This is a genomic window from Paenibacillus sp. 01T47 (assembly GCF_056398245.1).
Map to the genome: position 1 here is coordinate 1 of NZ_JBFTPA010000022.1, position 57,671 is coordinate 57,671.

Genomic DNA, 57,671 nt, shown 5'->3' on the forward strand with positions numbered 1-57,671 from the left:
TTGAACGGGACATTGAAGCCTACATTCACTTTTACAATTACGAACGATTACAGGCGAAACTAAACGGCCTCAGTCCAATGGAGTTTAGGACTAAGGCCGTTTAACAGGTTTTATTATTTGTAATGTCTACTTGACGGGGTGCAGTTCACTTTAGTGACAGCCTCTTATCTGTTTACTGGCTTACCGTTTTTTTATCGCTCATATCCGGGATAGTCGTAATCAGAGTCTTGCAGCTTGTTTAAAATATTCATTTGGCGAATATGATCTCTAGTTTCTGCCGTGCCTAACACATATACGGTTTCGTAAACCTTGATGATATCCTCATTAAACTTGTCGGTTGCTTTGTCATTATCAGCTGATTTATAAGGGATTGGTGCGCGAAATTGTGTTTTCTCATCGTCCCGCTGAATTTGGTCGAGTAGCTGCTGAAGCTCACTGATCTCCGCCTGCGTTGCGGTTACCGTTAACTGATCATTGATGGAAGGTTCAGGCTCGACCCGCTTTCCAGAAATCGATACATAATAGGTTTGCTTCTCCGTCATGCCTCTCACTCTCCTCCTATTTGATAATAACTTATAAAACAAATCGGATAGAGATGAAACAAGTCTGCATCTACAATTTGCCCACGAATGCAACAATAACAAGGCTTCTATACAAAAAAGCACCCACAAGCCATGCACCTTCTTCAAAGTGTTTTGCGTGTGGGTACCCGTTGTGTCTATCTCTACGGCAAGCGATACCATGCAAAAGGTTCACCCATACGGAATGGGCGGCTAATCTTCTGCAATTCCTCTTCTGTATCTGCGGTCAGCTGCAAGGATACACTCTTCAAGTTTTCTTTGAGCTGCTCCACCTTTGTCGCTCCCACAATGACTGTAGATACGACAGGCTGATGCATGAGCCACGCGAGTGATAATACGCTTGGCGTACAGTCCAATTGTTCCGCAAGCTTCGCTACATTTTCACCTAATGCAATGGTTTTAGTATCGATAAATCGCTGGAAACTCGGGTCGGTCTGAGCGCGAGAGCCCTCTGGCGCTTGCTGTGCTGCGCTGTATTTTCCTGACAAAATGCCGCCAGCCAGCGGAAAATACGGAATGATGCCCACGCCTTGGTCTAGACACATCGGAACCAGCTCGTTTTCCGGCGTTCGATCCGCTAAGGAGTAGCTTACTTGTGTCGATACGAAGCGGTTAATCCCAAGCCGATCACTGATTCCGAGCGCCTTCATCAGCTCCCACGCAAAGTAATTGGAAGCTCCGATGTAGCGCACCTTGCCAGAGCGTACCATATCCTCTAGTGCTCGAAGTGTTTCCTCAAGCGGTGTTTCAGGATCAAACGTATGAATTTGATATAGATCGATATAGTCGGTTTTTAGACGTTTTAAGCTCTGTTCCAGTTCCGTCTGCAAATGAAATCTGGACGAGCCGCGCTCATTTACGCCTGCTCCCCGAACTAGCCCTGCTTTTGTAGCTAAAACAACATGTTGACGCTGTCCCTCAAGCACCTGCCCAATGATTTTTTCGGATTCGGTGGCTGCATAGATGTTAGCTGTATCGATAAAGTTGATTCCATTGTCTATCGCGCTATGAATGATTTGTTTTGAAGCCTCATAATCTGCGCGTTTGCCAAAAGCGTTGGTACCTAAACCGAGCGCGGATACTTTGAGGCCGCTATTTCCAAGTCGTCGGTAATGCATGGTTGTCCAGCTCCTTTCCCCATAATCAAGCTTAGCTTCTCTTCCTACATTATACCGTTGATTGCATTCAATTTCAGTAAGAGCTGCCTAGACCACATCAAAAGTAGAGCTAGCATAAACCTTGTTTCATGCTAGGCTTTTATTTCAGAAGCCCAATGCCCACATTTTGAATTGTGACCTGCTGTACATATTCTGCTATGATAAGAATTAACTTACACATCGGAACAAGCGTTCCGCTAGCGGAAAGGAACCATACCATGAGCGTACAGTTGTCCGAGCGAGTTATTAAGCTGCTATGCGGCGATACCTTCTACGAACGCGGCGAAGCCTACTATAAAGATGGAAAAGTTACGCTTGCGGACCAAGGTCCTGAGGCAAGCAGCTTTAAAGCTATCGTAATGGGCAACCATCGCTATGAGGTTACGATCGATATTGACCTGGATGGAGACGTCGAAGCGGAGTGCTCCTGTCTCGCTTTCAGCACCTACGATAAGTATTGCCAGCATGTAGCTGCGGCGCTGCTGCAAATTCATCATTTTCAAAATGAGTTTGATAAGCCTGCCCGTATCTACCCCTCACTCCTTCATCCAGAGGATAGGCCTTACTACGATGATGACGAAGCAGATACAACCCATCTCCGTAATCGATATGCCGCGCAAGCGGGGTTAGAAGCAGCCGATACTCGGCTGGCTAACGGCATGTTAGGCTTGTTCAGCCACCGTCCGATCCGCACAAGCGGAAGCCGGTCGCTTTTGGACATGCGCACCACTCTTGAAGTAGAGATTTCTGTTAAGCTTTTCCCCTACGGCTTCCGAAAGCATATGTTCGGCATTGAGCTTAAGGTTGGCCCAAAACGGTTATATATCGTACAGCAAATACGAGAATTTCTGGAAAAGGTCGATCGGCGGGAGCCTTACGTTTTCTCGAAACATTTCACCTATGATCCAGCCGTTCACAGCTTTCAGCAGGAGAATGATGCGGTGCTTGCGAGGCTTATTCAAATCTACCGAAATGAAAAGATATTCAGGGAATCGCTGTCCCGCTCAATTCTAAGAGAGGCTCCGGCAAGCGGAGACCGTATGCTGCTTGTACCTCCCTCCTCATGGGATAAGACGCTTCCTTTGCTAACTGCTGCACCGACCGTACAGCTGCTCTATAACAATCAAACGTTTCATGGAGTTGAACGGAGTGACGAAGCGCTCCCGCTCCATTTTGCGTTTGATCAAGCTACAAGCGACGGCTATCAAATGGATATTCAGGGACTTGATCAGATCATCATTATGGAAGATTATGAGCTGGTCATCACAAATGGCAAGCTAATTGAGCTGAAACCGGAATCTTGCACACGGCTTATGGAGATGAAGCAGCTGCTCGACACTTCGCGCAAGCCAAAGATTCATATTGCCCCTGCGCAAATGGAGCCGTTTATGGAAAGGGTCATCCCGGGACTAATGAAGCTGGGCAGTGTCGGCATTGCGGAATCAATATCTGACCGCGTGCTGCAAACGCAGCTTAAAGCGAAGCTTTACTTGGACCGGGTAAGAGATCGGTTAGTCGCAGGGCTTGAGTTCCAATATGGCGACATTATTATTAATCCTTTAGAAGGAAGCGAGAAATCACGCGGTACTGATCGCATTCTCATGCGGGACGGAGAACAAGAGCGGCTCATTCTCGAGCTGATGGAGCTGGTTCCCTTCGCCAAAACAGAGGGCGGCTATTTCATGGAGGACGAGGATTCGGAATTCGAATTTCTGCACCATATCATCCCGCGGCTTGAGAAGCTGCTGACCGTGTACGCTACCTCTGCTGTTAAAGTACGAATTGTGACTAAGCATGCAGCGCCAAAAGTAACAGTTAATGTAGATGAGCGTACAGACTGGCTGGAATTCAAGTTCGATATGGACGGCATTCCTGAATCGGAAATTCGGAACCTGCTGAAGTCGCTTGAAGTGCAGCGCAAATACCACCGCTTGCCAAACGGCTCGTTATTGCCGCTTGATGGCGCCGAGTTTCAAGAGATCATCCATTTCTTAAATGAGGTCGGCCTGCGCCAGAGCGATATTCAAGGAACCGAATTTCGGATACCTACAGCCCGCGGCCTTCATCTCATTGGTTCACATGAGAACGGAAATGCGGTAAGACTTGGAAAATTGTTCCGCCGGCTGCTGGAAAACATGCGTAACCCCGACAATTTGGATTTCCCTGTACCGGACAATCTCGCGAACGTGCTGCGGGATTATCAACAGTATGGCTATCAATGGATGAAGACACTTGCCCATTACCATTTCGGCGGCATTCTTGCCGATGATATGGGGCTCGGAAAAACAGTGCAGGCCATCGCATTTGTCGTTTCCGTACTTCCTGAGATTCGGAGGCGAGAGCAGCCAGCATTAATCGTTGCTCCCGCTTCACTCGCCTACAACTGGCTGAATGAGCTGAAGAAATTCGCTCCAGAGGTTCGCGCCGTTATTGCCGATGGCACCAAGTCAGAGCGCAGCGGCGTGCTGACAGGTGATTCTTCGGCGGATGTGATCATAACTTCATATCCCTTGCTGCGCAAAGATATTAAAGATTATATGAAGCAAAGCTTTCACACGCTTATTTTGGACGAGGCGCAATATTTCAAAAACCATACGACTCAAACCGCGCAAGCCGTTAAGGCAATTGATGCCGGGTATCGCTTTGCATTGACTGGCACACCCGTGGAAAATACGCTGGAGGAGCTATGGTCTATTTTCGGAGCCGTTTTCCCAGCGTTATTTCCTAGCAAGCAAGCTTTCAACGAGCTATCGCGAGAAGCTGTCGCCAAGCGGGTTCGTCCGTTCTTGCTGCGCAGGCTGAAAAGTGATGTACTGAAGGAGCTGCCTGACAAAATCGAGTCGATTCAAGCATCGGAGCTGCTGCCTGAACAGAAACAGCTGTATGTTGGCTTCCTAGCTAAGCTGCAGCAGGAGACAGTGAAGCATTTGAACGATGAAAGTTTCCAGCAAAATCGAATTCGAATTTTGGCTGGAATAACAAGGCTTCGCCAGCTCTGCTGCCATCCTGCCTTATTCGTAGAAGATTACCGAGGAAGCTCCGCCAAATTTGAGCAGCTCCTCGAAATTATCGAGGAATGCCAGAGTGCTGGCAAGCGGCTGCTCATCTTCTCACAATTTACAGAGATGCTCGGCCTAATCGCACGGGAGCTGGGTTACCGAGGCATTACTCATTTTTATTTGGACGGGCAAACAAAAGCCTCCGAGCGCGTCGAGCTTTGTAATCGATTCAACGACGGTGAGCGCGACCTCTTCCTGCTCTCGTTAAAAGCCGGGGGCACTGGACTAAACCTAACGGGTGCCGACACTGTTATTCTCTACGACCTTTGGTGGAACCCCGCCGTCGAGCAGCAAGCAGCCGATCGTGCACATCGCATTGGACAGAAAAACGTCGTACAGGTCATCCGGCTTGTAACGCAAGGCACGGTCGAGGACAAAATGTATGAGCTTCAGCAAAAGAAAATGAACCTGATTGACGAGGTTATCCAGCCTGGTCAGGAGGCTCTATCCTCTCTATCGGAAAAGGATATTCGTGAAATTCTGATGATTGAGTGATGTGAATTCAATTCATATTAAAGATGCATGGCTCAGCTCCGTTAAGGAGCAGACTGCCGCTTCGAAATAAAAAAAGTAGGAATCACAAATAGATTCCTACTTTTTTTGCATACAACATGTCTCGTCTAGAGGATCAATCTATTTTACTGCTTTAACAAACGATCAATCTCAGCGGCTGCTTCCGTTAATCCCTGTTTAACCGAAAGTTCCTCTTGAAAAATTTTGGTCATATATTTTATATAAATAGCGTCAATTCGACTATACCTTTTCACTGGCGGACGAAGAAATGTATGATCAAGCGCCTCCGTGTACGGATGAATAAAGGATTCACCCTGCGCCTTTATCTCTTTGGCCTCCAAGTTTGTCGGAATTATGCCTGTTTGCGACATTGCAATTTGCGATTGCGTATTGACCATCCATTTCATAAATGTCCAGGCCTGCAATGGATTTTTCGAGCCCTTCATAATAACTAAATCTTCTCCTCCCAATATGGAGGCAGGACCAAAAACCGGCGGAAACGGAACTGCTATTGTTGTGTTAATCGCCCTCTCCAGCTCTTCGCCTTGAAAAACGCTGTAAAACCAAGGTCCATCATCTGTGACCAATATTTTCCCTGACTTTACCCCCTCCCAATTATCTCCGCCGCCGTTAATAACCGTACGATCAATCAACTGCTCCTTATATAGCAATAAAAGCTGCTCAACCGCCTTGATTGTCGCTTCTCCATTCAAATAGCCAGATGCCTTCGAATATGAATCATCTGTCATACGTCCGCCCAGCGCATAAATATAAGGCAAGCTCTTCCACGACTCAAGCCCCCCTATACCAATCATGAATCGATGTTTTTTAGCAAGATCAATCACTTCCTGGAAAGTTCCAGGCGGCTTCGATAATCCAGCCTGTTCCAGCAATGCCCGATTAAATATAGCAATTTTCGTGTTCATATTAACGGGGAGAGAATAATAGGAACCCTTATAATAACCTGCTGAGCCTGTATTGCTCTGCAGCGATTGCGTTATTTTGCCAAAATCATCGTATTCGCTCAGGGGGAGCAGCAATCCGCTTTGGGAAAACTCAGGCACCCATACAATATCCATACGCACTACATCAGGCGCTCTATTGGAAGATGCCTTGGAGATGAGCGTATATTTCATTTCCATATTGTTGCTTTGCCGAACAGGAACGACGTGAATAGCGGGGTACGCCTCCTCAAACGCAGGAATAAGTATATCCTCCAAAATTCGAGTCTCTTGATCACTGTACGTATGCCAGAACTCGATTTCCGTATTCTCAGTATTTGTTAACTTCTCGACCTTGCTGTCATTTGTAAGAATAGACTGCTGGCTGCAGCCTGAGCTGATTGCAAGTAAACACACTATTATTATCAGCCTATTTATAAGCATGGCAATCTCCTCCATCAACTATTGTTGATGCTTATCTCGATACTCTACAGGTGTCATCTGAGTCATCTTTTTAAACAGCTTGCTAAAATATTTCACATCGTTAAAACCGGATTTTTCAGCTACCTCATAAATCTTGTACTCGTTTTTAACCAGCATCCGTTTTGCTTCGTGCAGCCTCAAATCGATTAAATAATCGATGAAATTTTGACCTGCCTGTTTTTTGAACAAATTCGAAAAATAGCTTTTGCTTACATGTATGTTATCCGCTACTTGTTGCAGTGTTAAGTCTTCTCGGTAATGGAGCTTAATGTAGGCGATGGCTTTAGTGATTAACTGTCCGCTATGGCCTTTATCAACCAACCTCAGCTGATTGGGATGTTCCATTTCCTCAAACAATTGACGGATAGTCGATTCGAGCTGAACAACCGTCTCACAGCGCCAAATATGTTCTCGGAAATCTGATAGCGTTTTTGAGCCTCCGTTCACAAAAGCATAGGCAGAGAGCAGTTCATATGCTTCTTTTCTTACGTGCTCCGGTGTTTGAGCACCCTTCGTCCAGCTTGAAACGAAGCGATCGATGACTGTTTTTGTATGGTCCTCGGTGCGAAATTGCTCAACCATAACCTGCATGTTCATTCCCTCATAATTAGACCCCGCTTCGCTCTCATCCGGTATTTGTTCATAGGCAAAGAGTTTGCCCGTACCTTCAAAAAATCTTCGTTCCCCTGCAGCTCGGCTTTTTCTGAGTCCTGTTTCCACCCGCTCTGTTTCCTGCTCCACACTGTAACCAATAGAAATTGAGGTCGATAGTTCAGCAGCAACCCGGTTCTTGAAGCGCTCAAGCTCACCTTCTGCATTCTCCACAAGAGGTAAGATCATAAAGAGACCTTCTCCCGTCAAAATCGGCGCACTGCCATACTGGAATTGCTCATAAAATAAAGCCTGCATATCCTCATACATGATGCTAATATGCAAATCCCCGTATCGTTCCCGCCACTCGTTTAGACCATCCGATACAACAAAAGCACAAACGTAGCGATCATTTGGCTGATCAAAAAGATCAACTAATTTAGATTCAGACTCGTTGGTTGCGAGCAAGCGTATGATTTCCTGCTCAGAACGTCTTCTCGCAAGGAAAACCAATTGCTCATCAAACTGTTGATTTTGCACGACTTGTCTGCGGTTTTGCTGCAGCATTTCTTTACATCGCACGAGTACAGCAATGAGTTCCCCCGCTTCCAGTGACGGCTTAAGCAAGTAATCGACAGCACCCTGCTTCATCCCCTCACGCACATATTCGAATTCATTGTAGCTGCTAATTAGGATAACCTTGGTTAGCGGATTAACCTCCAGCGCCTTTCGCGTTAGCTCCAGTCCATCCATAACTGGCATCTTAATATCCGTTATCAAAATATCAATAGGCTGAGATCGAAGCCGTTCAAATGCTTCAAGGCCATTTGCACAATCTCCTACTAAGGTCAGCCCTTGCTCATCCCAACTTATGAAGTTTTTAAGCCCGTTTCGAATAATCGGCTCGTCGTCCACAATCAAAACATAATCGTTCACGTCATTTCCTCCTCGAAGTTGTAGGCAGCAATATCTGAACTCGGAAGCTTTAGGTTTATAAACGGATGACGATATGAATATGAGTACCGAGTCCAATATCACTCGTAACAGATATGCCCGAGCCTGCGCCATAATAAAGCCTTAAGGAATCATAAACATGCTTCATTCCTATGCCTGCTTTCGTCATACCTTCCTTTGCATTCAATTGTTTCAACTTCTCTTCTGATATTCCTGAGCCATCATCATGGATCACAATCCGCAGCTCTCCCTGCTGCTCTGTCACCTTAATCGTAATATCTCCTCCGCGATTAAGCGGCACGAAGCCGTGGAAGATCGCATTCTCAACGAGCGGCTGAAGCAGCATCCTTGGAATTTTCACTTGATCCGCCCCAGGCTGTACCTCTATAGCCAAAGCATATTTTTGCTCATACCGCATTTCTAAAATAACGATATATTTCTGAATGATCTCCAGCTCTTCCGCAAGTGTAATCATTTGCCCGTTCTTGCCCATATTCGCTTGAAGCAGTCTAGTTAGAGCCGCTAGCCCTTGATCGGCTCGCTCCATCTCTCCTGCTCGAATCAGCCATCTGAGCGTACTAAGCGTATTGTAGAGAAAATGCGGATGAATCCGGTAAGTGACCGCACGCACCTCGGCCTCAAGCTTCTCGTTTTGCTCCTGCTCCACTCGTAGCATCAGCTGTTCAATTTCATCCAGCATTTTATTAAAATGCCTACTCATGAGCCCAATCTCGTCTGTAGACGTTAACGCTGTTCGAACAGATAGATCTCCCTGCTGAACTCTCCTCATCTCTAGCGTTAATTGCTTGATTGGATTCGTAACCTTCTTCGCGATGAGAAGACCAACGAGCACCGCAAGCAAAGCGAAGCATGCTGAGGTTATTAAAATACGTGTATGCAGCTTATCCAGCGCCCCCGTTATTTCAAGCGTAGGAACTGTGCCAACCAGCAGCCAACCATTGCTTAGTAGCTGCTTTACGCCATAATAATGGACGCCCTTATTAGCGTACTCGAATTCAACTGCATCATTATGTACGATCAACTCATGCAGTTTGGCATCCTCCACCATCTGACCAATTCGTGAAAGATCCGCATCGATCATAATTTCACCTTTGGGGTTAACGACCATATAACGTCCGGTTTCCCCCAGCTTCACTTGCTTAATCGTATTAATAATGGCCTCGCCATTTAAATTAACGACCAGCAGACCGATTTGCTGAAGCGATTCAAAGTCTTTTAACGCACGGCTGATCGGGAGTACAAGATCAGTATTTTCCCCACCGCCGCTAAAAGGATCCTTTCGCATCGGCTGCCATACGAACCCGCCATCCTGCTTTTTCGACTCCGCTACCCACTCTTGATGATTCAAGTCAACCTTTCGCAGTTTGGGTGTAGAAAATGTGCCGCTCCCCCAGCCGATGCCCCCACTTTTAATGATATAAACAATTCTTACGAATGAGCTTGAATACACGACGTTATTAAGCAGCGTATTTAATGATTGCGTCATCTCGATCTGCTCGCTAAGCGGACTCGAGGTATATTGCATCGCTGATTTTTGCACCTTCAAATCACTGTATATTAAATCGGATGTATCGCTTCCCGCGTTGAAAATAGAAGACAAGGCATCTGCGGTTTGCTTGGTAACCTGAACGGTAGATGCTCTAACATTTCGTTTTACAAGCGCGGAAGATTCCAAATAGAAAGAGAAACCCGATAAAGTGGTCGGAATCAAAATAATGAGTAAAAATGCTAAAATCATTTTTGAAGCAAATCGGTTCGTTATTTTCTCGAAGCGCGCCATAAGCTGCCCACCTTGTTAAAGAAGATACTCCTAGTTTACCTAAATCAACACGATTAAAATAGAAGGTTTTATAGAAGAGGAGCGCAGCCATGCTGGCTTCGCTCCATTCATTCTCATGCATTACGTTCATATCAGCAAGCGCTTTCATTTTAGTGTACAAAACCAAGCGCACGAAAACTATCTTTCGTATCGCTTGGTTCTGCCTGCTATCGCAACCTTACTTGTAATTAATGGTTAGTAGATCCCAGTATTTCAGGACTGGAAGCTTAAGTGTAACCTTGCCTTCTTGCTGCTTGAAGCTCAGCTTAATAGGTGATCCTTGATAATAGTCTGGTGAGGCGAATAGGATACTTGCAACTTCACGCTCTGTCTCAATGGAAATGTCTATTTCTTTACGCTCAATAGGCACAGCTTGCTCGCCCTTGCTGTCATTCCACTCCATGGTTTTAGCATCAGTGAAGTTAATGAAGTGAACGATGTCGCTTCCGCTTTTCTGCTTCGCGAAGGACCATATTTTCCCTTGCTCTGGAGCAGCGGAAACACTTGTGTCCCCTGTACTTGATACGATTAGTTCAGATTCCTCTACTCCATCTCGCAAAATGTTCTGATAAGCGACAAGGAAATCGTAATAGCGAATAAGCTGCTCTTCCAGTTCAGCTGGAATGGAGAGATTTCGATTAGGGAAATACTCTTTGGCCAGCATATTTTCCCCAAGCTCCAGATGGGATCCGCCGGATGCGAAGATGACTGCATCTGTAAGCAGAACGCCTGGCGTATTAAATTCCCCGCTCGCGTTTGCCAAATCATAGTTCATATAAGCGGCAAGCACCGTGTTTAGCTTATTTTTGCTAAACTGGTTGTTTTGATCGATAATCCCCTTCAGGTTGCCATACTTCGGATGCCCGTCCCATACTTCGGTATATAGGAATGAGAGAGGAGCCTGAGGAGCCATAAAGGCTTGCCCATACTGTCCGACAGCGTTCATCACATAGTCGACATCCAGCTTCTCCTTAGCTGCTTTCAGAAATGATACATAGCCCGGCGCCAGCTTTACACTTTCTCCTTTGGCATTCCAAAGCGCTCCGCGATCGCCTAATTGATCAACATGCCAGCCGTCGAATTTCAATTGGTTAAATACTTCAATTTCTTTATCAATCAGATAGTTTTGCCACTCCACGTTGTTTGGGTCATAGAGCATAATGTCGCTGGCCCAGCTGTCTGGCAATGGATGCTTATCCTGATTCGCTTGCGAAGGATCTTTGTACAGCGCCCACGCTTTTTTGACACCGTCCTCCTCTGCCCCCTCATATGCCCCGAACAATAAATTGTAGTTCATCGCCTTCATGTTTTTGCTGTGCGCAAGGTCAATATAGCCTTTAATTGTATCCAAGGCGACAGGCCTGTTTGCAATATCCGGCCATTCCGACGCTGGTTGATTGCCTTCCAGCTTCAGAGGCTGATGATGTTTATACTGCCAATCATAAAACTGAACGCCGTTAATATGGAACCGATTCAGACGTTCGATTACTGTTGCCATCTCTTCCCCATTCATGCTGTGGAAGTCCGCCAAATAACCGTAACGAGGAAATTTGCTCCAGTCTGTGGACACGTCAACTGCGATGTTCTGATGATCCTTCACTTCTTCCTTCGTTGCAAAGAAAACCTCAGCCATATAACCTCGGCCATCCTCCTTTGGAGGCGTCCAATCCCATTCCAATGAATTGCCGTCCACCTTGACTTCTTGCTCAGCGATCTTCTCCCCTAGATGGCGATACTGGACAATCACCTTCGCTTTTGACTCCGTTTTAGCCAAATCCAACGTAAAATGAACGTTGTCGCCGGGACGATAAGCCGATTTGTCGGTCGACAAGCGACTTATTATACCTTGGCTATTCACAAGCTCCGCCTTTATTTCCTTCTGCTCGCTGCAGCCGGAAGCAAGGATCATAAAAGAGGTAATGACAACAATGACTGATGAACTTATTCTATTTCGATTTCTTTTACGTTTCATTTGATAGCTCCTGTTTTTAGATTTAACCCTTCACTCCGCCTTCGTTAAATCCACCCTGTACGAATCTTTTTTGGAAAATAATATAAAGGATTATCGTCGGAATGAGCGCTATAATGGAAGCAGCAAATACCCATGAATAGTTTGTCGCATATTTATCGTTGAACATCAGCAGTGCAATTGGCAGCGTCCGAAGCGCCTCATCCTTAATAATGACTAGAGCCGTGAAATACTCCTCCCATGTGCCTTGAAAGGAAAGAACTGCAAGCGTCGCAATCGCCGGCATCGACTGAGGCAGGTAAATATTCCAGAAAATGCGCCAGCTGCCACCGCCATCGATCAACACGGACTCCTCGTACTCCTTCGGAATGCTTTGAAAGAATCCGCGCAAGAAGAACGTGCTGCCAACAACACCGCCGCCGATATAAATTAACCATAGCCCCCAGTAGGTGTTAACCAAACCAAATGATTTGATAATTAGAAACTGTGGAATAATGTTGATCACTCCGGGAATCATCATGGTCAGAAGAAACATTCGGAATAGAAACTCTTTGCCCGGAAACGTAAATCTCGCAAACCCGTAGGCGGTTAAACAGCCGAGAAACAAACTTCCTGTCATAGACACGATGGTAACGAGCGAGCTGTTCAGGAAATACCTTGCAAAATTATTTTTGCTCCATACTAGCTGGTAGTTATATAGGTTTGGGATGACGGAGAATACTTCCTTAGGCCGCGGCAGCGAGTATGCCCCTTTAATGAAGCTCGTCATAATCATATATACGAAGGGAAATAGAAAAGCCAACGCACCAAGCACGATAATGCTGTAAACTAGTAGCTGAATATGCCATTTAGTTTTCATTTCTTCTCCCTCCTACAAAAAACGCTGATTGCCGAATTTTTTCATCTGAGAATAGGTGAGTAAAAACACTGCAATCCCCATCATGACGGCTACCGCAGATGCATAACCAAAGTTAAAGTTCTTAAATGCTTGCATGTACATAAGGCTTGGCAGCGTCTGTGTCTGATCCATCGGACCACCGCGCGTAATAAAGTACACTTGTGGAAAGAAGTTGAATGCTCCGTTAATTAGGTTAATAAGAACGAATGCGGTGACAGGACCTAACATCGGAACCGTAATGCTCCAGAACTGCTTCGTTCCGTTAGCGCCATCAATTTTCGCCGCTTCATAATATTCCTTCGAAATGCCCTGCAAGGCCGCCAAATAAATGACTACGCCCCAACCAACCGTTTTCCAAATATGAAACAACCAGATGACAATCATAGCCGTCCAATAATTTGATAAAAAATTAATCGGTTCATGGAATATGCCAAGCTGCTTATAAAAGATATAGTTGATCAAGCCATATTCACCGCCAGCGAACAAGAAGCGGAACAAGAAGGCGACCACGATCCAAGACGTGATGATGGGCAAATAATAAATCGTACGGAACACAATCTTATGCCTAACGAAGTGGATATTAATTAAGACCGCAAACACGATGGCAAGAAACCAGTTAATGGGTACCGTTACCGCGACGTTCAGAAACGTATTTCGGATTGCCATTAACACTTTATTGTTCGGATCCGTAAATGCGGATACGTAGTTTGCAAAGCCAATGAATGGATTTTCTGCATTAGGCATAATGCTGTATTCCTGGAAGCTTATAATTATGTTTTTAATCATCGGATAAATAACGAATACGGCCGTTCCTAAAACACCAAGAAAGATATAAGGCATAACCTTTATCCACTGCTGAATGCCCTTTTTCAACTTTACGCCTGCCGGAATTCGCTGCTCTTGCTTCGGCTGCCCCGTCACTGGTATAGACATATTGATGCTCCTTCCCTATCCTTCATCTCACTAGAGCCTTCATCTACCTTTGCAGTAGATGAAGGCTCTAGCATTTCACTTATTTCTTCAAAATAGCTTCAATGTTTTTCGCTGCCTCATCGAGCGCTTCTTTTGGTTTAAGCTCTCCACGGACCGCTTTCTCAAAAGCAAGATTAACGATTCCTTCCATTTCGCCGTATTGTGGAATCGGTGTGCGCGGCAGTGCAGTTTCAAGCTGCTTCACGTATTCTGTAACGAATGGCTGCTCAAGAAATGCCGGATCGTTTGCTGCCGTTTTGTTTGTAGGGATAAGACCAAGCTTGCTCATGATCTTTTGCGGCTCGTCGCCAAGCATCCATTTTGCAAATGTCCACGCCTCTTGCGGATGCTTCGAGTTTGCAAAGATAACAAGATCCTCGCCGCCTACAACAGATCGGCTGCCGCCTGCACCAGTAGGAATCAAGCCGCGAACCGTTTGCTCCAGCGGTTTGAATTTCGATTCTGCTTCGTTCATCAGAATGCTGTAAAACCAAGGGCCGTCATCAATCATCATATAATCATTGTTTTTCATACCGTCCCATGCGCCTGGCTCGCCGCCAAGAATCGTAGGCGTTACGAGTCCGTCTTTATTCCACTGTACAATCGTTTCGAGCGCTTTTACGCTCTCCGGGCTGTTCAAGTAGCCTTCAACCTTTGTATAGTCCTCGTTCGTCAATGAACCGCCAAGGCTCCAGAAGTAAGGCGATGCTGCCCATACGTTCGCTCCGCCGATGCCAATACCGCCCGGTTTGCCTTTTGCGACCGCAAGCTTGGCTGCTGCAACGAACTCATCCATTGTCGCAGGAGCTTCTTTTATGCCGATTTCATCCAAAACCGATTTGTTGTAGATAGCAATTTTTGTATTCGTGTTTACTGGAACGCCATAGTAGCCGCCGTTATATGCATTCGTTTCCATAGGCGCTTCGAACGTATTTGCTTTTAATGCATCGAAACCCTCGTTCTTGCTTATATCTTGCAGCGCTCCCATCTTGGCAAATTCAGGAACCCAAATAATATCCATTCGCATGAGGTCAGGTGCTGCATCGCCCGCTACTCCGGCAATAACCTGCTCTTTCAAGCCCTCGTATGGCATTCTTGTCAGCTTGAGCTCGATACCTGGGTTTTCTTTCTCAAAGAGCGGCTTAATATTTTCCGTGAGCACCTTCTCTTCTTGATCGCTATAGGTATGCCAGTATTCAATAGTAACTTTTTTGCCACCCGCTGCCGGAGCGTTACCGCTTTCATTTTTCGGAGCATTTCCTCCGCTATTGGCAGGTGCGTTATTTCCGTTTCCACACGCCGTAATCGTAAAAGCCATTACCGCCGCTAGTACCCCGTACGAAATTGTTTTGTACCATTTCATAGGATTGACCCTCCTCTTATTTATGCTTCTCCTTCATTATGCTTAGATCATTCTTCGTTAGAAACCGTTTTCATTGCGGAAAAGGTGTCGTATTTCACTCCGTTTTAAATGCCTCTTTTTTGGAAAAATAAAAAAGGTGTCTTATCTTTCTGTCTAAACAGAAAGATAAGACACCTTCACCATTTAATTTCCAATTGGCTCGAGCGGAGCAACACGTCCTAGCGATATGCTTGCGCCTTGAACAGGAGCCCCCCATCGTACGCCATTCGCAATGACTCTCAGCACATCTGGATGATGGTAGATCGGGAATGTTTCATGTCCAGGCCGGAAATAAAACAACTTGCCTTTTCCTCTTCGGTAGCAGCAGCCGCTTCGAAATACCTCTCCCCCCTCGAACCAGGAAATAAATACGAGCTCATCTGGCGCGGGTATGTCAAAGCGCTCCCCGTACATTTCTTCCTTCGGAATTTCAATATAATCATTTAAGCCGTCCGCAATCGGATGGCCGTGCTCGATAACCCAAACCCGCTCTTTCTCGCCATCGTCGCGCCATTTGAGATCTCCTGTTTTAGTGCCTAACAAACGCTCAAATATTTTGGAGCCATGGCCAGAATGAAGAACGATTAACCCCATGCCCTCCATGACGCGTGCGCGCACCTTCTCGACAATATCATCCCGCACCTCAGCATGAGCGAGATGTCCCCACCAGATGAGCACATCCGTATGATACAGCACATCATCGCTTAGCCCATGTTCAGGCTCATCGAGAACCGCTGTCTTTACTTCAAAGCCATCCACTGTTTTCAAGTAGCCGCCAATTGCGTTATGAATCCCTTCGGGATAGATGCTTGCTACCTGTTCATTTTGTTTCTCATGCCGATATTCATTCCAGACAGTTACCTTTATATTAGCCATTGTTAGAAGCCTCCTGTGTTATCGTAATCCAGCGCTCTTCCTGAGTGGATAGGAGAATAGAATCCAGAGTCAGCTGATTGATATAACCATCCTCAATTGTTGCGTCGAGACCATCTTGCTTGCCGTTCAGCAAATTAAAGAAGGACTGCATTTGATTTGCTGCGAACGAATTTGGAATATCGATTTTACGGAATTGCTTATCCTCTCCAAGCCTGATTTCAAGGCTATCCTCTTCTTCAAGGTTGTAGATGAGCGCTCCTTGCGTACCGTAAATCTCGATCCGTTGGTAATTGCCGCGGCCAAAAGCGAAACGAGATATGTTCATCGTAGAGGAGCCGCCATCTTCGAAACGGGCAAGCACATGGCAAAAATCATCAACATCCACCTCGCCTTTGCCCTCTCCATTTAGGTTGTCCCGCTCTTTTACAATCGTTCCTGCATCAGCGATAACCTTCACGGTTTCTCCGATAAGGAAGCGCTTAAGATCGAGAATATGAGAACCTAAATCACCGAGCGCACCCGATCCTGACAGATCCTTGCGGAATCGCCAGAGCAGTGGAATTTCCTCATTAATACCCCAGCTTTGCAAATACTGGCTGTATACGTGATTGATCTTGCCAAGCGTGCCTTGCTCAAGCAGCTGCTTCGCATATCGAACCGCGGATTTATAACGATACGTGAAACACACCATATGAGGGATGGGATGATTCGCTAATTCCTGTCTAAGAATCGCTGCTTCCCTCGCATCAAGGGCAATTGGCTTCTCAAGCGCAAATGGCTTGCGATGAATAATGGCGTCATACGCGATCTGAAAATGATTGCTGTTTGGTGTGCCTATGGTCACAGCGTCCAGCTCTGATTGCTTTAACATATCCAAATGATTTACATACTGCCGCTCAAGCTGAATACCCAGTTCATTGCCTTTGGCCAAAAGCGCTTCCTCATTACAATCACATATCGACCATATTTCAGCATGTTCACTTGCCAAGATGCCTTCAATATGAAAGTTAGCAATGCCGCCAAGCCCAATAACGCCTATTTTCAGCTTCTTCATATGCTTCATCCCGTCCTTATAGTGGCTTCAATTACAAACCCAGTATAGTTTGTGTTAGAATGAACGGGAATGTCCGATCTAGACTCTTTTTGTACAAAAGCGACTTTTACGGAGTGAAGGAGGTCATAACTATTGCTGTCCATGAACATGGATTTAGTGCCTCGCATAAAAATTATGGGGTTTATTGCTTACAGAAGCCCGTGGATTCATTTCAAACGAAATATAAATGAGTATGTGCTCTATTTCATCAGAAGTGGAGAACTCCATATTAAAGAGGAGAAAAATCATTATGTTCTGCGTAAAGGTGACTTGCTTATTCTTGAGCCCAATTTGAATCATGAAGGAACTGCAAAGCATGTTTGCGATTACTATTACATTCACTTTGAGCATTCAGATATTAAAGCTGTGTATAGGGATGATATGCTGGCTTTAGCCAATTACTTTATTGTTGAGCATGACCAGTCTCCGTTTATTGAGCATAAGCCTACCGTTAATGGAATCCATCCAAATCACTGCTACTTCCCCAAATACCATACGATTTCTGATAAAACCAGATTTAATCTCATCCTGCATGCATTAAATGAAATGCAGAAGCTCTATATGCGCAGGTATTACAATAGAAGCCTAACTGCTTTTCAATTTATGCAATGGCTCGTTGAGCTCTCACGTGAATATTTTATGGATGAGCTGAAGCGCAACGACCGAATTCATTCGAAGTCGGTTGTTAAGGTTAACGCGCTGCTCGATTATATCCATCAAAACTATCAGAGCAAAATAACCGGCAAAGACATTGAGCTTGCATTTGAAGGCAACTATGATTATTTAAACCGTGCCTTTAAGCTCGTTACCGGCCAATCGATCATTCGGTACATCAACGCGGTTCGAGTAAACCAAGCGAAACAATTGATTGAAACGACGCCGCTCAGCATAGGAGAAATCGGTTATCTAGTCGGGATCAACGATCCCTATCATTTCAGCAAAGTATTCAAAAAATATGTCGGCCTCTCTCCTACTCAATATTTTAAGCAAGTATGGAAGAGCGACTAAAAACCCTCCAAACGACCATCGTTAGGAGGGTTTTTTTGGGCTTTAATCCATAGAAGCTATCTATCATTATGGGGCAAATATCTTCAATTGATACTAGCAGATTTTGATAGAGATAGGGATATTGACCAGTACGAACACTCTATCATGTACGTATACTTACACTACATAGATACAAAATAAATAAGAGAAAGGAGGATCTCTAGCTTTGCTAGAATGCTAGTTTTCCAAGTAGCCTAAGGTTCTATCTAGAAAAGGAGTGCTGCACAATAAAGCAAAAAAAGGGTTCAAAACTGAAAAGAGGTTAAAGCATGCATGACTTAATGATCATTATGACCATTTCCGCGTTCCTTCTAACAATCAGCTTCATCTTCTGGCGACCGCAGGTCAATGAAGCGATACCCGCAACAATCGGAGCTGCAGTCGTTCTTCTTAGCGGAAGCGTCTCGCTTTCCGATCTCGGTCAAATAACCGAAACGATAAGCGGGGCTGCGGTCACCATTATTGCTACTATCGTTATGGCCATTGTTTTAGAAAGCTTCGGTTTTTTCTACTGGGCAGCCGAGCTGCTCACCAAAAAAGCACGCGGCTCCGGCATTCGTTTGTTTTGGCTAACAAACTTATTTTGCTTTCTCATGACGCTTTTTGTAAACAACGACGGAAGCATCTTAATTACAACGCCCATATTACTGCTCTTGCTGCAAAATATGGGACTAAAAAAACATCAAAAAATACCTTATCTCTTATCTGGCGCATTAATCGCAACGGCATCTAGTGCCCCTATCGGCGTAAGCAATATCGTCAATTTAATTGCGTTAAAAATTGTTCATATGGATCTCTACATGCATACCGCCATGATGTTCGTACCCGCTTCGCTTGGACTTGTCCTCTTGTCGCTCCTGCTGTTTGCCGTCTTCTATCGCACACTTCCAAAAACACTTCCTCCCGCTTCCAGGTGGAATCTTATGCCCGGCAGCCATCCGTTAAAGGAAACCTTGCCTAAAGAGAACCGCAACCGCTTCATGCGCAATATTCTTATTTTTGTATTCTGTGTTCGTATCAGCCTCTTTGTCGCTTCCTACATCCACTTCCCCGTCGCTGCAATGGCTGTTATCGGATCTGCTCTTCTGCTAGGCTGGCGTTGGTACCACTTAAAAATTTCACCGGCGGACATGCTCAAAAAAACACCTTGGTATATACTCATATTCGCTTTCAGCATGTATGTGATCATTTATGGCCTTAACAACATCGGTTTAACGGATTGGCTTATTCATCTTATGCAGCCTCTCATCTCAGGAAGCCTGCTTCACGCCAGCGTCCTCATGGGCGGACTTTTAAGCGTACTCTCCAATTTATTCAACAACCATCCCGCACTTATGGTCGGTACGATTACACTAATGAATATGGGGCTTGATCCTCTGACGTTGAAAATTGCTTATCTCGCTAGTGTCATCGGCAGTGACATCGGTTCGCTCCTATTGCCAATTGGCACACTGGCAACGCTTATGTGGATGCATATCGTACGTAAAGGCGGAGTTCCAATTAGCTGGGTCCAATATTTGAAGGTAACTTCAATCGTCATTCCGATTACCGTTGTATTCACGTTAATTCTATTATCGTATTGGGTATACTGGGTGTTCTAATTCGCAAAAAAGAGACCTTCTGCAAGGAAGGTCTCTACTATAAATAACAGGATAAACATTTCATCTGGTTAATAGCTGTATTTTATACTCGAAATAATCCATAACCGTTCAAAGGCACGACAGGCGACATATCTATCTTGAGTCCCTGTGATTGTCCATGGAAAGCAACATCAACCAGCCACTGTGTAAAACTGGCAACATCCATTGCTTCCAGCTCCTGCAAGGTGAAGAAACCGGCAGCGTCAACCTCCACAAAATCCGGGGTAGGCTCTCCGCTCACATATTCCATCTCAAATGCGACGTACAGATTATGTATATTTCTCGGCTGATCACGCAGTGCTACAACGTTTTTTACGATTGCTTGCACGCCGCACTCTTCCATAACCTCTCGCTCAATCGTGTCTTGAATGGCTTCCAGCTGCTCAATATAACCGCCCGGATTCGTCCATTTACCTTTTCCAGGCTCTTGTGCTCGGCGAACGAGCAAAATTTTCTCATCCTTTACGACCAGTGCTCCGACACCAATGCTATAATTTCCCCAATGAACGAAGCTGCAGCTTGTACAAGCTCGCCTCATCGTACCGTCAACGTCACGGGTTTCGAGCTCATGACCGCATGACATACAAAATTTCGCTTCCATTTGCTTCACCTCTGCATCAAGCTTTTTTTCTCATTCGATTATACGAATTATTTCAGCTTATGCATAGGTTGTACCCATTAAGTACGAACCTTCATTTGATAAGGAACAGGACGTACAGGTATAATGCCAATATGAGCTACAGCATAGGAGGACAAAGATCATGCGTTTTGTAAGCAATAATGGCATCACCGACCCAACGCTTAATTTGGCATTAGAGGAATATATATTGCGTTCATTGCCTGACAACGATGACTACTTGCTTTTCTACATAAATGAGCCATCCATCATCATTGGCAAAAACCAAAATACCGTCGAGGAAGTTAATGCAGATTACGTCGAGAGCAGTGGGCTACACGTCGTCCGCAGACTATCTGGAGGGGGAGCCGTCTACCACGATCTCGGCAACTTGAATTTCAGCTTCATTATGAAGGATGACGGTAAGTCCTTTCACAATTTCAAGAAGTTCACCGAGCCTGTTGTACGTGCGCTTCAAGAGCTGGGTGTAGACGCCGAAATGACCGGCCGAAATGATCTACAGGTTGGCGAGCGAAAAATATCCGGCAATGCGCAATTTTCGACGAAGGGCAAAATGTTCAGTCATGGAACGCTGCTGTTTAATTCTGAAATCGAAAATGTTGTATCTGCGCTAAAGGCAAATGCTGAGAAATATGTATCGAAGTCAACGAAGTCGATCCGCAGCCGCGTGGCGAATATTACAGAGTTTTTGAAGGAGCCTATGACGATAGAGCAGTTTAGGCAAAGACTGCTTCAGTCCATCTTTGAGCAATCTGCTGAAATCCCGTTCTACGAGTTATCTGAACAGGACTGGCAAAATATACACAAGCTGGCGGAAGAGCGCTACCGCAGCTGGGAATGGAACTATGGCCGTTCTCCATCCTTTAATGTACAGCAGAAGAAACGAATCGAAGGAGTTGGCACCTTTGACGTTCGCCTTCAGGTTGAAGAAGGATTGATTGTGAACGCTGCTATTTACGGAGACTTTTTTGGCCGTGGCGACAGCAATGAAGTTGCTCAGAAACTGATCGGCATTCGTTATGAAGCTTCCGCTCTAAAGCAGCTTACAGCTGATATTGATCTGCCCTTCTATTTCGGTCCGGTAACGAAAGAACAATGGCTTGAGTTAATTTTGTAAGCAGCATGCAAACAGCCCCTTGCGATATGCGAGGGGCTGTTTACGTAATCATTGAAGGAGAGATTATGTTCACCCTTCATCCCCGCCCTCTTTATCCATTGAAACGTCGATATAACCGATTTACTGCTGCTGACATCTTCTCATTTTCCTTCCCCTTGCGCTCCAGGTTTTCCTGATCTGCCCTCTCAAGCGAAAGCAGGATTAATCCATAACCTACGGCTGAAAGCGATGCTGAAAGCTTGGCCAGTTCTTCAGACTTAATCTCTTTTTTATCTGCCATCAACTTTTCTCCTTTATATTGAAATTTTTAGAATACTTTTATGTGACTAGCTGAATCATCATGGTCAAAGGTTTAAAGCAGCTCTTCCTTTTCCTCTTTTGCTTTTATGACGGCAAACAATCCAAATAAATCGCCAATGACTAATATAACTGCAGCCCATATAGCAAGATCATCAGACGATAATTCGGTTATCTCCGGTTTTGTTGTCGTTTTTGGCATTCGGATTAAGCTCCTTGATTTCATGTGATGATAACAGCCTATGCCAAGGAGCTAATTTGGGTTTGGGCGTATGCCGCTGTGTCCAGAAATAAAAAGGACGACAGCAAGAAACCCCAAGCGGTTCGCTCGGGGCTTTCGACCAGTTATACCATTCTGAACTTAGAGACATGGCTTTGCAAATCACCCGCTGCGGCATGAAGCGTTGTTGCCGATGCTGTTATTTCCTCCATGTACGCTAGCTGCTCTTCGGTTGCTGCAGATACGCTTTGCGTCAATGCTGATGATTCATTAGCCTGCTTCGCGCTGGCTGAAGTGGAAGCAGCAATGTTTTGCGAGCCTGTAGATATTTGTATGGATGACGCAGCAATCTCTTGAATTTGGCTCGCTACCTCACTCACTGAACTGCGGATAAGCTGGAATTGGCTGCTTGTCTCGATCAATGAACGCTTTCCCTTTTTCACTTCATTTTTCCCTTTATCCATCATAGAAACAGCCTGCATTGTATTGTTGCGTACAGTGCCGAGCAGCTTAGACGCTTTTTTTGACGCTTCTTCCGATTGTTTCGCTAAGTTTCTAACCTCTTCCGCTACTACAGCAAACCCTAAGCCATGTTCCCCTGCCCTTGCTGCTTCAATGGTTGCATTTAATGCAAGCAGCCGAGTCTGACCCGAAATGGATGCAATTAATGCTACGATGTTCTCGATGTGCTGCACGCTTTCCTTCACATTTTCCATCGAATTCGCAGTTTCATCGACGATCTGATCAATGCTGCTCATATCTTGGGTGGCAAGCTCCATATAGGAATGGCCGCCATCTACGATAAGAATGGCTTGCTCTGACGTTTCCGAAATCACCGTTACCGCGGATGTTATGCTTCTAATTGCATCGACAATGTCCTCCATCGCTGTTGAAATTGCTTCTGAACCTTGCAGCTGCTCCTCTGCTGATGCAGCAACCAGCTGCGTCGATTCAACGATGTAATACGTAGCTGCTGAGGTTTGTTTGGCTCCTTCACGCATCTCCTCCGAGCTTGCTGCCAGCTGCTTCGCAGCCTGATTGACCTGCTCTATCATCTCCTGCAAACCGCTCCTCATACTATCAAACGAGTCTGCTAATGAACCGATTTCATCTTTATTTCGAATGTGAAGAGGCGTGCTGCGCAAATCACCGCTGGCTACGGCCACAGCTAATCCAGACAAACGTCTAATGGGAATGGAAATATTTCTAGAAAGCAGTGTACCCAGCAGCAGCGTCACCGCAATAAGGAGAATACTTCCGACAAGCATAGAAATATTTGACTGATTAACTTCCCTGTCGTTTGCCAGTACCTTTTCCGCCATAACGCTCTCTTGTGTTTGAGCGAGTTTAATCGCATTGGTGCGAATTAGCTTGGCCAAAGGGAAAACGCGTGTGTTGGCATAAGAAGTGGCTTTTAACTGCTCCACATCGTTAAACGCTGCTACCCGTTCCATGTATTGATTGTTCCAGCCCAGAAGGGCGTCAAGCGCTTTAATATCTTCCTCATTTTGTATCAAAGCTTGTGCTGCCTTTGCTTGACTAACAATATCCGCACTTACCGCATCCATTTCTTTTAACATGTCTTTATTTTTATTCAATAAGTAATCGCTAAAGCTGCTATTGAGCTGAACGGCATTTCTTTGAATAGACTCCATATTCATAAGGACGGCTACATTATTGTTAATAAGCTCATTATAGGATCTATTAAGGTTATTGAGATTATAAAAAATAAAGCATAATAGAAGCATAATAAAAACAATTGCAGCAAAAAAACTGCCGTAAATCTTATTGGCTATCGTTAATTTACGTTTGCTCCCACTATTCAATTTCATCTATGCCGTCCTCCTTACGTTTTCTGTGAGGCAATATGTACTTCATGAAAAAGCTTTAAATAAAAGGGCTGCCGCTGGCAGCCCTTTATTTATTGCTATAATTTAATTTTTCTTAAGGAGCTTGCTAATGATAACGGCTGCTTGCGCTCTGTTAGCTATGCCTTTTGGAGCATAGGAGCCGTCCGTCATGCCGTTGATCACGCCTTGTTCTGTCAGAAGGGCAATCGCTTCTTTCGCATACGATGCCATTTTAGCTTGGTCGCTAAATTTACTTAAGGCACCCTCTACGTCACTTGCTGCTGCATCCTTATTGATGAGCTTCAACGCGTTCGCAGCCATAATAGCCATTTCCTCACGTGTAATTGGTCGGTTTGGATCGAATTTGCCCTCTCCTACACCTTGAGCCAGTCCTGCTTTCACTGCTGCAGCTACTGAAGCGTAGAACCAATCCGACGTTTTCACATCACTGAAGTTTGCAGTGGCACTCTCATCCGCTAATTGATAAGCGCGAACAAGCATCGTCAAAAACTCAGCTCGCGTTACTTGTTTAAGCGGTGCAAATGATGTGCTGCTAATACCTGTAATAATGCCTTTTCCAGCCAACTCCTTAATTGCGTCTCCAGCCCATGCCTCGACAGCTCCTAAATCTTTAAACTCAGGAACGTCAACTGGCGTTGGCGTAGGTTTAGGAGTCGGTGTTGGCGTTGGTGTTACAACTGGACCTGGTCCGCCGGTGCCTGGGTCCGGTGTTACAACAGGTCCCGTCTCCTCAGCAGATGCCGCAGCGAATATTGCATTGGCTACTACTCTGAACTGCTTTTGCGGGTGTGCTCTGTTCAGCAAATCATTCGCAAATAAGGTGACATTAATTTTGCCTTTCTTGTAGGTGAAGCCAATCGTTTTACCTTTTACTTTATCATTTCCAGGCCACCAGCCTGCTTTAAAGAAGTCAGCATCCGTGCTTGCCGTTGCCAACACCTTCGCATTTGCAGGAGTAGAAGTGATCCATGAACCCGATGCGGTGTAGAAGTATTCTTTTGCATCGTACGCAGCCGTAATCAAATGCGTCTGATCCAGCTCTGTTTTGAACAACCCTTCATGAGAGCTTCCTGTCGTTGCGAAATCGAATCCTGGCAGCAGCGTCGAACCCTTCATCGTGTTCATTGCCGATCTTCCGAATCCAATATAAGGCTTGCCCTCACCGATCAGGTTCGTGCTTGCTTGTCCGCTTGTGTTAATAAGTACATCGCTTGCCGCCATATCCGTTGTCACAGGGAAGCCCAAATCTTTTAGAACAAAAGCAGGGACTCCTGTTGCGGATACCGTCGTTAATTTCAGCAGCGGCCCTTCCTTGCTGTTCTTACTGTCAAAAGCGATAACATCTAACAAATATTTTTTGGAAATAGACTGGAGATCCGCTTTGGAAACGAGGAAATCTCCTAATTCGTAACCTGCAGCACCTTTGCTCAGCATCGTTACTGCTTTCTTAGCTGCAAGCAATTCATTTACTGCTTTAATGGCCGCATTGCTTGTATTTCTAATGACATACTGTTCTGCGTCGCCTGGAATGGTTGTCTCTGGGATTACGACTCCAGTAACGCTCGTCGTTTTACCGGAGAAGGCTCCATCCTGACGCACAACATAACGATCAAAACCTCTCATATCAGCAAAGCTTTGAACGATTTCCGCATACATCTCAGAGAAATCCGATACATCAAAGCCATCATACAAGACGAGGTTAGCATAACCCCTCTTCGCTTGCTTCATGTTGACAACGTAAGAGCCAATTGGATAAACAACCTCGCCAATCGTCACAGGTGCCGTGGTTTGTTCGACTTTCACGCCATTGCTCAGCAAGTACTGAACCATTTCATATGTTGCTAGGCGGTTTTTTTGCAATTCGCTTGTTACAGGAAGAACATAATAGTCTGGAAAGAAATTAGTTTCTGCTCCGCGCGGTCTGCCAATGACTTGATCAGCAGCATTCGTCAAATATTTATCAACGGTACGGCTGTCTGTATTCTCGACTCCGCGCTTATAAACTTCAAGCTGGTTCAAAAACAATTTTTCTTTGTTTTCTACTACATACTTGGTTGCTGCAACGCTCGCATAGAAGAGTGCAGTCGTTGAATCCTCGTTAAGCTCTGGTATTTCCAGCGTGTGACCTAATGCACCATGGTGCATCGCATAAACAGCTGTATACGCAGGAGATGCATCGTCCCAGCCTGATTTATTAGGCCCGTTGTTGTTTTGATGAGATTCATACGGAATTTCGTAGCTTGTATATTTGGTATTAGCAATACCTGCTTTACCCATCGCATTCGCTTGCTCGAGCATGCTTCCAATCAATAGATCGTACTCGAAGTTCGGATCATGCGGCGGCGTACACGGCTCGATCAGGAAGCTGCCTACGAAACCGTGCATATCCAAGAAGGAAAGCGGCGACCATTTGGCAATTTCTTTCGTTACGATTTTTGTTTCGGGCTGCGTTTGATAGGAATTATCGCGGTTCAAGTCAAACGAGTTGGCATTTGCCCGCGTATTCAATGAACGTCCATCTGGATTTTCCGTAAAATTCATTAGGAAAATAGCATTTTCAAGCGCATCATTTACGTTTAACGTAACGGGCAGCGGATTAGCAGCATCCTCGTTCGTATTAAACGTGATGTTATCCTTCATCCCCATTTCCCGGAAGAAGTTAAGAATAACGTCAACGCCAGGCGCTTCATCCGGATGGATATTGTTAAGCCATACTGGAACTTTATAGTCGGTGAACGTGCCATTTTTGATTTTATCCTGCAAGCCCTTCGGATCATTCATCATAGCAGGCATCGTTTCATTTAAGTATTTGTCTACAGACGCTTTGTCCTTTGCCAAAATCGTAAAATAAATGTTTCTGCCCTGCACGGATTGGCCAAGAACCTGTGTTTCGACATAGCGATTATTTTTCGCATTAATTTCTGCTGTAATCGCATCAATCTCTGGTTTAATTTCATCATACGAATGATAGCTGTCATAAACATTAAGCTTAATAGGTGCTGTCGCAATGGTGCGGCCTTTCTGATCTAGAACAGCAAAATCACGAGTACCAAGCATTGCCGGGTATCTGGAGCGGTGAGAGCCTGACAAGTTGGTTGTGTTGTAAATAAGGTCAAACGTAACTTGCGCTTTAACCGTCGTTCCATCCAGCACTGGCGTCCCTTCCAAATAGATGAATGGGTCTCCCGAATACGAGTTCGTGCCCCACTTCTTCCATTCGGTCAGAGGTTTGTCGCCATAGCTCCATTTCAGATCTGCAAGCGTTACGCCTGCTGGCAATTCGAATGAAACGTCAATCGTTCTTTTTTCTGTTATGGATGCTTTATCTTTGCTTAGTTGAAGCTCTTGTACTTCAAGAAGAATGCCTGTGAGCACTTTTGTAAATGTCGTTAAATGCTCTTGGATTCTTCCCGGATAAGCAGACTCGATATAATTAAGAGTATCTTTTGCTGTGTGCCATATCTCTCCATCCAGTGTAGTTTGCGTATAACCATCCTTGTCGCCAAGGCTCCAGTTCGTCGCTTCCAAGTAGGCGTAAGGAATGCCTGCTTTCGAGAATGGCGCATGATCACTCCAGTCTCCCGTTGTACCAGCTGGATACTTAGGGTTTTCACCTGGATTAGTTATAAGGGAAAGACCAAGACGGTCAGCAATGCTAAGGCCTAGGTCACGAACGAAACCTTTTGAACCATTGCTGCCATAAATGTACATATTGTCGCCGACAGCCACACTGTCGAGGTTAATCATTGCAACTGTGTTTTTCTTATCTTGAGCAGTCATTTGAGACACATAATATTGAGAACCTCTAAGTCCTTGCTCTTCCGCGCCAAACGCAATGAATTTAATCGTATACGGCGTAGCTAGCTCGGACACTGCTTTCGCTGATTCCAGCATAACCGCTACACCTGACGCATTATCATCAGCACCTTTGCCCGCGCTGACGGAGTCATAATGCGCGCCTACGATTACAACCTTTGGCGACGTTCCTACTTTAGTCGCTACGATGTTATTTGAATTAACCGTTGTCGCACCGCGAGTATAGCTGAACGGCTGTACCGTTGTATCAAGGCCTAGCTTTTCAAATTCAGCCTTCACATAATTTCCGGCTTCAACCTCTTTCGCTGAGCCCGCAACACGAGCACCGATTGTGGTCGCCATATAATTAAGATAATCATAAGCACTTTTACCAACCGAATCTTCCGGCTCAGCAAGTGCAGAGACGATTAGCGGCTCCGTATCCGAAGTTTCTTCAGGCACCGTTGTTTCTGGAGCAGCGGCAGTCTCCTCAGCAGGAACCGAACCTGTATCGGCACCTTCTCGTGCATATGCAGCACCAGGAGCAATGATAGAGAAAATAAGCATTAAGGAAAGCATGAGTGCGAGAAGCTTTTGAGAGATAATCTTCTTAGGCATGTTCTTCCTCCTTTTTTGTCTAGCAATTAATCGAATAAGTAGAGTGCAGCCAAACTATAGATCGACGATGCTATACTCACCACTCCCATTCCGCCTTTGCGTTAATCAATTTTGACTTAATCTAGGATGTGCCTTATGTATATGTGGGTAAAGCGTCAAAATTTGTATACAATATACTTCTTTACGTGAGATAGTGTAACATCAACATTCCATATAGACAATGATATTTTCAGATATTCGATCAAAATTCAATAAAAATCAATCTTTTATGTTATTTTATATGACATTAAACTTTAAGAATACCGTCCATTATTCATTCATAGTTTAATAGACGTAAGTTTAGCTTGCGTGAACAATAGCATATAATCATGTCCGCCAGCCTTTGAATCTGTACCTGACATATTAAATCCCCCAAAGGGATGAACGCCTACTAATGCTCCCGTACATTTACGGTTAATATATAGATTGCCGCAATGCATTTCCTGCAGCGCTGCTTGAATACGATCCTCTTCAGCCGAGAAAAAAGCTCCTGTCAGCCCAAATTCCGTATCATTGTATATACGGATAGCCTCTTGCCAATCCCTCGCCTTAGCAATGGCTAGTACAGGCCCGAATATCTCTTCTTGCATTAACGAATCTTTTGGAGCAACATCAGCAAATACCGTTGGCTCTATGAAATAGCCGCTCTCTATTCCTTTTCCTCCGCCTACTATCAATCTACCTTCACTCTTGCCTCTCTCAATGGCATTCAAAATCTTGTCAAAAGAAGCTTTATCAATAACAGGCCCGATTGCCGCATTCTCTTCCGGGGATCCCATAACAAGCTTGCTCGTTCTTTCTTTCACTTTTTCAATTAGCTCATCATACACATCCGCTACAACAATGGCTCTTGAGCCTGCCGAGCATTTCTGTCCTTGAAACCCGAATGCAGAAGCTACAATAGCATCAGCAGCAGCATCGATATTGGCCGTTTCATCCACGACAATACCGTCTTTCCCGCCCATTTCCGCAACAACTCGCTTCATCCATATTTGTCCCGGCGCTTGTTCAGCAGCCAGCCTATTAATACGCAGCCCTATTTCCTTCGAACCTGTGAAGCTAATGAATCTAGTCTTCGGATGGCTAGTCAAGTAGTCGCCGATTTCTGCACCGCTTCCCGGCAAATACTGAATAACATCAGCAGGCATCCCCGCCTCCACCATCAGCTCATAGAACTTGTAAGCAATAATCGGAGTTGTAGATGCAGGTTTCATAATAATCGTGTTGCCTGCAACAATAGAGGCACTAGCCATCCCAGCGCATATTGCCAGCGGGAAATTCCAAGGCGGAATAACAATCCCGACACCAAGCGGAATATAAGTCAGCCGATTGTCTTCACCTGCCAGTTTAACCAGCGGTTTAAGCTCATTGGTTTCCGCTAATTTCAACATTTCACGTGCATAATAATCCATAAAATCAATCGCTTCTGCCGTATCTGCATCGGCTTCTGCCCAGTTTTTACCCGACTCAATTACGAGCCACGCCGAAAAATAATGCTTCCGCTCCCGCATGAGCGCTGCGGCTTTCATCAAGCAGCTCGCCCGTGTCCATACCGATGTATGTTTCCACGTTTCAAAAGCAGCAAGCGCTGACTTCATCGCCTGTTCAGCTAATTCTTGGCTCGCTTTTGCCACTTCGCCAACTACTTCATCCGACTTTGCCGGGTTGCGCGAAACAATATAATCGGCGGTATGGACGGCATGACCTCCAATATGCAGCGGGTATTGCTTGCCTAATTCCGTTCTCACATGAGCAATAGCTTCCAGAAAGGCGGCACGGTTCTCAGCATTGCCAAAATCAGTCATCGGTTCAGTAACAAATGGCGTTACATTCCATTCTCTCATTGTCATTCCCCTTTACTTCCACATATTTTTCAGTACAAACCAAACATTATCAGGTCGTTCAGCGAGCCTGCGCATGAAATAACCAAACCAATCTTCACCGTAAGGAACATAGATTCTTACTCTATAACCATCGCGAACGAGTTCATCCTGCAGCTCCTCGCAAATGCCATAAAGCATTTGAAACTCGAATTGCTCCACTGGAATTCCCTGCTCTTTGATGAACCTTTTTGCGGTCTCAATGATGGTGCGATCATGGGTCGCTATCCCTGTGTAGCTGCCGCTCTGCAAATGCATCTTTATTAATCTCTCAAAGGATTGATCGACATCCGCTTTCTGCGGATAGGCAACCTCTTCAGCTTCTTTATAGGCGCCCTTCACCAGCCTTAGGTTGGCACGATTAAGTCCTAGCTCATGAACATCCTGCTCCGAACGAAACAGATAAGCTTGAATAACGATACCTACATGGTCATATGACTCTCGCAGCTTCTTATATAGATCAAGAGCAGGCTGGCAGTGTGAGTAATCTTCCATATCGATTCGAACAAAAATGTTCATTTTTGCAGCGGCATCCAATATCGTTCTCATATGCTCCTCGCACAGCTTGCTGTCCAGATCCAGTCCTAAGCTTGTAAGCTTTAAGGATAAGTTCGCATTTGCATTAGAAGCAGCAATTGCCTTAAGCGTGCGCAAGCACATATTTGCGGAATGGGCTGCCTCTTCCTTGCCTCGAATAAATTCGCCTAAATGATCTAAAGTTGCCCTTTTCCCTTGTTTATTAAGCTTCTTGACCGCTTCAATGGCGCTGCTTATCTCAAGCCCAGCTACAAATCGGCTAGCTCCCAGCTTGAGGCCATATTTACGCGCCAAGCCCCCAATTCGCCTGCTTTTGCCGAGAGTCAGAAAAAAGCTCCTCATCATTTTTTCCATAGCGAGCCCTCGTCCCCTAACCGCCTAGATTCTATATAATTCGTTTGCCAAGCAGAGAGGTAGCCATCTCAACCGCAAGCCGAGAAGTACGCATGCCTACATCCAGCAGAGGATTTACTTCCACAATATCCATAGAGGTTACACGGCCTGTTTCAGCTAACAGCTCCAGCGCTAAATGCGCTTCGCGATAACTTATTCCACCTGGAACCGGCGTTCCTACACCGATAGCTTCCGCCGGGTCCATACAATCCATATCAAAGCTTACATGCACGCCATCCGTACCGCTGCTCACAATCTCTATCGCTTTCTCCATGACTGCCTTCATGCCCATTCGATCAATGTCATGCATCGTAAAGCAAGCAATTCCTTCTGAGCGAATAAGCTCCTTCTCGTAATGATCCAAATCACGCGCTCCGATAATCACTACATTTTCTTTCTTAATGAGCGGTCCAGCTCCCGGTATATCGGAAAGCTTAAACTTCCCTAGACCCATCGCTACCGCAAGCGGCATACCGTGCATATTTCCGGATGGAGTGGTCTCCTCCGTATTCAAGTCGCCATGCGCATCAAACCAGATAATGCCCAAATTATTGTAATGACCAGTCAAACCAGCTAGCGAGCCAATCGCAACACTGTGGTCCCCCCCTAATACGAGAGGAAAAGAGTCCGCAAGCACTGCGCGATAGACCTGTTCCCCTACTAGCCCGCTCATCTCTTTCACTTCGGGAAAATATTTCATCTTGGGCTGCTTCGGATCAAGCACGCCATGCCTCGGGCAGCTGACCTCGTAGTTGCCAACTAAATCAAATCCCATACTTCTGATTTGACGCGCAAGCCCTGATTGAATAATGCTTTCCGGTCCAAGCTCCGATCCTGCGCGGCTTCCGCCCATCCAGAACGGAACGCTTATGAGTCTCACTTTTTTATTCGCCATAAAATCCGTCCTCCCCGTCTTGTTAAGATTCGCTTCCCCAATGCTTCCCATAGTGAACATCCCCTTCCTTAAGCTGTCTCCGTCCGCAAATTCATCCCTTATTCGGATTGAAGCACAAACGCAATCCTTTCTATCGCCCAATCGATCTCTTCTTTCGTAATAATGAGCGGCGGCGCGAACCTTATGGTCGTGTCATGTGTTTCTTTGCACAATAGCCCTTTCCCCATCAGACGTTCACAGTATGGCCTCGCTGCTGTATCAAGCTCCAAACCGATAAACAAGCCCTTACCGCGAATTTCCACAATATGCGGTGAACTAATTTCAGCTAATTGTTCTCGAAAATATTTCCCCAGTTCATCCGAACGATCTGCCAGCTTTTCCTCCTCAATGACATCAATCGCTGCTGCAGAGACGGCACAAGCCAGCGGGTTGCCGCCAAACGTAGATCCATGCGAACCTGGCTCAAACACGTTTAAAATCGTATCGTTTGCGGCGATTGCCGAAATGGGCATCACCCCACCGCCCAGCGCTTTGCCCATAATATAAACATCTGGTGTTACATTTTCCCAATCACACGCAAAGCGTCTGCCTGTACGTCCAAAACCGGTTTGAATTTCATCGGCCATGAACAGCACATCATTTTGTTTGCACAATGCATAAGCTCCTGACAAATATCCTTCCGGCGGAATAATGATGCCCGCCTCCCCTTGAATAGGTTCAACTAGAAAGGCAGCTGTATTTGGCGTAATCGCCTGTTCAAGAGCAGCCAAATCGCCATAAGGAACTAGCTTGAAGCCTGGCGTAAATGGCCCAAAATCCTTTTTGTATTCATCCGTTGATGAGAAGGAAGTGACCGTTATCGTCCGACCATGAAAATTGCCCATACAAACGATAATTTCCGCTTGGTCGTGCTCCACGCCTTTCTCGCGATATGCCCAGCGACGAACCGCCTTAATGGCGGTTTCCACCGCTTCTGCTCCCGTGTTCATTGCCAAAATTTTATTTTTACCCGTGTAATTAACGAGTTTTTCATAAAACTCGCCCAGCTTATCATTGTGAAAAGCTCGTGAAGTGAGCGTTACTTTATCCGCTTGATCTTTAAGTGCATGAATAATCTTTGGATGCCTATGACCATGATTAAGAGCGCTGTACGCACTGAGCATATCCATATACTGATTGCCTTCAGGGTCGTTCACCCAGACACCTTCAGCCTCCGAAATGACGATAGGCAGCGGATGGTAATTGTGTGCGCCGTATCGATCCGACTGCTCCATGACAACCGCTGTAGATTTGGTAGATGTCATATCGATGAAATCACTCCCTGCAAATTTGTATACAATATTCAATTACTGTTATAAAAAAACCTGGATTGATTATTAACCACCAGGAATTTACAAACTAAACGACCTTGCTGCTATAAAACCTTTGCCAAAAAATCTTGCGTTCGCGGGTGCTGAGGATTTTGGAATACCTTCAGCGGCACTCCCTCTTCAACAATGCAGCCGTCATCCATAAACAGCAGCCTATCGCCAACCTCGCGGGCAAAACCCATTTCATGCGTTACAATAACCATCGTCATTCCGTTTTGAGCAAGCTTCCGCATCACTTCAAGCACCTCGCCAACCATCTCAGGATCGAGTGCTGACGTTGGTTCATCAAACAGCATCACGCTAGGCTGCATGGCAAGCGCTCTCGCTATCGCAACACGCTGCTTTTGTCCGCCTGAGAGACGATCTGGATAGGCATCTTTCTTGTCTTCGAGCCCCACTAAGCGCAGCAGCTCCACAGCTTCTACATTTGCCTGCTCTTTGCTCAGCTTCTTTAGTTTACGCGGAGCAAGGGTTAAATTTTCCAAGACAGTCATATGCGGAAATAAATTAAAATGCTGAAACACCATACCCATTTCTTGACGAATCCGATTTAACTCCGACTGTTTATTTATAATTTCACGATCATTCAGCTGAATATGACCAGCCGACGGCTCCTCCAATCGATTCAAACAACGAAGAAAGGTGCTTTTCCCCGATCCGCTTGGTCCGATAACAACAACAACCTCGCCTTTGCGAATTACCGTGTCTATCCCCTTCAATATTTCGTTTTTTCCATAAGATTTGCGCAGCCCTTTTACGACTATCATCAGCTTCTCAACTTCCTCTCTAGCACAGCAAGCAGCCTGGATAATGTAAATGTCATGATAAAATATAAAGCGCAGGCGATTAACAACGGCTCCATCGGCGAGAAGGTGACGCTCTGAACCGTCCGAGCATTGAACATCAGCTCCGCAATGCCTATGACGGATATAAGCGAGGAATCTTTTATAATAATAATGAATTCATTGCCGATTGCCGGCAGCATGTTGCGGAAAGCTTGCGGCAGCACGATGTACCGAAGCGCCATACCTCTGCTCAGCCCCAAGGATCGAGCCGCCTCCGTCTGACCCTTGTCGATCGCTTCGATTCCCGCTCGAAATACCTCAGCCATATAGGCAGAACTATTAATTGTAAGCGCCACCACTCCGGATATAAAAGGCGGAAGATTTACACCAAATCCAGTCAGTCCATAATGAATAATAAAGATTTGCACGAGCATCGGGGTTCCTCGTATGATCTCGATATAGGTAGAGGCCAAAAACTTAACCGGCCAGATGCGCGAGATTCGCATTAATGCAAAGACAACCCCAAGCACTGTGCCTAGTGCCACGCCGAAGAAAGACAGCTCCAGCGTGACCAAGGCTCCTCTCAAAAAAATCGGCCAATACTCAGCCATGAAACCGAAGTTTAAATCCATATCCAACTACTCCGTCCGCTCTTTATTCGCCAACCAGCTCATTGGCCTCAACGACATAACGATCAATTTCGCCGCTTTCCTTCAAACGAGCAATCGTTCCATCAATTTTATTAAGCAAATCTTGGTTGCCCTTCTTAACAGCTATGGATACGCCAGCTTCTTCTACGGGCTGCTCTATCTTCACTTCAGACACAGCAATATCCGTTTGGGCCACTGCGTATTGATCCGCAACCGGTTTTTCTAGAATAATGGCATCTACACGACCGCTCTTCAGCTCCAAAATCAGTTCAGGAATTTTAGCCAATGCCGTTAGCTTCGCATCGGCGATTTCCTGTGCGATCCCCTCTTGAATCGAGCCTTTTTGAATACCGATTTTTTTGCCTTTCAAATCATCCAATGACTTGAATTGCTCAGTTTGGTCCTTTTTCACCAAAACGCCTTGGCTAGTCAGGTAATAGATTTCAGAGAAATCAACGTTCTTTTTACGTTCTTCCGTAGGCGTCAGACCCGAAATAACCATATCTACTTTTCCTGTATCAAGTGCGAGCAGCAAACCATCAAAGTCCATATCTTGAATTTTGAGCTCAGCATTCATATCTTTTGCTATCTCTCTAGCAATTTCAATATCGAAACCTACGATCGTATCTTTACCGTCTATTATCTTATGGAACTCAAAGGGTGCGTAATCTGCACTTGTACCCAGGGTAAGCGTTGTTTTCTCTACTGCTGGAGGATCTGTTGCCGCGTTATTGTTCGTTGCAGCTGGCGTATTTTCCTTATTGTTTTGACCACATGCCGAAAGGACGACCATAACCGAAATAAGCAGCAATGATAATTTCTTTTTCATTTCCATCTCTCCCAATTCATTATCTGATTTAGTCTAAAATCCCCCGAATTGAATACGGAGTTAAATCTGTATACAATATACATGTATGATGGAAGTTATTATAACATCGGTTTCCACTATCTACAATGTTTTTTTATGATTCCATTAAAAATAGTTATTTCAATGTGAGTTATTATGACACCTTTCGACATATTCATACGCTTGTCTAATATCTGGATCAGATGATAAAATAGTGAAATCATCTACTGTACGAATACATGTTCAATCATCTAAGACATTTCTCTATCCCATATAAAAGTTAAACAGCAAACAACTTCACCTCATTAAAGTAAGTTAGAACAGGGGAACCTACATGCAATCACCTAAATACCAATCGTTAAAAGACCATGTTTACGAGTATATCGCTCAAAAAATCCAAGATGGCACATTACTGCCGAATCAAAAAGTTAATGAAGCTGAAATTTGCAAAAAACTAGATATAAGCCGTACGCCTACCAGAGAAGCATTATTTCAACTATCCTCCGACAATCTCCTAGATTATTTACCTAGACGCGGCTTCACTGTCAAAGCCTTCGATTCCAAGAAAAAACTCGATTTTTCCCGAATTATTGGAGTGTTGGATGCACTCGCTGCTACCTTATGTATTGATTTACTTCAGCAGCCTGACTTCATCGAAATGGAAAGGCTTGTCGACAAAATTGATCTTGATATTAGCAAGCTGTATTTCTCCGATTATCATATGGACCAATACAACTTCCATGATATTTACATAAAAAAATGCGATAATCCTGTATTAATTGAAACGTTAAATTCATTAAAAAATAGCTTTATTCGTCAATCCTATGCAAGTGAAGACAAACCAAAGCTCGCAAACGTGCTAAAGCAAGTAAATGCGGAGCATCGAAAAATTCTTAACTTGTTCAAAGAGAAGGATAAAGAAGCCTTGGAAGCTACACTTAAGCATCACTGGCGCATTATTGATACCGAGATGCTCTAATGCCATACAGAAAAAAGGCTGCCAGCTTGAAGCTGGCAGCCTTCGTTTATGCACTTCCGATCTATCACCTAGCGATTAATAGTTTATTAAACTCTAGCAATGGGAGCGGCTTATGATAGTAATAACCCTGCGCTTTGTCGCAGCCAAGCTGCTTCAGCTGCTCATATTGATCCAATGTTTCTACGCCCTCCGCAACCACCTGCTTCTGCAGGTCATGCCCCATCGACACAATCGTCTTCACGATGGATAAGCCGCCTTGATAGGCATCCATGTCTGTAATAAAGGAGCGGTCAATTTTGATAATAGCAATCGGCAGCTGTCTTAGCACACTTAATGAGGAATAACCTGTACCAAAATCATCAATGGCGATATGTATACCTAAAGCAACAAGCTCATCGAGCATCTTTCTAGCTACATTTAAATTATTAACGACCATGCTCTCCGTAATCTCCAAGCATAACCGATCAGGCTCAAGGCCACTGCTGCGCAAAATCTCCTGAACCTTGTTTACGAAATCCGGCTGCATGAATTGTCTCGACGAAACGTTCACCGACAGCATAAAATCATTCCAGCCTTGCTCCTGCCACAGTTTACCCTGCTGACAAGCTTCCGCAATAACCCATTGTCCGATTTCATTAATTAATCCCGTTTGCTCTGCCAGCGTGATAAATTCTCCTGGATGCACCATGCCAAGCTCTACCGATTGCCAGCGAATAAGCGCCTCGGCCCCTATTAGCTGCCCGCTCGCCAAATTAATCTGCGGCTGATAATGGAGAACAAATTCCTTGCGTTTCAGTGCTTTGCGAAGATGCTTCTCCAGCTTGACGTCACGCTGTACTAGAGCAATCATCTCATTCGTATACAAACGATACTGATTGCCTCCGCTATGTTTCGCATTGTACATGGCAATGTCTGCCCTCTTGATAAGCCCATCAGAGCTGTCATCATCAAATGGATGGACACTAATTCCAATGCTGCCGCCTAAGTAGAAATCTTGCCCTTGAAGCGTAATCGGCAGCTGAAAGGCTAGATGAATGTTTTCGGCAAGCGACACGATCTCATCATATTCTTCCGCTTCTTTAATTAAAATAATAAATTCATCTCCGCCCAGACGGGCAAGCAAATGCCGATGGTCCACATTTTGGCGCAGGCGCTGAGCAACGTCAATTAAAGCCTGATCACCAAACTGATGTCCAAGCGTATCGTTTATCAGCTTAAAGCGATCCAAATCAATAAGCATGACTCCGAGCAGCGCTTTTGATGATTTCACAGCTTTCAACGAAGCTTCCAGCTCTCGATTAAAATGATAGCGGTTAGGCAGCTTAGTCAATGTATCGTGATGTGCCAAAAAATGTATGAGACGCGATTCTTCCTGCTGCTGCGTAATATCCCGAATGACCATTAACAAAAACCAGTCCTTACCCTCAGCCATCATTTCCGTATCAGCCAAAATCGCACGTTTCTGGCCTTTTCGATTCACTATGGTCAGCTCACGGTTTCTCCATGCATCCTTCGGAAAGGAAGCAGCAAAGGCTTCCTCCATGTCTTTGCGTTCGTTCATAACGATGAATTCAGATAAAGAGCGATTTTCCAGCTCCTCTTCCTTCTCAAATCCAAGTATACGAAGCGCACCTGGATTTACTTCCTTCATGATCATATTTTTGTCGATCATAATGATGGCGGTGGGGGAAAAATGATAGAGCAGCTCATATTTTTTGGATGTAGAAGGCAAGAAATCATTTTTCATATAGACACGAAGTGAAATACTCCATATTATCGTTGTCAAAAAAATGACTGAATCTGAAATATAAACATAAGGCGAGAAAGCAGTATATACAATTAAAACCCCGATCGTCGCCAGCTGGTAAAATAGATTGGCTTTAAACAGCACCATAAATCGTTTTCGATCAACGTTATTATTCGCTTTATAATGGGCTATTAGACAAATAGCTATATTAAGCAATGAATACATGACCAAAAAACCATAAATAACAGTCATAGCTGGAGCAACTTCGATTTGTTTCCAAAAACCTTCTATACGAACCCCTTCAAGCAAATATTCTCTTCCTCTTATGGCTAGAAGCAGAAAATACATTATAAATGGTATAAAAGCTATGCCTATGGTGCTCCATCGAGAAAGTCGATGATAACTGTTTGTTGCCGTAAGATGAAGCAAAACGCTCATGCTTACCGCGGCTATAGAAGCCGGGTAAACCATATAAGCAGAAATATTCAGCGCATATTCGGCAGATAACAGCTGCTCGAGGTATTGAAAAAAAATCATACTCGCCAGCAAACAAATGGTAAGAAAGGCAAGACGATTCTCAATATGCTTAGCGTTTCGTCTTATAATAACTAAAGCGGTGTCAATCATATACATGACAGGAAAGATAAAGAAGAGCAGAAGCATTATGGATTGATAGTCACTCATATGATGAAGCCACCTCGCTGAACATTATTCATAAATACAATTCACATTTTTATCCAAGCAATAGTACCATTATAAAACTTAAATATCGGCAGGACAACGAGAAAAAGACGGTTAAACAGAGAACTTCCCTGTCTAACCGTCTTTCGTTTCATAAGAGCACCATGGCTCACACGCAGGCTGCTCTTTGTTATTTCTATTTTCTGCCCTTAGCCGCGCTTCCGCCTTTAAATACGGTACTGCCCTTAGTCATGTTAGCGCTTTTAGCATTAGGCGTATTTTTATCGTCCGTTTTACCTTTTTCGCCTTCAGCGCCTTTAGCGCCTTGGTTTCTGCCAAATACCTTTTTCGCTAACTTCTTTTTTTCCCCTGCTTGCCAGCGATTCCAGCCTTTTTTGTCCGTTCCTCTGCCGGTTCCGCCTTTACCCTTTGTACTACTCATATTATCACTCCATCATGTCTTCTATGCCGAGTTAAACCTCATAAAATGCAGCTAAAGCATCTATCAGAATCTTGTTCCTCGTTATCATTACTTATCAGTATACCATTAATCCGGCACTTGGATTCTTATGATGGCTTTTAAATTTTAAATTTCGTTATGCTCTTCGTTTGTTATTCTTAATAAACATGAACCTTATCGCTCATGATTTTCCGAAGAATATTTTTATGACGCTCAGCTCTAAGGACCAAAGCCTTTAGCGCGGCTAACGCTTCACCAGCTTGTTCGAGGTAATACTCGTCGCCAAAAAGCGTGTATAATCTCATATAATCATTATATTCATCCAGCCATTCATTGAAGTAAGAAGAGATCATTCCCATCACTCCCTTAATTCGATTATAGAGCAAGAACATTAAGATTTTATGAAAAAAATAGGAGGAAAAACATAAAATCATTCTAGCTGTTTCTGTTCTTCTAGTTTATAGTATATTTTAAAGTTTTCTGAATATTCCCAAAAATGTTTACGCACCATTAACAAATGCTGCCCCAATCTATTTATCCTTCTCTATACTATTAAATAGGAAATAACAGAAAAGTTAAATAGAAACTTCAGTTATAATTGTTTCTTATTTTATGGCAGAAAAAACAGCTGCTTATTGACCAGAGAATGGAATCCTTTGTATTATGAATTTGCTGACAAATAGAAAGCGCTCACAGCTATCCCGCTTCAAGACATGTTTTATCTTATGAAGACTAGTATTTGAACTCATTGGAGGTCTAAAAAATGACATTAATCGATCAAAACGCAATTGTTCTATTTCAAGGCGACAGCATCACGGATGCTGGCCGCAACCGAAATGACTGGGCAAATCTAGGATCGGGTTATGCAAATCTTGTAACGTCTTTGTTTACGAGTAAATATCCTGAGAAACAAGCTACGTTTCTGAACCGCGGGATATCGGGTGACCGTGTCATTGATTTGGAGCGGAGATGGGAAGTGGATTGCCTTGATTTGAAACCAAGCCTGTTGTCTGTTTATGTAGGCATTAATGATACTTGGCGCCGCTATGACAATAATGATCCACTTAGCACGGAGGAATACTATACCACTTACCGCCGCTTGCTGAGCAGAGCAAAGGAGCAGTTGAACGCTAAGCTTGTTCTAGTCGAACCTTTCGTGCTTCCAGTAAATGATAGCCAGAAGCAATGGCGTGAAGATCTTGATCCAAAAATTCAAGCTGTCCGCGAGCTCGCTGGAGAATTTAAAGCCATTTATGTTCCGCTTGATGGTTTGTTCGCACAGGCTGCAACGCAGACAGGACCGGCTTATTGGGCTCCCGACGGTGTTCACCCGTCTCCTGCTGGTGCCGCACTCATTGCTGAAGCATGGCTTCAAGCGGTAAAAGCATAAGCGATTTAGAAGGCTTCTGCTTAGAGGCAGCGATACTGATAAAAAAAGGAGTAGGCGCATACGCAGCCTACTCCTTTTTTTACAATTATTCATCAGCAGGATAACGAAGACCCCACTGCTTCCTGATCGTATCCAGCGTCTCCATAATTGCTAGCGTCTCATCCAGCGGAATGATTGAACTTTCGAGCCTTCCCTCACGGAGCGCATTCATCGCTTCCTCAGCTTCAAATGAATAACCCTCTGCTTCACGGTCGTCCTCGATCGACTCTGCAGCACCCTGTTTCGGGTGCAAATATGCTGATTTACCGAACAAGAAGTTTGGCACATGAATATGCCCCTTCGTTCCATAAATATAAGCATCATTAACCATTTCCAGCTGTACCGCTCCATTCAGCGATGCAGTACGTCCACCTTCATATTCAAACAACAATGAAAACTGCTCGTCTACTCCCGTCTCGCCAAGACGAGCACTGCTCATAATTTTGGATGGCGCCCCTCCGAAAATTAATGATGCGAAGGAAACAGGGTAAATACCAGCATCCAGCAGTGCCCCGCCGCCCAGCGCAGGATCAAGCAGACGGCTTTCCGGCGCCCAGCCGATATCAAAGCCAAAGTCAGCTTTAAGCATTCGCACTTCTCCGATTTTACCATCCGCAATCCATTCCATGACCTTAAGGATTGGCGGTAAAAACCGTGTCCACATCGCTTCCATAAGAAATACTCGTTTTTCTCTGGCTAATGTTATGATTTCTCTTGCTTCCGCCGCATTCATTGTGAATGGCTTCTCGCAAATGACAGCTTTGCCAGCACGCAATAGGGCGAGCACATTATCTTTATGGATGGGATGCAGCGTTCCTACATAAACAATATCGATCTCGGAATCTTGCGTCAGCTCTTCAATGCTGCCATAAGCGCGTGGGATATTATACTCTTTGGCAAAACGCTCTGCCTTCTCTAGGTTTCTCCCACCAACAGCGACTAGCTCTGCACCCTCTGCAAATGCTAAATCTTTAACAAACTTTGAGGAAATCCAGCCCGGACCCAAGATGCCCCATTTAATTGTTTGTACCGACATATCCTTATTCACTCCTCTGAATAAAAAATGTACATTTGTTGGTAGCTCCCTATTATCGGTCGCTTCCACCGCACCATTTCAAAGCTTGGTTTATCGTTGCTTGATACTCTTCCATCTGCAGCACGGATAAGAGATGCCCTGGTGTAAGCACGCAAACTCTTCCTTCACCTTGCTCTCTTATCCAGCCCGCTGGCTGCGTGCCGTGCTCTGACTCCGAAGTCATCAACACTTGAATGCGATCGTCGATAACTTCCATAAAATAATGCTCGTCATGTACCGTAAAGTCCTGTGCATGCGCCTTGTCCCATGGCGTTTCGTCCTTATGAACGATCGTAACGGAACAAGCGGCCGGATGATGCTGGAATACCCCGCCTACAAGCTCAAAGAAAACAGGCTCATCACGATAGCCCACCGTTCCTGCATGCAGCACCAGCAATCCTTTGCCTTGCTCGACATAGCTTTGGAATTGCAGCTGAATCTCCTCAGTGAGCCAAGGCGTTGTATCTGTTGCCGACACTTGGTTCGACTTGGCAAGCACAACCACATCCTGCTGATCCATCCATGCGCGCGACCATTCTGATGCATGCTGGGTATAATCGAGCTGAAAACCTTGCTTGCCGAGCGGCTCCAAGCCTTCCTTGATCAGCTTGCCGGGGTGCCAATAATCGTCGCAAATAATGCCGATTTTCATCTCTATCATCCTCTCGCTTCTATATTAACATTGCTCCTATAGAAATTGTTTTAAATTGTTAAAACTAATAGCCAAGCTCTCAAACGGATCACGTCTACATACATCCTGCTCGACTACATACCACTCTACTCCAATCTCTCTGCATGCTTCAATAATCGCTTTGAAATTTAAGTTTCCTTCGCCAATTTCGGCGAATACTTGCTTATAATCAACGATTTCCAAATCTTTGAGATGAACAACACCCATACGGCCTTTAACCTGATGAATCGCATCCACCGGATTTACACCGCCAACATGTACCCAATAGGTGTCGAGCTCGAATCCAACTGCAGCCGGGTCACTTTCTTGCTGCAAAATATCCATTCCTGTTCTGCCTGCAAACTTCTGGTACTCAAACTGATGATTATGATAAATAAACTGCAAGTCATGCTCCTGCAGCTTTCTTCCAATTTCTGTCGCTTGCTTCGCAAAGGTGGAATAGCCCTCCCCGCTAGTGCGGTATTCATCCGGAATAGAGCCTAACCCAACATACTTACAGTTCCACAGCTTATGCATTTGCACGGTATTGTCAAAGTCATTGACCATAGAATCAAGACTTACATGTGTAGCACAAATACGAAGCCCTTCGGCATCTGCTAATTGCTTCACTCTTTCTGGAGCAATAGGCCCTATTCCCGATACTTGAACCGCTTCATAACCGATTTCCCTTACCTTGCGCAGCGTCTGCTCCAAATCCGCTTCATTCTGGCAATAGTCACGCAACGTGTACAACTGTACTGCAATATTTGATAAGTTCATTTCTTCGCCGCCTTTATCATAGATTTGGGTTAGCTTACATGGTTATAGATTAATTGTAGCATTATTAATGAAAGCGCTACTTTACTGAGGTTAACCAAGCATACCCCGCCAATTGATTATAATTGACCAAAAGGACGCTTTTCTCTTAAAGGTGTTGAAAAAAGCGCAACAGGAGCCCCGCACTTTCGTGCTTGGAAACCCCTATTGCGCTTCGCAAACTATCTATTCGTTAACCTTCGATCAGCTTCTTGTATGCATCCATTTGGCGCTGCAATTCTGCAAGCACCTTGTCGTAGCCAGCTGTTTTCAGCTTGCTGCGGAATTGCTCTACGGCTTGAGCCGGGTCTCCTGCTTTACCATACGTAATCGCAGGCCCCATCTCGCCCGAAACCTGTGTAATCGCCGTTAATTCAGCTTCTACCGGCGTTTTATCAAATACAAATTGGCCATAAGGGTAAGGTTTTTTGATTTTGTCATATTCCGCGTACAATGTTTCTTCGAGCTGATCCCAAGTTGTTACGCTCGGAATTTCGAATTTGTCGACACGTCCACCCCAGAAATCCGAATAAAAGGAATCCTTAGCCTCGTTATAAGCTGCTGGCTGTTGGCGTTTGCCGTCTTTCACTTCGTATTGAACGCCTTCCAAACCGTAGTTGATCAAATGATAAATTTGCTCGTCATTGCGAATTAAATCATAAGCCATTAGAGCGCGCTCAGGGTTTTTGCTGTGCGCTCCAAGCGATGTTCCTCCGTGCGTGATGGAGAGCTCCGTCAAGTTATTGCCGCCTGTACGAGCAAATGGGAACATTTGCAGCTCAGAGCCTGGTTGATCCTTATCCATATTAACGCGCAGCCCGCCAAACGTTTGTGTATGATGCTGATCTAGTCCCGACAATCCAGCGCGCAGCGCGGAGCGGTTGTCGTTTTTGTTGTTCAGCACATCCTCACGCCAGTAGCCTTTATCTGCCCATTCCTTCATTAACGTTGCGAAATTAAGGAATGTGTCTTCGAATACAGGGCTCACTACCGTATATTTCTCTTCAAATGATTTGGTCGTGTACACTGGCAAATAGCCCGTTGAAATTGGAAGCTCTAATTGATCCGTATAGGACGCTGCATATCCGCCAAATGTGCTTGTTGCTGCAACAGCATCCCAAGGAATAACGCCTTCTTTGTTATCTTTAATATATTGCAGGTATTTGCCAATGCCTTCCCAGTCTTTAATTGGATCCGTTATGCCTGCTTCCTTCGCCCAATCTCCACGGTAGAAGAAGCCATGGTTAACCCACTGTGTGTAATCATTTTCTGGAATCAAAACGATATTTCCTTTATATTTGCTCTCTGACCAGTCCTCTTCAGGAATTGAATTCCAGGTTTGCGGCGCATATTGCGGCAATAAATCATTCAAATTCATAAACGCACCACGCTGTGCATTGCCCCATGTATCAAGCCAGTCCGTACCAATCGTAATCAAATCCACCGCTTCGCCGGATGCCAGCAGCAGATTGTATTTCGTCTGCCAATCTGCCCACTCGACCCATTTCCACTCCAGCTCGGCGTTGATTTTTTCCTTCATCAGTTTATTAACCTCAGCCAGCACCTTCTCGAACTGGCCGTTTTTCGGCTTATCGCCAAGTACGACATAGCTGATTTTTACGAATTTGGAGGTATCAGCTGCTTTATTGCCATCATCCGTGTTCGTGCTCCCCTTATTGCCGTTTTCCGTGTTCGTACTCCCTTTATTGCCGCTTTCCTTTTTATCTCCGTTGCTGCCGGAACAGGCCGCAAGGCTGATGATCATCATTACAGCGATTAGCAGAGCGGAAATCTTCTTGACGTTCGACATCTCACTTCTCCCCTTTGTTTTCATGATTCGGGCTTCGCCCTTTATGTGAAGAGACCCTTGCAGGCCTGCGGCACATCAGCCTTTTACAGCACCCACTGTAATTCCCTTAATAAAATACCGTTGCACGAATGGGTAGAACAAAATGACAGGGCCGGTCGCAACCACCGCGGTAGCCATCTTCATCGATTCCAGCGGCATATCACGAAGCTGCACATTGGATGCAGCGGACGAATTGCGGATAAAGTCAGCGCTGGTTACGACATTGTACAAAAACAGCTGAAGCGGCCTGTATTTCATATCCGCCGAGAGGAACAGCATCGAGTTGTACCACTCATTCCAGTAACCAAGAGCGATAAACAGCCCGATGGTTGCTAACGCCGGCGTAGTCATTGGCAAAATCAGCTTCAGAAAAATGGTAAAGTCGCCTGCTCCATCGATCTTTGCTGATTCGGTAATGGCATGCGGGATTGAACGAACGAAGCTTTTCATCATGATGATGAGAAATGGACTAAGCAGTCCCGGAAGAAGGATAGCAAGATAATTGTCCTTCAGCGTCAAATATTGCGTCATCAGCAAGTAAAAGGGCACAAGGCCGCCGGAGAACAGCGTTGTGAAATAAATGAAAAACGAAATGCCATTTCGATAGCCGAAGTCAGGGCGCTGCAGCGCATAACCCGTCATCGCCACGAGAAAGAGACCAAAGACCGTTCCAACAATGGTGATTCCCATCGTGACAAGGTAGGAACCAATAATGAGATCAGGGTTTTCGAACACGATTTTGTAGGCAAAGGTGCTAAAATCGCGCGGCCACAAGTTGAAGCCGTACTTCTTGATCGTGCCTTCTGCTGTCAGTGAGGTGCCAAGCACGAGCAAGAAGGGTAATAAACAGCATATCGAAAAACATGTAATGAAAAGATAACCAAAACCTTTGACGATGATGCCACTTATGTCTGTCCGAATGCTGCGTGATTCATCCCTATTTTCCATATGTGACACCTCCTAAAATAACGAGTTTTCAGGCGAGGCCTTCTTCACAAGCCAGTTGGCTGTTAAGACGACTACAAAACCGAACAAGGATTGATATAAGCTTACTGCGCTGCCAAGAGAGAAGTTGAAGTTTGTCATCAGGGCACGGAATACGTAAGTCTCGATAATATCCGTTGTTGGATATAAGGCTGTGTTGTTTGCGCCTACTAAGTTGAAAAACAAACCGAAGTTGCCTTTAAGAATACCGCCGAGCGAGAACAGCATCAAGATGATGAAGGTTGGCTTTAGCCAAGGAAGCACGATGTAAATAATGCGTTGGAAGGCGTTGGCGCCGTCAATTTCGGATGCTTCGATAATTTCGTTGTCCAGCCCCATGATGGCTGCAAAATAAATGATCGAACCGTATCCAGTGGACTGCCATAGGTAGGTGAGTACGATGATAAACGGCCATATTTTCGGATCAGAATAGGTTTTGACAGGCTCCATGCCTAACGATTCCAGCAAGCTGTTCAATAAGCCGTAGTCATAGCTCAAGATGTTGTAGGCGATAAGCCCGATTAGAACGGCAGATATAAAGTGAGGTAAAAACATAAGCGTTTGCGTTATCTTCTTGAACCATTTGCGCCGAATCTCATTTAGTAGAATAGCTACAAAAATTTGCATGACATTTCCCAGCACGATGAATACCAAATTGTAAGCTACCGTATTAAATGAGAGCCGCCATAGATCACCATTCATGACGAGAAAACGAAAGTTGTCAAATGCAACAAACGGGCTTTTGAATATGCCATCGGAGTAGTTGTAGTTAATAAAAGCTAGATACAAGCCGGGCATCGGCAAGTAAGCAAATATAAGAAAGAAAGCGATGGCCGGCAAACACATGATTAATAACGTTTTGTTATTCCAAAATCGTCTAAGCTTGCCGCTGCTCATTCGCTTCTGCTTCCTTTGGGGAGCCCGCTCGACTATGGTCGTTTCCATCCTTCTTCCCCCTTGTCGTCATTGCTAGACGGATATGAATTGAATTGCTTCCAAACACCCTTGCTTCTCTTGATCAACCGCTTCCAGCAGTATCGTTAAGCTTCCTTCTCCACCCTCATACCAAGCTCCCGGCAAGTAAAAGGAATCCGGGCTTCCGCCTGACATGACAGGTCTGCTCGTTTGGCTTGGCAGCCATAGTCGCCCAACGATCCTTCCTTCCAGAAACACTGTCATTTTAAGGCTAGTGCCGGAAATCTTCGCTCTCCACCCTTTGCCTGCTTCTGAATTCACGGTAGTCGCATACAGCCATGCGGTTTCACCTGGCTCCAATGAGATGGGGAATTCAGTTGTTCCGCTTTGAGACCGCAAGCTTTCCGCATGCTCCAGAAGCGCTTCCTCCTCTGCCGCATAAACTGCAAAGTTGTCGGCCTCTTGGCCTTCATACAAGTAAACCTGCCCGGATGGTAAACCAAGCACTCTCTCAACGAATACAGTAAGCTCTACGGATTGCCCTGCCGTCACATGCTCAGAGATATTAAAGTATGGATCAAACGGATGCACCTCGCCTATTTCCTTTCCGTTTACAAAGAGCCGAGCAAGTGATTGAATGCCTTGGAAATGCAGCGTCCACGAGTCTGCCGCTTCCGATGCACGGAATGTTTTTCGGTAGTATTCGAAAGCCGGATGATCAGGAGACATCCAGCCGCCAAAGTTAACGATCGGCCACATGCTGCTATCAGGCGACTCGATCAGCTCCTTGCGCAAAATCCGATCCGCAGCCCGGTAAACACTCCAGTTACGGCTAAGGTCTCTAACCTCTGTAATGGCTGACAGTCCTTTAATTCCCTTCATCGCATGCAATCGAAGCCCGGGAAGCCTAGCATCGTCAAAGTTCGAATGTCCCCATATCTCCACTCTGGCAAGCAGCTTTCCATCTTGTAGGCCATTGCTTAAATGAAGATAAGAACTGCCTCCCCCAGCCACTGCCGTTCCCGCGTATTCTCCTCCCGCATACAGCGACACAACATCACTGCCTGAGCAAATGAGAATACCTTTTACCGCTTTGTCTTCAGCCAGTCGAACCGTCGCTTCATACCAAGCATACCCGCGGTAAATTTCATGCTGTTCTAAGTAATCTGCTTTTCTTGAAGCGGATGGGCCTCTCTTATCCTTTTTATTCATAGGTGATGCCGCATCAAAATGATTTAGGCGCCACTCAGCAGCTGCCATTTCAGTGCGATCCGAATAATGGAGCGGCTTGCCATGATTAATGGTGTCATCAGCATCGTTTAATCCCTCTGAATAAAGCGCTTTCATTCTGTCGGTAATAAATAGCTTCAACGTATGCCCATCCGAAGTAATAATCGAACAGACGCTATCTACTTTACCTTCAAAGGCGATCCTAACCTTGCCTCCCTCTATCGTTTCCACAGTTGCATTCAGAGCTTTAATATCCACCGGCGCTGCATCTAGCAGCAATACAATTTCACCATAACCTTCTGTATGAAAAGCGAGACTTGCACCTGTATCATTTGTTTCTGCCATATATAGCTCCGCTGTCGAGCTCTCTAGTGATCCTTCTACTCCCCAATGCTGTAGAGGAACTTGAGAAGGTAACGTCAGAGACCTGCCCGATTTGAGCTTAAAGCTGCTCGCAGCTTTTGTACTTGTATCATTCTCCATCACGATGGCTAGTTCTTTATCCTGATCATCTAAATTCGTAACAAATAGGAGATTTCCGCCGCCCTTTAACTGCAGGGCATATGGGCCAACGACTCTATCGCTTTGTCCAATCAGCTTCCAATCCGTGCTTAAGCCTTGGCTTGCAGCCTCAGCGAGCGGAGTGCCGTAAGCTGCAATCATCCGTCCAAGCAGCCTGCCCTCATACGCTTCCTCGCGGATATGCCCTTCTGGAGAAATCATGCCGCCAAAATCATAATCAGAAGTCATAAACGCTAACGGCTTGCCCCAATTGTTCGTCGCATTCGTGAAGCCAAAATCCGTTCCCGATACCTGCAAGTACGGACCGAGCAGCTTGGCGCCGCAGGAGAGCAATCTACGTAGGAGGTAATGTGCCCGGTTCGTCTCCGTTACGAGCAGCGGATAACCTAGTTTAGCTAAGGTTCCACTGTAGTGAAGCACCTTGTCTTCAAATTCAGCCTCCCGATTATCTGGATAGAAATTACAGGTCGGCACCACATCCTCTGCGAGTCCCGATGCTTGCAGCAAGCCGCCCTGTCCAGCACAAGCGAAAAGCGGCACGGTTATTCCGTGATCAAGCACCATATCGCGCAGTGCACTAATATATCCTTTGGGGTCATGACAATCATAGAAATCGAGCTCATTATCCAGTTGAACACCGATTACCGTTCCGCCCTCACCTGCTTGGTTCTGCTTTAGCAAAGGCAGGATGTGATCAAACCATTTGGAAACATAGCCGATGAATTCAGCATCGTTATCGCGAAGCTTCAGTCCCTTCGTAAGCAGATAAGCCGGAAGTGCTCCACCATCCCACTCCGAGCAAATGTAGGGGCCAGGTCTTGCGACGACGTATAGTCCTACTTCGGCAGCCGTTGTCAGGAATGCGGCAATGTCACGCTCTCCGCTAAAATCCCATTCTCCTTCAGCTGTTTCATGATAGTTCCATGGAAAATACACATCGATGCTGTTATAACCAAATGCCTTCAGCTGCTCCATCCTCTCCTTCCAAAGCGCGCTTGGAATACGGAAGTAAAACAGCGAGGCACATAGCAAAATATGAGGGGTTTCCTGAATCTTCACGGCATCCGCATCAAATCGCACGGCTGCTTTCGCTCCAATGTCCATGACCATGTCAAAACCTCCAACGAATTAGACTAAAATCCCGAAATGTGTAACCCGTTTCATGTAACCCGTTACATTTTTAGATAAAAATAAATACACGTCATGACCGGGATAAACAGAACGCAATTCTGTACGGTTCGCTGATGTGTATTTATGTGCTAGCTTCTGGAAAGAAGCGATCTCGCTGTAAATGTAACGGGTTACATTATTGTAGGTGACACCTTGTTATCTTTTCACATTTTGATTGTATTCAACATTGTAAGCGTTGTCAATAATTATTTGAAAACGCAATTTTAAGCATTATTTTGCTTTGAAGGTGGAGCTGTAGACTCTCTGACAACGAGCTCCGGCCTTAATTTGGTGCTCTTATTCACTTTGTTTTTCGTAATCATTTGGTGGAGCAGCTCCGCTGCGTTCCGGCCTACCTCATAACATTTTAGAGAAATCGTCGTTAATTCTGGAATGCTGTTCGAGGCATAAGGAATATCGTCAAACCCAATCAACGATAGGTCCTGCGGCACGCGAAGCCCTGCTTTGTGAGCAACTTTCATAACGCCGATAGCCACTAAATCGTTCGCGCAAAATATAGCGGTTGGACGCTCGGGCAGCTCCAGCAGTTGATACATTAGCTTCTTACCCGCTTCAACAGAAAAACCGCCATCGCGTATCCATTCCTTGCGAGTTTGGACTCCGTTTTTCTCCATCGTTTTCACAAAACCGCGAGTACGCTGAATCGTATTGGACATGTTTTTGTACCCGCCAACAAATGCAATATCCGTATGTCCTAAGTCAATCAAATGCTGTGTCGCAAGCTCTGCGCCCTCCAGCTCATCGGCATATACACGAGTCATCCCTTCACCGGGGAGATTGCCGTTAATGAGTAGCAGCGGCACGCGTTTACTAGCTTCAACCACTTCGCTTACAAGATCTTTGCTTGGCTTAGCAAGGTTAATTCGTCCGCCTATCATCACAATACCGTCAACTTGCTTCTCCATCAGAATACTCAAATATTGCGACTCTCGCACATATTGCTCTGCTGAATCTCCGTTCGTTGATACCGTATCGCATAGAAAAAAAGTGTAGCCTTTGCTGCGCGCTTCTTGATCCAATCCTGACAAAACCTCTGGAAAAAAAGGGTTCGTAATATCTGGCAAAATAACGCCTATCATTCCTGTTTCCTTCTTAAACAAGCTTCTTGCAATGGCATTCGGCTGAAACTGATGTTTCGCAATTAACTCCATAACTCGCTCTCTGGTTGACTTTTTTACCGGAGCCGTATTATTAATGACGCGCGACACAGTGGCTACTGAGACGTTCGCTTCCCTAGCAATATCATATACAGTAACCGGCTTGATAGCAGCTCACTCCTCAGTCCAAAGTTCTATTCTTCAGTAGAATAACAGAATTTTGTTTAAATAGAAACGAACATTTCCTATTATTTACAACGAAAGCCAAGAGGAACTAGAGCGCTTTCCCCTAGACTCCGCCTGGCTTGTGCTGCCTATTTATTCACTTTTCTCCGAGTTAAGCTCGGTAGGCTGTCTTCGTTTTCCCCATCTCATGTCTCCGCTTTATCCATACGCTCACGCCAGCTGCTGCCATAATCATCCCCGTGGCGACAAAGATCCAGTGGATGCCTAAGGCTAGGCCCAACAAACCTCCGATGAGCGGACCAAGCATCGCGCCGAACTGATTCGCGCTTGTCGTTAACCCAAATGATCTGCCTCTAAACTGCTCATCTGTGCTTTGGACAACCAGCGTATTGACGATAGGCGCTATGCCAGCCATAAATAAACCGAATATAAATTGCACGATAGCGAAAAGCCATAATTGTTGTACAAAAAACTGCATGCTAATGATCGATCCCGCGCAGAGCAGGCATACGACGAGAATCCGGTAGAAGCCCTTCTTCTCACCAAGCCTCCCCCAAACCGGCGATGCCAAAATGCCTGCTATTCCGATAAGCGAGAGCACAAAACCAGCTGACAGCTCCGCTCCTTGCAGCCCCCCTTGCAGCTTGGCAATATGAAGGGTAATTAGCGGCTGTATCATATTAATCGATAGCTGAACGATAACGAGCAGCAGCAGCATACTCATGAGTGCACGATTGCGAAAAGCCATCCGATAAGTGATTGGCTTTTCTTTTTTCGTTCCGGCCGCTGCCCCTTCAGATGTGTCCGCTTTTCCTTCCCTCACCCATACAATAACCGCCACTGTCGCAGCTAAAATAATAAACGCAGCGACAACAAAGGATCTGCGAAGTCCAAATGCTTCAGCCAGCAGCCCGCCGAATAATGGTCCGAGAATACCGCCAGTCATCGTACCCGCTTGCATCATGCCTAGGCTCCAGCCAAGCTTCTCCTTCGGTGCAACTGATGCTACGATCGACATGGATGCTGGAACAAATCCACCCACAAAGCCATGCAGCATTCTCACGCCGACGAGCTGCCATGGCGTTTGCACAAAAGCGATCAGCGCATAAATAATAGCTAAGCTTAGTCCTGCTCGGATGACCATTTTCCGTTTCCCATACTTGTCTGCAAGCATCCCCCATAAGGGAGCCATCACTGCTCCGACGAGGAAAGCTGAGGAATGCACAATTCCAGCCCATAGGTTGACGGAGCTTTCCGGCACCCCCAAATCGAACAGAAATAGCGGCAGGAACGGTACGGACATCGTATAGCTTGAGCTGCAAAAAAGAACGCCGAACCATAAAATCCACATGGTACGCTTCCATGGTTCCATACTCGGCAACCTCCAGTCTGCCTTGCTTTGCAATTTCCGTGTCATTTACACTATTAACCACTATACGCCTCCTTTACCATTTGTTCAAAAACCACTATAAGGTGCAAAAACAAGAAAACCCGAGACAAACCACGTCAAATGATGGTTAACGAGGTTATTTGCGCTTAGAGGGGCAGTCTGGAAAATGGCATCTTTATACCTAGAGGGCAGCCTCTCTATTATCAGCTGCCGCCATTACATCCCCAAATAACAGAAGGGGCTGTCCCAAAAGTTAGAACCTATGCGTGCTTACAGCTCCATTTCCACCTCGAACAAACGCTGTCGCAACTCTGTAAGCACATATTTGATCTTACAGACAACAAACCTAGCCTTTTCTCTCGCTGTAAGAACCTATGCGTGTTTACTGCTCCATTTCCACCTCGAACAAACGCTGCCGCAACTCTGTAAGCACCTATTTGTTCTTACAGACAACAAACCTAGCCTTTTCTCTCGCTGTAAGAACCTATGCATGCTTACTGCTCCATTTCCACCTCGAACAAACGCTGCCGTAACTCTGTAAGCACATATTTGTTCTTACAGACAACAAACCTAGCCTTTTCTCTCGTCTTAAGAACCTATGCGTGCTTACTGCTCCATTTCCACCTCGAACAAACGCTGTCGTAACTCTGTAAGCGCATATTTGTTCTTACAGACAACAAACCTATCTTTTTCTCTCGCTATAAGAACCTATGCGTGCTTACAGCTCCATTTCCACCTCGAACAAACGCTGCCTTAACACTGTAAGCGCATATTTGTTCTTACAGACAACAAACCTTGCCTTTTCTCTGGCTGTAAGAACCTATGCGTGCTTACAGCTCCATTTCCACCTCGAACAAACGCCGCAAAAACGCTGTAAGCGCATATTTGTTCTTACAGGCAACAAACCTTGCCTTTTCTCTCGCTGTAAGAACCTATGCATGCTTACTGCTCCATTTCCACCTCGAACAAACGCCGCTGCTGCTCTGTAAGCACATATTTGTTCTTATAGACAACAAACCTAGCCTTTTCTCTCGTCTTAAGAACCTATGCGTGCTTACAGCTCCATTTCCACCTCGACCAAACGCTGCCGCAACTCTGTAAGCGCATATTTGTTCTTACAGACAACAAACCTTGCCTTTTCTCTCGCTGTAAGAACCTATGCGTGCTTACAGCTCCATTTCCACCTCGAACAAACGCCGCCGTAACTCTGTAAGCACATATTTGTTCTTACAGACAACAAACCTAGCCTTTTCTCTCGCTGTAAGAACCTATGTGTGCTTACTGATCCATTTCCACCTCGAACAAACGCCGCTGCTGCTCTGTAAGCACATATTTGTTCTTACAGACAACAAACCTAGCCTTTTCTCTCGCTGTAAGAACCTATACGTGCTTACGGCTCCATTTCCACCTCGAACAAACGCTGCCGTAACGCTGTAAGCACATATTTGTTCTTACAGACAACAAACCTAGCCTTTTCTCTCGCTGTAAGAACCTATACGTGCTTACGGCTCCATTTCCCACCTCAAACAGACGCAGAAATTCGCTCGCCTACCATTTATTTAAGCAAACATAAATAGACTAAAATAGAAAAATGGCGGCACTGGAATAAGTTCCTGTGACGCCATTTTTTCAATATTTTTATGATTTTTAATTAAATCGAAATATCTCTTCAGCGAGTTTAACTCTTTTTGGACACCCTCTCTCTACTACTTAACCGACGCCGCTAAAATATCGCCATAAGCCCAGTGCTTGCTAGCAACATCCTTCCATGGGGATGATGTTACGCCGACTAGATTGCCTCTGCCCAGCATCTTGTTGAGCATGCTGACTGCTTCTGCACGCGTCAGCGCGTTATTTGGCTTAAAGCTTCCATCCGCATAGCCATTAGTGATTCCAGCGGCTTGCACATTTAGAATAGATGCCTTCGCCCAATGAGTCGAAATATCGGTAAAACCTGCTCCAGCCTTTGGTGCAGCACCGATAAGCGTGGATATAAGCTTCGCCATTTCAGCGCGTGTCATTGCTTTTTCAGCACCAAACGTTCCATCTTCATACCCTTGCATTAAGCCCATTTTTGTTACTTTCGAAATCGCATCCTTCGCCCAATTGCCTGCGAGAACATCATTATAAGAAATGTCCGCCGCAGTTGCTTCCTGCTTCACAATTCTTGAGAGAATAACCGCCATCTCAGCACGGGTAATCTTGTTTTCCGGCCTAAATGTACCATCCTCATAACCATTCATATATGCGGCACCCAAGCTAGAATCGGCTAAGCCCTCCACATGGACGAGTGAAAAAAGACTAAATTTGTCGACTGTGAATTGAAGGCCCATCTCGCCATTGTCGTTAAACGGTACGATTATGCCCTTCAGCAGCTGCTTCGTTCCGTCGCTGTGCTCGATATATACAGCCAGGTCCTTCCAGTCTGTTTCGCTCAGCTTCACATCCTTCAAAGGCAAAATGAGGGTTACATTGCCTTTTGGCATATTCGTTTCAATGCTCATCGGACGGCCTATTATAGATGCCTCTTTATTTCCTGCAACGATCCTTAACATCGCTTCTTTATTCGCTCGACCTGCAATTTCCTGCTTCTTTGCTTCCTCCGTAACCGGTGTAAAACGAATGAATAGATCCTCCAGTGATGACCGAAGCAAGACGCTAGCCACCATTATCTTAACGTTTTCTGTCGATATGCCTAAATCAATTTTTGCATCTGCGAACACTTTATTTGCTTCCTTCGGCAGAGTGACAGAAGTTAGCGTTACTTCATCCTTCGTATCAGGAATCGTGATATTAACCAATTTGTGTCCCGCTGCTGTGACGCTGTCTACAGCTTTTTGCGCTTGATCAATAGTAATCGGCACATCATCCGTTTTCTTGCCATCCGCTTGTGTCGTACGCGTGATTACAACCTTAGCGGCATTTTCAACATCAATCGTGATAAGCTCCTTAGCTGGAGCAATTGTGGTTACAGGTGCCGATATTGGTGTTGCCGACGGCGTCGGCGCTATTGTTTCTTCCGGTGTTGCTGTTGGCGTTGCTGACGGTGTTGCCGTTGGTGATGCTGTTGCCGTTGGTGTTGCCGTTGGCGCTGTTGTTGGCGTTGCCGATGGCAACGTCGCCGCATTCACCTCAAACTTCACACCATCCACCAACATATACTCGCCGGATTTTTTAACCACCTTAATCGTATGAACGCCATTTGCTAGCCCAGATATGCTGTATACCGCTTGCTGGGTCAGTCTGCTCGCATGATGCGCGCTTACCGTTTCTTTAAATACATTGTCAACGTAGATGTCTATGTCACCTTGAGAAGCTGACTTCGGCGCAATTAATGATATGCCGGTTCCAGTGAATGAATATTCAATATAATCGCCATCCGTTTCCGTCGTGTGCAGGTCATTTTGATAATCGCCTTTGTAGGAAATGGCTAAGCTCAACACTCCATCCGGCTGTGTGGCAAGATATTCTTTTTTAACTGTAATCACACTACCCGATATCGTGTAATCACTGCCCGCCGCAAGCGTTGCAGCGCCATTCGTCACACCAAGCAGATTGCTGCCATCAATACTAAGCGTTGTCGTTACATCGGCTTGTGCCGTCTTGTCAAAGCTTGCAGCATCCGGACTAATCATATCTGCAACTCTAAACTGTAATTGGTCTAACAGCATATAATATCCGGATTTCTTAACGACCTTAATTTTATGTGTTCCTTCAGACAATCCCTCAATACTATAGACCGTCTGCCTAATTTGCCGGCTAGTATTGTACGTGCTGATCGTTTGCTTAAACACGTCATCTACATAAACATCGATATCCCCTTGCGAGGAATCTTTCTCCGTTACGATCTCAATGCCTGTTCCCTCAAACCCATATTCAAAATAATCGTTGTTCGCCTCCGTGTAATGGACATCATCCTTGTAATCGCCTAATCCACGGTTTCTGCCATGCTGCCATGCACCCTTATAAGAGATTCCGCTATCATCATTATTAATAGATACATAGCGGCCTCTAGACGTATCGCTTACAGCGATAGCCAGTATTTGCGCAGCTCCACCGCTAAAAGACAACGTCAGATTGGTCATTCCATTCGGCTTGGCCGCAAGGAATTCCTTCTTAATCGTAAGCTGGTCGCCCGACAACTGATAATCGACGCCTGCCTGCAAAGCCGCCGCACCATCAGCAATACCGCTCAAGCTGTTTCCGTTAAAGGTGAGCTTCGTCCAAATATCTGCTTGTGCATTCGCTCTTTTGTCGAAGCTTAATGCGCTTGGGACCATTGTGCTGTTCTGACCTGTCGTATCACTTACGACAATCGATAGGTTCTGTACCATTCCGTGATCAAAGCTAAAACTCAAATTCGCCATGCCGAGCGGCAATGATGCCAGATACGTCTTATTAATTGTGACTGTATCGTCCAAAACGATATAATCGCTGCCTGCCGCCAACGTCGTTGTGCCATTCGAAATACCGACAAGCGTAT

42 protein-coding genes and 1 pseudogene (1 of these 43 running past the window's edge) are annotated in these 57,671 nt (G+C 45.3%); 7 read left to right on the plus strand and 36 right to left on the minus strand.

The window, feature by feature from the left end; genetic code table 11:
* Positions 1 to 11 precede the first annotated feature (11 nt).
* Positions 12 to 104, plus strand: a complete 93-nt coding sequence (locus AC1DOV_RS29380) for an IS3 family transposase (RefSeq protein WP_477510785.1) — start codon at positions 12 to 14, stop codon at positions 102 to 104.
* Positions 105 to 191: 87 nt separating this feature from the next.
* Here AC1DOV_RS29380 and AC1DOV_RS29385 read toward each other — a convergent pair whose 3' ends face one another.
* Both AC1DOV_RS29385 and AC1DOV_RS29390 read right to left on the minus strand, forming a co-directional pair.
* Complete coding sequence (locus tag AC1DOV_RS29385; protein WP_441912881.1) at positions 192 to 542, minus strand: hypothetical protein; 351 nt, start codon at positions 540 to 542, stop codon at positions 192 to 194.
* 182 nt (positions 543 to 724) lie between these two features.
* Positions 725 to 1,699 carry an aldo/keto reductase gene (locus AC1DOV_RS29390; RefSeq protein WP_477551733.1) on the minus strand — a complete coding sequence of 325 codons (975 nt, stop codon included), beginning with the start codon at positions 1,697 to 1,699 and terminating at the stop codon, positions 725 to 727.
* A 257-nt stretch (positions 1,700 to 1,956) separates the two neighbouring features.
* Here AC1DOV_RS29390 and AC1DOV_RS29395 point away from each other — a divergent pair, with 257 nt between their 5' ends.
* Positions 1,957 to 5,292 (plus strand): DEAD/DEAH box helicase, encoded by a 3,336-nt coding sequence (locus tag AC1DOV_RS29395; RefSeq protein WP_477551734.1) that lies wholly within the window; start codon positions 1,957 to 1,959, stop codon positions 5,290 to 5,292.
* Positions 5,293 to 5,435: 143 nt separating this feature from the next.
* Here AC1DOV_RS29395 and AC1DOV_RS29400 read toward each other — a convergent pair whose 3' ends face one another.
* The 9 genes from AC1DOV_RS29400 to AC1DOV_RS29440 all read right to left on the minus strand — a co-directional run bounded on the left by AC1DOV_RS29400 (position 5,436) and on the right by AC1DOV_RS29440 (position 17,290).
* Positions 5,436 to 6,695, minus strand: coding sequence for an extracellular solute-binding protein (locus tag AC1DOV_RS29400; protein ID WP_477551735.1), 1,260 nt, complete (start codon positions 6,693 to 6,695; stop codon positions 5,436 to 5,438).
* Between the two features lie 18 nt (positions 6,696 to 6,713).
* The gene (locus AC1DOV_RS29405; protein ID WP_477551736.1) at positions 6,714 to 8,261 is read right to left on the minus strand and encodes a response regulator transcription factor; all 1,548 of its coding nucleotides are present in this window, start codon (positions 8,259 to 8,261) and stop codon (positions 6,714 to 6,716) included.
* A gap of 55 nt (positions 8,262 to 8,316) precedes the next feature.
* Positions 8,317 to 10,080: a cache domain-containing sensor histidine kinase gene (locus AC1DOV_RS29410; protein WP_477551737.1), complete on the minus strand. Its 1,764-nt coding sequence runs from the start codon at positions 10,078 to 10,080 to the stop codon at positions 8,317 to 8,319.
* Between the two features lie 217 nt (positions 10,081 to 10,297).
* Positions 10,298 to 12,091 carry a glycoside hydrolase family 66 protein gene (locus AC1DOV_RS29415; RefSeq protein ID WP_477551738.1) on the minus strand — a complete coding sequence of 598 codons (1,794 nt, stop codon included), beginning with the start codon at positions 12,089 to 12,091 and terminating at the stop codon, positions 10,298 to 10,300.
* Between the two features lie 22 nt (positions 12,092 to 12,113).
* Entirely contained in the window at positions 12,114 to 12,947 is an 834-nt protein-coding gene (locus AC1DOV_RS29420) for a carbohydrate ABC transporter permease (protein ID WP_076270382.1), read from the minus strand.
* Positions 12,948 to 12,959: 12 nt separating this feature from the next.
* A complete protein-coding gene (locus AC1DOV_RS29425) occupies positions 12,960 to 13,919 on the minus strand; it encodes a carbohydrate ABC transporter permease (RefSeq protein WP_477551739.1) in 960 nt (319 codons plus the stop codon).
* Positions 13,920 to 13,998: 79 nt separating this feature from the next.
* A complete protein-coding gene (locus AC1DOV_RS29430; RefSeq protein ID WP_441884376.1) occupies positions 13,999 to 15,321 on the minus strand; it encodes an extracellular solute-binding protein in 1,323 nt (440 codons plus the stop codon).
* Positions 15,322 to 15,504: 183 nt separating this feature from the next.
* Positions 15,505 to 16,236, minus strand: a complete 732-nt coding sequence (locus AC1DOV_RS29435) for a ThuA domain-containing protein (RefSeq protein WP_477551740.1) — start codon at positions 16,234 to 16,236, stop codon at positions 15,505 to 15,507.
* Complete coding sequence (locus AC1DOV_RS29440) at positions 16,229 to 17,290, minus strand: Gfo/Idh/MocA family protein (protein ID WP_477551741.1); 1,062 nt, start codon at positions 17,288 to 17,290, stop codon at positions 16,229 to 16,231. The genes AC1DOV_RS29435 and AC1DOV_RS29440 overlap by 8 nt, the downstream gene beginning before the upstream one ends.
* A gap of 141 nt (positions 17,291 to 17,431) precedes the next feature.
* Between AC1DOV_RS29440 and AC1DOV_RS29445 the strand changes: the two genes are divergently transcribed.
* Together AC1DOV_RS29445 and AC1DOV_RS29450 are read left to right on the plus strand one after the other, a co-directional pair.
* The gene (locus AC1DOV_RS29445) at positions 17,432 to 18,337 is read left to right on the plus strand and encodes an AraC family transcriptional regulator (protein WP_441884460.1); all 906 of its coding nucleotides are present in this window, start codon (positions 17,432 to 17,434) and stop codon (positions 18,335 to 18,337) included.
* Positions 18,338 to 18,645: 308 nt separating this feature from the next.
* Positions 18,646 to 19,977, plus strand: coding sequence for an ArsB/NhaD family transporter (locus AC1DOV_RS29450; RefSeq protein WP_076270376.1), 1,332 nt, complete (start codon positions 18,646 to 18,648; stop codon positions 19,975 to 19,977).
* Between the two features lie 82 nt (positions 19,978 to 20,059).
* Here the strand turns inward: AC1DOV_RS29450 and AC1DOV_RS29455 are convergent, their stop codons facing one another.
* A complete protein-coding gene (locus AC1DOV_RS29455) occupies positions 20,060 to 20,617 on the minus strand; it encodes an NUDIX domain-containing protein (protein WP_441884386.1) in 558 nt (185 codons plus the stop codon).
* Positions 20,618 to 20,777: 160 nt separating this feature from the next.
* On the opposite strand from AC1DOV_RS29455, the gene AC1DOV_RS29460 reads away from it, so the two are divergent.
* A complete protein-coding gene (locus tag AC1DOV_RS29460) occupies positions 20,778 to 21,770 on the plus strand; it encodes a lipoate--protein ligase (protein WP_477551742.1) in 993 nt (330 codons plus the stop codon).
* A gap of 91 nt (positions 21,771 to 21,861) precedes the next feature.
* Here the strand turns inward: AC1DOV_RS29460 and AC1DOV_RS29465 are convergent, their stop codons facing one another.
* The 11 genes from AC1DOV_RS29465 to AC1DOV_RS29515 form a co-directional block, all read right to left on the minus strand.
* Positions 21,862 to 22,050, minus strand: coding sequence for a hypothetical protein (locus AC1DOV_RS29465; protein ID WP_076270373.1), 189 nt, complete (start codon positions 22,048 to 22,050; stop codon positions 21,862 to 21,864).
* A 72-nt stretch (positions 22,051 to 22,122) separates the two neighbouring features.
* Complete coding sequence (locus tag AC1DOV_RS29470) at positions 22,123 to 22,269, minus strand: hypothetical protein (protein ID WP_179089894.1); 147 nt, start codon at positions 22,267 to 22,269, stop codon at positions 22,123 to 22,125.
* Positions 22,270 to 22,412: 143 nt separating this feature from the next.
* Positions 22,413 to 24,119: a methyl-accepting chemotaxis protein gene (locus AC1DOV_RS29475; protein ID WP_477551743.1), complete on the minus strand. Its 1,707-nt coding sequence runs from the start codon at positions 24,117 to 24,119 to the stop codon at positions 22,413 to 22,415.
* Between the two features lie 102 nt (positions 24,120 to 24,221).
* On the minus strand, positions 24,222 to 28,571 hold the full coding sequence (locus AC1DOV_RS29480; RefSeq protein WP_477551744.1) for a M20/M25/M40 family metallo-hydrolase: 4,350 nt from the start codon (positions 28,569 to 28,571) through the stop codon (positions 24,222 to 24,224).
* A gap of 317 nt (positions 28,572 to 28,888) precedes the next feature.
* Positions 28,889 to 30,454 (minus strand): L-glutamate gamma-semialdehyde dehydrogenase, encoded by a 1,566-nt coding sequence (gene pruA, locus AC1DOV_RS29485; protein WP_477551745.1) that lies wholly within the window; start codon positions 30,452 to 30,454, stop codon positions 28,889 to 28,891.
* 12 nt (positions 30,455 to 30,466) lie between these two features.
* Positions 30,467 to 31,381 (minus strand): proline dehydrogenase family protein, encoded by a 915-nt coding sequence (locus AC1DOV_RS29490; RefSeq protein WP_477551746.1) that lies wholly within the window; start codon positions 31,379 to 31,381, stop codon positions 30,467 to 30,469.
* 31 nt (positions 31,382 to 31,412) lie between these two features.
* Complete coding sequence (gene rocF, locus AC1DOV_RS29495; RefSeq protein ID WP_477551747.1) at positions 31,413 to 32,366, minus strand: arginase; 954 nt, start codon at positions 32,364 to 32,366, stop codon at positions 31,413 to 31,415.
* A 47-nt stretch (positions 32,367 to 32,413) separates the two neighbouring features.
* On the minus strand, positions 32,414 to 33,619 hold the full coding sequence (locus AC1DOV_RS29500) for an ornithine--oxo-acid transaminase (RefSeq protein ID WP_477551748.1): 1,206 nt from the start codon (positions 33,617 to 33,619) through the stop codon (positions 32,414 to 32,416).
* Between the two features lie 110 nt (positions 33,620 to 33,729).
* Complete coding sequence (locus AC1DOV_RS29505) at positions 33,730 to 34,452, minus strand: amino acid ABC transporter ATP-binding protein (protein WP_477551749.1); 723 nt, start codon at positions 34,450 to 34,452, stop codon at positions 33,730 to 33,732.
* A complete protein-coding gene (locus AC1DOV_RS29510) occupies positions 34,452 to 35,102 on the minus strand; it encodes an amino acid ABC transporter permease (protein ID WP_477551750.1) in 651 nt (216 codons plus the stop codon). Before AC1DOV_RS29510 ends, AC1DOV_RS29505 begins: the two co-directional genes overlap by 1 nt.
* A gap of 22 nt (positions 35,103 to 35,124) precedes the next feature.
* Positions 35,125 to 35,949: a transporter substrate-binding domain-containing protein gene (locus AC1DOV_RS29515; protein WP_477551751.1), complete on the minus strand. Its 825-nt coding sequence runs from the start codon at positions 35,947 to 35,949 to the stop codon at positions 35,125 to 35,127.
* Between the two features lie 352 nt (positions 35,950 to 36,301).
* On the opposite strand from AC1DOV_RS29515, the gene AC1DOV_RS29520 reads away from it, so the two are divergent.
* Positions 36,302 to 36,946, plus strand: a complete 645-nt coding sequence (locus AC1DOV_RS29520; RefSeq protein WP_339205204.1) for a GntR family transcriptional regulator — start codon at positions 36,302 to 36,304, stop codon at positions 36,944 to 36,946.
* A gap of 64 nt (positions 36,947 to 37,010) precedes the next feature.
* Here the strand turns inward: AC1DOV_RS29520 and AC1DOV_RS29525 are convergent, their stop codons facing one another.
* The 3 genes and pseudogenes from AC1DOV_RS29525 to AC1DOV_RS29535 all read right to left on the minus strand — a co-directional run bounded on the left by AC1DOV_RS29525 (position 37,011) and on the right by AC1DOV_RS29535 (position 40,187).
* Entirely contained in the window at positions 37,011 to 39,377 is a 2,367-nt protein-coding gene (locus AC1DOV_RS29525; protein ID WP_477551752.1) for a putative bifunctional diguanylate cyclase/phosphodiesterase, read from the minus strand.
* 354 nt (positions 39,378 to 39,731) lie between these two features.
* Positions 39,732 to 39,816: pseudogene (locus tag AC1DOV_RS29530) on the minus strand (DUF3934 family protein); the annotation flags it as partial.
* Positions 39,817 to 39,992: 176 nt separating this feature from the next.
* On the minus strand, positions 39,993 to 40,187 hold the full coding sequence (locus AC1DOV_RS29535) for a hypothetical protein (protein WP_076270361.1): 195 nt from the start codon (positions 40,185 to 40,187) through the stop codon (positions 39,993 to 39,995).
* A 410-nt stretch (positions 40,188 to 40,597) separates the two neighbouring features.
* Here AC1DOV_RS29535 and AC1DOV_RS29540 point away from each other — a divergent pair, with 410 nt between their 5' ends.
* A complete protein-coding gene (locus AC1DOV_RS29540) occupies positions 40,598 to 41,224 on the plus strand; it encodes an SGNH/GDSL hydrolase family protein (protein ID WP_441884424.1) in 627 nt (208 codons plus the stop codon).
* A gap of 85 nt (positions 41,225 to 41,309) precedes the next feature.
* Here AC1DOV_RS29540 and AC1DOV_RS29545 read toward each other — a convergent pair whose 3' ends face one another.
* The 10 genes from AC1DOV_RS29545 to AC1DOV_RS29590 all read right to left on the minus strand — a co-directional run.
* Positions 41,310 to 42,299 carry a Gfo/Idh/MocA family protein gene (locus AC1DOV_RS29545; protein WP_477551753.1) on the minus strand — a complete coding sequence of 330 codons (990 nt, stop codon included), beginning with the start codon at positions 42,297 to 42,299 and terminating at the stop codon, positions 41,310 to 41,312.
* Positions 42,300 to 42,351: 52 nt separating this feature from the next.
* Complete coding sequence (locus tag AC1DOV_RS29550; protein ID WP_477551754.1) at positions 42,352 to 42,990, minus strand: ThuA domain-containing protein; 639 nt, start codon at positions 42,988 to 42,990, stop codon at positions 42,352 to 42,354.
* Between the two features lie 36 nt (positions 42,991 to 43,026).
* Positions 43,027 to 43,788, minus strand: coding sequence for a sugar phosphate isomerase/epimerase family protein (locus AC1DOV_RS29555; RefSeq protein ID WP_477551755.1), 762 nt, complete (start codon positions 43,786 to 43,788; stop codon positions 43,027 to 43,029).
* A gap of 229 nt (positions 43,789 to 44,017) precedes the next feature.
* Complete coding sequence (locus tag AC1DOV_RS29560) at positions 44,018 to 45,634, minus strand: ABC transporter substrate-binding protein (protein ID WP_477528017.1); 1,617 nt, start codon at positions 45,632 to 45,634, stop codon at positions 44,018 to 44,020.
* 75 nt (positions 45,635 to 45,709) lie between these two features.
* Entirely contained in the window at positions 45,710 to 46,621 is a 912-nt protein-coding gene (locus tag AC1DOV_RS29565; protein ID WP_076270355.1) for a carbohydrate ABC transporter permease, read from the minus strand.
* Positions 46,622 to 46,633: 12 nt separating this feature from the next.
* Positions 46,634 to 47,554, minus strand: coding sequence for an ABC transporter permease (locus tag AC1DOV_RS29570; RefSeq protein ID WP_076270425.1), 921 nt, complete (start codon positions 47,552 to 47,554; stop codon positions 46,634 to 46,636).
* 72 nt (positions 47,555 to 47,626) lie between these two features.
* A complete protein-coding gene (locus AC1DOV_RS29575; protein WP_477551756.1) occupies positions 47,627 to 50,434 on the minus strand; it encodes a beta-galactosidase in 2,808 nt (935 codons plus the stop codon).
* 284 nt (positions 50,435 to 50,718) lie between these two features.
* Entirely contained in the window at positions 50,719 to 51,780 is a 1,062-nt protein-coding gene (locus AC1DOV_RS29580) for a LacI family DNA-binding transcriptional regulator (RefSeq protein WP_477551771.1), read from the minus strand.
* Between the two features lie 169 nt (positions 51,781 to 51,949).
* Entirely contained in the window at positions 51,950 to 53,170 is a 1,221-nt protein-coding gene (locus AC1DOV_RS29585) for an MFS transporter (protein WP_477551757.1), read from the minus strand.
* Between the two features lie 1,724 nt (positions 53,171 to 54,894).
* On the minus strand, positions 54,895 to 57,671 hold the final stretch of the coding sequence (locus AC1DOV_RS29590; protein ID WP_477551758.1) for a X2-like carbohydrate binding domain-containing protein. 2,779 nt of this gene lie beyond the right edge of the window; 2,777 of the gene's 5,556 nt are visible here — the last part of the coding sequence; its start codon lies beyond the right edge, outside the window; its stop codon occupies positions 54,895 to 54,897.

Bases quoted from the DNA above. Each gene is read 5' to 3' on its own strand.
- AC1DOV_RS29550 (WP_477551754.1), bottom strand. From the start codon at position 42,990: ATGAAAATCGGCATTATTTGCGACGATTATTGGCACCCCGGCAAGCTG.
- AC1DOV_RS29510 (WP_477551750.1), bottom strand. From the start codon at position 35,102: ATGGATTTAAACTTCGGTTTCATGGCTGAGTATTGGCCGATTTTTTTG.
- AC1DOV_RS29575 (WP_477551756.1), bottom strand. From the start codon at position 50,434: ATGGTCATGGACATTGGAGCGAAAGCAGCCGTGCGATTTGATGCGGAT.
- AC1DOV_RS29410 (WP_477551737.1), bottom strand. From the start codon at position 10,080: ATGGCGCGCTTCGAGAAAATAACGAACCGATTTGCTTCAAAAATGATT.
- AC1DOV_RS29480 (WP_477551744.1), bottom strand. From the start codon at position 28,571: ATGCCTAAGAAGATTATCTCTCAAAAGCTTCTCGCACTCATGCTTTCC.
- AC1DOV_RS29450 (WP_076270376.1), top strand. From the start codon at position 18,646: ATGCATGACTTAATGATCATTATGACCATTTCCGCGTTCCTTCTAACA.
- AC1DOV_RS29490 (WP_477551746.1), bottom strand. From the start codon at position 31,381: ATGGAAAAAATGATGAGGAGCTTTTTTCTGACTCTCGGCAAAAGCAGG.
- AC1DOV_RS29455 (WP_441884386.1), bottom strand. From the start codon at position 20,617: ATGGAAGCGAAATTTTGTATGTCATGCGGTCATGAGCTCGAAACCCGT.
- AC1DOV_RS29570 (WP_076270425.1), bottom strand. From the start codon at position 47,554: ATGAGCAGCGGCAAGCTTAGACGATTTTGGAATAACAAAACGTTATTA.
- AC1DOV_RS29520 (WP_339205204.1), top strand. From the start codon at position 36,302: ATGCAATCACCTAAATACCAATCGTTAAAAGACCATGTTTACGAGTAT.
- AC1DOV_RS29525 (WP_477551752.1), bottom strand. From the start codon at position 39,377: ATGAGTGACTATCAATCCATAATGCTTCTGCTCTTCTTTATCTTTCCT.
- AC1DOV_RS29440 (WP_477551741.1), bottom strand. From the start codon at position 17,290: ATGAAGAAGCTGAAAATAGGCGTTATTGGGCTTGGCGGCATTGCTAAC.
- AC1DOV_RS29465 (WP_076270373.1), bottom strand. From the start codon at position 22,050: ATGGCAGATAAAAAAGAGATTAAGTCTGAAGAACTGGCCAAGCTTTCA.
- AC1DOV_RS29400 (WP_477551735.1), bottom strand. From the start codon at position 6,695: ATGCTTATAAATAGGCTGATAATAATAGTGTGTTTACTTGCAATCAGC.
- AC1DOV_RS29415 (WP_477551738.1), bottom strand. From the start codon at position 12,091: ATGAAACGTAAAAGAAATCGAAATAGAATAAGTTCATCAGTCATTGTT.
- AC1DOV_RS29515 (WP_477551751.1), bottom strand. From the start codon at position 35,949: ATGAAAAAGAAATTATCATTGCTGCTTATTTCGGTTATGGTCGTCCTT.
- AC1DOV_RS29555 (WP_477551755.1), bottom strand. From the start codon at position 43,788: ATGAACTTATCAAATATTGCAGTACAGTTGTACACGTTGCGTGACTAT.
- AC1DOV_RS29425 (WP_477551739.1), bottom strand. From the start codon at position 13,919: ATGTCTATACCAGTGACGGGGCAGCCGAAGCAAGAGCAGCGAATTCCG.
- AC1DOV_RS29435 (WP_477551740.1), bottom strand. From the start codon at position 16,236: ATGGCTAATATAAAGGTAACTGTCTGGAATGAATATCGGCATGAGAAA.
- rocF (WP_477551747.1), bottom strand. From the start codon at position 32,366: ATGGGAAGCATTGGGGAAGCGAATCTTAACAAGACGGGGAGGACGGAT.
- AC1DOV_RS29395 (WP_477551734.1), top strand. From the start codon at position 1,957: ATGAGCGTACAGTTGTCCGAGCGAGTTATTAAGCTGCTATGCGGCGAT.
- AC1DOV_RS29445 (WP_441884460.1), top strand. From the start codon at position 17,432: ATGAACATGGATTTAGTGCCTCGCATAAAAATTATGGGGTTTATTGCT.
- AC1DOV_RS29460 (WP_477551742.1), top strand. From the start codon at position 20,778: ATGCGTTTTGTAAGCAATAATGGCATCACCGACCCAACGCTTAATTTG.
- AC1DOV_RS29535 (WP_076270361.1), bottom strand. From the start codon at position 40,187: ATGATCTCTTCTTACTTCAATGAATGGCTGGATGAATATAATGATTAT.
- AC1DOV_RS29500 (WP_477551748.1), bottom strand. From the start codon at position 33,619: ATGACATCTACCAAATCTACAGCGGTTGTCATGGAGCAGTCGGATCGA.
- pruA (WP_477551745.1), bottom strand. From the start codon at position 30,454: ATGAGAGAATGGAATGTAACGCCATTTGTTACTGAACCGATGACTGAT.
- AC1DOV_RS29390 (WP_477551733.1), bottom strand. From the start codon at position 1,699: ATGCATTACCGACGACTTGGAAATAGCGGCCTCAAAGTATCCGCGCTC.
- AC1DOV_RS29475 (WP_477551743.1), bottom strand. From the start codon at position 24,119: ATGAAATTGAATAGTGGGAGCAAACGTAAATTAACGATAGCCAATAAG.
- AC1DOV_RS29505 (WP_477551749.1), bottom strand. From the start codon at position 34,452: ATGATAGTCGTAAAAGGGCTGCGCAAATCTTATGGAAAAAACGAAATA.
- AC1DOV_RS29540 (WP_441884424.1), top strand. From the start codon at position 40,598: ATGACATTAATCGATCAAAACGCAATTGTTCTATTTCAAGGCGACAGC.
- AC1DOV_RS29585 (WP_477551757.1), bottom strand. From the start codon at position 53,170: ATGGAACCATGGAAGCGTACCATGTGGATTTTATGGTTCGGCGTTCTT.
- AC1DOV_RS29385 (WP_441912881.1), bottom strand. From the start codon at position 542: ATGACGGAGAAGCAAACCTATTATGTATCGATTTCTGGAAAGCGGGTC.
- AC1DOV_RS29470 (WP_179089894.1), bottom strand. From the start codon at position 22,269: ATGCCAAAAACGACAACAAAACCGGAGATAACCGAATTATCGTCTGAT.
- AC1DOV_RS29565 (WP_076270355.1), bottom strand. From the start codon at position 46,621: ATGGAAAATAGGGATGAATCACGCAGCATTCGGACAGACATAAGTGGC.
- AC1DOV_RS29420 (WP_076270382.1), bottom strand. From the start codon at position 12,947: ATGAAAACTAAATGGCATATTCAGCTACTAGTTTACAGCATTATCGTG.
- AC1DOV_RS29430 (WP_441884376.1), bottom strand. From the start codon at position 15,321: ATGAAATGGTACAAAACAATTTCGTACGGGGTACTAGCGGCGGTAATG.
- AC1DOV_RS29560 (WP_477528017.1), bottom strand. From the start codon at position 45,634: ATGTCGAACGTCAAGAAGATTTCCGCTCTGCTAATCGCTGTAATGATG.
- AC1DOV_RS29545 (WP_477551753.1), bottom strand. From the start codon at position 42,299: ATGTCGGTACAAACAATTAAATGGGGCATCTTGGGTCCGGGCTGGATT.